Origin of the sequence: Paraplanobispora siamensis (genome assembly GCF_016863175.1) — a bacterium.
GTDB lineage: Bacteria > Actinomycetota > Actinomycetes > Streptosporangiales > Streptosporangiaceae > Planobispora > Planobispora siamensis.
This window is the reverse complement of sequence record NZ_BOOJ01000068.1, coordinates 1-54,968: the sequence shown is the minus strand read 5'-3', so window position 1 is coordinate 54,968 and position 54,968 is coordinate 1. Positions and strand designations below refer to the sequence as shown.

General features: G+C 70.0%; 56 protein-coding genes, 5 tRNA genes and 1 pseudogene (1 of these 62 running past the window's edge). 26 read left to right on the top strand and 36 right to left on the bottom strand.

Annotated elements, in window-relative coordinates; translation table 11 throughout:
• The 3 genes from Psi01_RS36005 to Psi01_RS35995 form a co-directional block, all read left to right on the top strand.
• Positions 1–1,991, top strand: partial view of an adenylate/guanylate cyclase domain-containing protein gene (locus tag Psi01_RS36005; RefSeq protein ID WP_204068634.1) — the 3' portion only. It extends 61 nt beyond the left edge of the window; the window shows 1,991 of its 2,052 coding nt (coding positions 62–2,052); the start codon falls outside the window, past its left edge; it ends in the stop codon at positions 1,989–1,991.
• A gap of 137 nt (positions 1,992–2,128) precedes the next feature.
• Complete coding sequence (locus tag Psi01_RS36000) at positions 2,129–2,797, top strand: Crp/Fnr family transcriptional regulator (protein WP_204068633.1); 669 nt, start codon at positions 2,129–2,131, stop codon at positions 2,795–2,797.
• Between the two features lie 59 nt (positions 2,798–2,856).
• Positions 2,857–4,347, top strand: coding sequence for an MFS transporter (locus Psi01_RS35995; RefSeq protein WP_204068632.1), 1,491 nt, complete (start codon positions 2,857–2,859; stop codon positions 4,345–4,347).
• A gap of 94 nt (positions 4,348–4,441) precedes the next feature.
• Here Psi01_RS35995 and Psi01_RS35990 read toward each other — a convergent pair whose 3' ends face one another.
• Entirely contained in the window at positions 4,442–6,526 is a 2,085-nt protein-coding gene (locus tag Psi01_RS35990) for a PhoX family protein (protein WP_373872535.1), read from the bottom strand.
• A gap of 235 nt (positions 6,527–6,761) precedes the next feature.
• Between Psi01_RS35990 and Psi01_RS35985 the strand changes: the two genes are divergently transcribed.
• Positions 6,762–7,208 (top strand): sterol carrier family protein, encoded by a 447-nt coding sequence (locus Psi01_RS35985; RefSeq protein WP_204068631.1) that lies wholly within the window; start codon positions 6,762–6,764, stop codon positions 7,206–7,208.
• 88 nt (positions 7,209–7,296) lie between these two features.
• On the opposite strand, the gene Psi01_RS35980 is transcribed toward Psi01_RS35985, so the two are convergent.
• Entirely contained in the window at positions 7,297–8,502 is a 1,206-nt protein-coding gene (locus Psi01_RS35980; protein ID WP_204068630.1) for a DUF4190 domain-containing protein, read from the bottom strand.
• Between the two features lie 478 nt (positions 8,503–8,980).
• Here Psi01_RS35980 and purF point away from each other — a divergent pair, with 478 nt between their 5' ends.
• Positions 8,981–10,417, top strand: a complete 1,437-nt coding sequence (gene purF / locus Psi01_RS35975) for an amidophosphoribosyltransferase (protein ID WP_204068629.1) — start codon at positions 8,981–8,983, stop codon at positions 10,415–10,417.
• Positions 10,414–11,439 carry a phosphoribosylformylglycinamidine cyclo-ligase gene (gene purM, locus Psi01_RS35970; protein WP_204068628.1) on the top strand — a complete coding sequence of 342 codons (1,026 nt, stop codon included), beginning with the start codon at positions 10,414–10,416 and terminating at the stop codon, positions 11,437–11,439. The genes purF and purM overlap by 4 nt, the downstream gene beginning before the upstream one ends.
• 217 nt (positions 11,440–11,656) lie before the next feature.
• On the opposite strand, the gene Psi01_RS35965 is transcribed toward purM, so the two are convergent.
• Entirely contained in the window at positions 11,657–11,890 is a 234-nt protein-coding gene (locus Psi01_RS35965) for a DUF3073 domain-containing protein (RefSeq protein WP_203878538.1), read from the bottom strand.
• Positions 11,891–12,039: 149 nt separating this feature from the next.
• Positions 12,040–13,143 (bottom strand): Leu/Phe/Val dehydrogenase, encoded by a 1,104-nt coding sequence (locus tag Psi01_RS35960; protein WP_204068627.1) that lies wholly within the window; start codon positions 13,141–13,143, stop codon positions 12,040–12,042.
• Positions 13,144–13,361: 218 nt separating this feature from the next.
• On the opposite strand from Psi01_RS35960, the gene Psi01_RS35955 reads away from it, so the two are divergent.
• Complete coding sequence (locus Psi01_RS35955; protein WP_204068626.1) at positions 13,362–14,219, top strand: DUF8083 family protein; 858 nt, start codon at positions 13,362–13,364, stop codon at positions 14,217–14,219.
• A 318-nt stretch (positions 14,220–14,537) separates the two neighbouring features.
• Complete coding sequence (gene bldC, locus Psi01_RS35950) at positions 14,538–14,741, top strand: developmental transcriptional regulator BldC (protein WP_013133571.1); 204 nt, start codon at positions 14,538–14,540, stop codon at positions 14,739–14,741.
• A 257-nt stretch (positions 14,742–14,998) separates the two neighbouring features.
• On the opposite strand, the gene Psi01_RS35945 is transcribed toward bldC, so the two are convergent.
• Positions 14,999–15,688, bottom strand: coding sequence for a TetR/AcrR family transcriptional regulator (locus Psi01_RS35945; protein ID WP_239128277.1), 690 nt, complete (start codon positions 15,686–15,688; stop codon positions 14,999–15,001).
• A 157-nt stretch (positions 15,689–15,845) separates the two neighbouring features.
• Between Psi01_RS35945 and Psi01_RS35940 the strand changes: the two genes are divergently transcribed.
• The 5 genes from Psi01_RS35940 to Psi01_RS35920 all read left to right on the top strand — a co-directional run bounded on the left by Psi01_RS35940 (position 15,846) and on the right by Psi01_RS35920 (position 20,749).
• A complete protein-coding gene (locus Psi01_RS35940; RefSeq protein ID WP_204068625.1) occupies positions 15,846–16,931 on the top strand; it encodes a LacI family DNA-binding transcriptional regulator in 1,086 nt (361 codons plus the stop codon).
• 111 nt (positions 16,932–17,042) lie between these two features.
• The gene (locus Psi01_RS35935; protein ID WP_204068624.1) at positions 17,043–17,312 is read left to right on the top strand and encodes a hypothetical protein; all 270 of its coding nucleotides are present in this window, start codon (positions 17,043–17,045) and stop codon (positions 17,310–17,312) included.
• Between the two features lie 63 nt (positions 17,313–17,375).
• Complete coding sequence (locus Psi01_RS35930; RefSeq protein WP_204068623.1) at positions 17,376–18,323, top strand: N-acetylmuramoyl-L-alanine amidase; 948 nt, start codon at positions 17,376–17,378, stop codon at positions 18,321–18,323.
• Positions 18,324–18,444: 121 nt separating this feature from the next.
• Positions 18,445–20,121 carry a beta-N-acetylhexosaminidase gene (locus Psi01_RS35925; RefSeq protein ID WP_204068622.1) on the top strand — a complete coding sequence of 559 codons (1,677 nt, stop codon included), beginning with the start codon at positions 18,445–18,447 and terminating at the stop codon, positions 20,119–20,121.
• A 109-nt stretch (positions 20,122–20,230) separates the two neighbouring features.
• Positions 20,231–20,749 (top strand): NUDIX hydrolase, encoded by a 519-nt coding sequence (locus Psi01_RS35920; RefSeq protein WP_204068621.1) that lies wholly within the window; start codon positions 20,231–20,233, stop codon positions 20,747–20,749.
• A gap of 194 nt (positions 20,750–20,943) precedes the next feature.
• On the opposite strand, the gene Psi01_RS35915 is transcribed toward Psi01_RS35920, so the two are convergent.
• Genes Psi01_RS35915 through Psi01_RS35895 form a run of 5 tightly spaced genes read right to left on the bottom strand, consistent with a single transcriptional unit; the run spans position 20,944 to position 23,822 of the window.
• Positions 20,944–21,147 carry a heavy-metal-associated domain-containing protein gene (locus Psi01_RS35915; protein WP_204068620.1) on the bottom strand — a complete coding sequence of 68 codons (204 nt, stop codon included), beginning with the start codon at positions 21,145–21,147 and terminating at the stop codon, positions 20,944–20,946.
• Between the two features lie 41 nt (positions 21,148–21,188).
• Entirely contained in the window at positions 21,189–22,256 is a 1,068-nt protein-coding gene (locus Psi01_RS35910; RefSeq protein WP_204068619.1) for a quinone-dependent dihydroorotate dehydrogenase, read from the bottom strand.
• An 11-nt stretch (positions 22,257–22,267) separates the two neighbouring features.
• On the bottom strand, positions 22,268–22,603 hold the full coding sequence (locus tag Psi01_RS35905; protein WP_204068618.1) for an STAS domain-containing protein: 336 nt from the start codon (positions 22,601–22,603) through the stop codon (positions 22,268–22,270).
• The gene (locus tag Psi01_RS35900; protein WP_204068617.1) at positions 22,600–23,307 is read right to left on the bottom strand and encodes a GAF and ANTAR domain-containing protein; all 708 of its coding nucleotides are present in this window, start codon (positions 23,305–23,307) and stop codon (positions 22,600–22,602) included. The genes Psi01_RS35905 and Psi01_RS35900 overlap by 4 nt, the downstream gene beginning before the upstream one ends.
• A 44-nt stretch (positions 23,308–23,351) precedes the next feature.
• Positions 23,352–23,822 (bottom strand): GAF domain-containing protein, encoded by a 471-nt coding sequence (locus Psi01_RS35895; protein WP_204068616.1) that lies wholly within the window; start codon positions 23,820–23,822, stop codon positions 23,352–23,354.
• Positions 23,823–24,033: 211 nt separating this feature from the next.
• Between Psi01_RS35895 and Psi01_RS35890 the strand changes: the two genes are divergently transcribed.
• The 3 genes from Psi01_RS35890 to Psi01_RS35880 all read left to right on the top strand — a co-directional run bounded on the left by Psi01_RS35890 (position 24,034) and on the right by Psi01_RS35880 (position 26,045).
• Positions 24,034–24,417: a hypothetical protein gene (locus Psi01_RS35890; RefSeq protein WP_204068615.1), complete on the top strand. Its 384-nt coding sequence runs from the start codon at positions 24,034–24,036 to the stop codon at positions 24,415–24,417.
• A gap of 128 nt (positions 24,418–24,545) precedes the next feature.
• Positions 24,546–25,277 (top strand): phosphatase PAP2 family protein, encoded by a 732-nt coding sequence (locus tag Psi01_RS35885; protein WP_204068614.1) that lies wholly within the window; start codon positions 24,546–24,548, stop codon positions 25,275–25,277.
• Positions 25,278–25,400: 123 nt separating this feature from the next.
• Positions 25,401–26,045: a phosphatase PAP2 family protein gene (locus tag Psi01_RS35880; RefSeq protein ID WP_239128283.1), complete on the top strand. Its 645-nt coding sequence runs from the start codon at positions 25,401–25,403 to the stop codon at positions 26,043–26,045.
• Here Psi01_RS35880 and Psi01_RS35875 read toward each other — a convergent pair.
• Together Psi01_RS35875 and Psi01_RS35870 are read right to left on the bottom strand one after the other, a co-directional pair.
• Complete coding sequence (locus Psi01_RS35875) at positions 26,014–26,517, bottom strand: isochorismatase family protein (protein ID WP_204068612.1); 504 nt, start codon at positions 26,515–26,517, stop codon at positions 26,014–26,016. The two genes, Psi01_RS35880 and Psi01_RS35875, sit on opposite strands and share 32 nt — an antisense overlap.
• Before the next feature lie 139 nt (positions 26,518–26,656).
• The gene (locus tag Psi01_RS35870; RefSeq protein ID WP_239128275.1) at positions 26,657–27,655 is read right to left on the bottom strand and encodes a phosphotransferase; all 999 of its coding nucleotides are present in this window, start codon (positions 27,653–27,655) and stop codon (positions 26,657–26,659) included.
• 85 nt (positions 27,656–27,740) lie between these two features.
• On the opposite strand from Psi01_RS35870, the gene Psi01_RS35865 reads away from it, so the two are divergent.
• Positions 27,741–29,018, top strand: coding sequence for an epoxide hydrolase family protein (locus tag Psi01_RS35865; RefSeq protein ID WP_204068611.1), 1,278 nt, complete (start codon positions 27,741–27,743; stop codon positions 29,016–29,018).
• A 117-nt stretch (positions 29,019–29,135) separates the two neighbouring features.
• Here Psi01_RS35865 and Psi01_RS35860 read toward each other — a convergent pair whose 3' ends face one another.
• Positions 29,136–29,606, bottom strand: a complete 471-nt coding sequence (locus tag Psi01_RS35860; protein WP_204068610.1) for a MarR family winged helix-turn-helix transcriptional regulator — start codon at positions 29,604–29,606, stop codon at positions 29,136–29,138.
• 75 nt (positions 29,607–29,681) lie between these two features.
• On the opposite strand from Psi01_RS35860, the gene Psi01_RS35855 reads away from it, so the two are divergent.
• Together Psi01_RS35855 and Psi01_RS35850 are read left to right on the top strand one after the other, a co-directional pair.
• Entirely contained in the window at positions 29,682–31,781 is a 2,100-nt protein-coding gene (locus tag Psi01_RS35855; RefSeq protein WP_239128273.1) for an MMPL family transporter, read from the top strand.
• Between the two features lie 36 nt (positions 31,782–31,817).
• Positions 31,818–32,159, top strand: coding sequence for a cupin domain-containing protein (locus tag Psi01_RS35850; protein WP_204068609.1), 342 nt, complete (start codon positions 31,818–31,820; stop codon positions 32,157–32,159).
• Positions 32,160–32,197: 38 nt separating this feature from the next.
• On the opposite strand, the gene Psi01_RS35845 is transcribed toward Psi01_RS35850, so the two are convergent.
• Positions 32,198–32,941, bottom strand: coding sequence for a maleylpyruvate isomerase N-terminal domain-containing protein (locus Psi01_RS35845; protein ID WP_204068608.1), 744 nt, complete (start codon positions 32,939–32,941; stop codon positions 32,198–32,200).
• 538 nt (positions 32,942–33,479) lie between these two features.
• Between Psi01_RS35845 and Psi01_RS35840 the strand changes: the two genes are divergently transcribed.
• A complete protein-coding gene (locus Psi01_RS35840) occupies positions 33,480–33,854 on the top strand; it encodes a hypothetical protein (protein WP_204068607.1) in 375 nt (124 codons plus the stop codon).
• A gap of 101 nt (positions 33,855–33,955) precedes the next feature.
• Here Psi01_RS35840 and Psi01_RS35835 read toward each other — a convergent pair whose 3' ends face one another.
• The 11 genes and pseudogenes from Psi01_RS35835 to Psi01_RS35785 form a co-directional block, all read right to left on the bottom strand.
• Complete coding sequence (locus Psi01_RS35835; protein WP_275424638.1) at positions 33,956–34,471, bottom strand: DUF6069 family protein; 516 nt, start codon at positions 34,469–34,471, stop codon at positions 33,956–33,958.
• Positions 34,472–34,492: 21 nt separating this feature from the next.
• Positions 34,493–34,963, bottom strand: coding sequence for an SRPBCC family protein (locus Psi01_RS35830; RefSeq protein WP_204068605.1), 471 nt, complete (start codon positions 34,961–34,963; stop codon positions 34,493–34,495).
• Positions 34,960–35,295, bottom strand: coding sequence for an ArsR/SmtB family transcription factor (locus tag Psi01_RS35825; protein WP_204068604.1), 336 nt, complete (start codon positions 35,293–35,295; stop codon positions 34,960–34,962). The genes Psi01_RS35830 and Psi01_RS35825 overlap by 4 nt, the downstream gene beginning before the upstream one ends.
• Positions 35,296–35,397: 102 nt before the next feature.
• Positions 35,398–36,744, bottom strand: coding sequence for a dipeptidase (locus Psi01_RS35820; RefSeq protein WP_239128282.1), 1,347 nt, complete (start codon positions 36,742–36,744; stop codon positions 35,398–35,400).
• A 5-nt stretch (positions 36,745–36,749) separates the two neighbouring features.
• Complete coding sequence (locus tag Psi01_RS35815) at positions 36,750–37,196, bottom strand: hypothetical protein (RefSeq protein ID WP_204068672.1); 447 nt, start codon at positions 37,194–37,196, stop codon at positions 36,750–36,752.
• The gene (locus Psi01_RS44280) at positions 37,193–37,861 is read right to left on the bottom strand and encodes an amino acid permease (protein WP_275424641.1); all 669 of its coding nucleotides are present in this window, start codon (positions 37,859–37,861) and stop codon (positions 37,193–37,195) included. The genes Psi01_RS35815 and Psi01_RS44280 overlap by 4 nt, the downstream gene beginning before the upstream one ends.
• A gap of 73 nt (positions 37,862–37,934) precedes the next feature.
• Positions 37,935–38,555, bottom strand: a pseudogene (locus Psi01_RS44645) (amino acid permease); the annotation flags it as partial.
• 473 nt (positions 38,556–39,028) lie between these two features.
• Entirely contained in the window at positions 39,029–40,165 is a 1,137-nt protein-coding gene (locus Psi01_RS35800) for a M24 family metallopeptidase (RefSeq protein ID WP_204068601.1), read from the bottom strand.
• 153 nt (positions 40,166–40,318) lie between these two features.
• Positions 40,319–40,387: transfer RNA gene (locus Psi01_RS35795), tRNA-Phe, on the bottom strand.
• Between the two features lie 120 nt (positions 40,388–40,507).
• Entirely contained in the window at positions 40,508–40,972 is a 465-nt protein-coding gene (locus Psi01_RS35790; protein ID WP_204068600.1) for a hypothetical protein, read from the bottom strand.
• 407 nt (positions 40,973–41,379) lie between these two features.
• On the bottom strand, positions 41,380–41,535 hold the full coding sequence (locus Psi01_RS35785; RefSeq protein ID WP_204068599.1) for a hypothetical protein: 156 nt from the start codon (positions 41,533–41,535) through the stop codon (positions 41,380–41,382).
• A gap of 50 nt (positions 41,536–41,585) precedes the next feature.
• On the opposite strand from Psi01_RS35785, the gene Psi01_RS35780 reads away from it, so the two are divergent.
• Positions 41,586–42,170 (top strand): hypothetical protein, encoded by a 585-nt coding sequence (locus Psi01_RS35780; RefSeq protein WP_204068598.1) that lies wholly within the window; start codon positions 41,586–41,588, stop codon positions 42,168–42,170.
• A 33-nt stretch (positions 42,171–42,203) separates the two neighbouring features.
• On the opposite strand, the gene Psi01_RS35775 is transcribed toward Psi01_RS35780, so the two are convergent.
• Entirely contained in the window at positions 42,204–42,422 is a 219-nt protein-coding gene (locus tag Psi01_RS35775) for a CPCC family cysteine-rich protein (RefSeq protein ID WP_204068597.1), read from the bottom strand.
• 86 nt (positions 42,423–42,508) lie between these two features.
• On the opposite strand from Psi01_RS35775, the gene Psi01_RS35770 reads away from it, so the two are divergent.
• Positions 42,509–43,417, top strand: a complete 909-nt coding sequence (locus Psi01_RS35770) for a hypothetical protein (RefSeq protein ID WP_204068596.1) — start codon at positions 42,509–42,511, stop codon at positions 43,415–43,417.
• A gap of 92 nt (positions 43,418–43,509) precedes the next feature.
• On the opposite strand, the gene Psi01_RS35765 is transcribed toward Psi01_RS35770, so the two are convergent.
• The 5 genes from Psi01_RS35765 to Psi01_RS35745 form a co-directional block, all read right to left on the bottom strand.
• On the bottom strand, positions 43,510–44,304 hold the full coding sequence (locus tag Psi01_RS35765; protein ID WP_204068595.1) for a barstar family protein: 795 nt from the start codon (positions 44,302–44,304) through the stop codon (positions 43,510–43,512).
• Between the two features lie 108 nt (positions 44,305–44,412).
• Positions 44,413–44,489 (bottom strand) — tRNA-Phe (locus Psi01_RS35760).
• A gap of 27 nt (positions 44,490–44,516) precedes the next feature.
• Positions 44,517–44,591, bottom strand: a tRNA-Asp gene (locus Psi01_RS35755).
• 107 nt (positions 44,592–44,698) lie between these two features.
• Positions 44,699–44,771 (bottom strand) — tRNA-Glu (locus Psi01_RS35750).
• Between the two features lie 96 nt (positions 44,772–44,867).
• Positions 44,868–46,367: a metallophosphoesterase family protein gene (locus tag Psi01_RS35745; RefSeq protein WP_204068594.1), complete on the bottom strand. Its 1,500-nt coding sequence runs from the start codon at positions 46,365–46,367 to the stop codon at positions 44,868–44,870.
• Between the two features lie 56 nt (positions 46,368–46,423).
• On the opposite strand from Psi01_RS35745, the gene Psi01_RS35740 reads away from it, so the two are divergent.
• The gene (locus Psi01_RS35740; protein WP_204068593.1) at positions 46,424–46,774 is read left to right on the top strand and encodes a metallopeptidase family protein; all 351 of its coding nucleotides are present in this window, start codon (positions 46,424–46,426) and stop codon (positions 46,772–46,774) included.
• 180 nt (positions 46,775–46,954) lie between these two features.
• A complete protein-coding gene (locus tag Psi01_RS35735; RefSeq protein ID WP_204068592.1) occupies positions 46,955–48,250 on the top strand; it encodes an MFS transporter in 1,296 nt (431 codons plus the stop codon).
• A gap of 1 nt (position 48,251) precedes the next feature.
• On the opposite strand, the gene Psi01_RS43780 is transcribed toward Psi01_RS35735, so the two are convergent.
• A complete protein-coding gene (locus Psi01_RS43780) occupies positions 48,252–48,794 on the bottom strand; it encodes a PspC domain-containing protein (RefSeq protein WP_239128271.1) in 543 nt (180 codons plus the stop codon).
• Positions 48,795–49,001: 207 nt separating this feature from the next.
• On the opposite strand from Psi01_RS43780, the gene Psi01_RS35725 reads away from it, so the two are divergent.
• Entirely contained in the window at positions 49,002–50,159 is a 1,158-nt protein-coding gene (locus Psi01_RS35725) for an acyl-CoA dehydrogenase family protein (protein ID WP_204068591.1), read from the top strand.
• A 129-nt stretch (positions 50,160–50,288) separates the two neighbouring features.
• Here Psi01_RS35725 and Psi01_RS35720 read toward each other — a convergent pair whose 3' ends face one another.
• Complete coding sequence (locus tag Psi01_RS35720) at positions 50,289–50,921, bottom strand: 3'-5' exonuclease (RefSeq protein WP_204068590.1); 633 nt, start codon at positions 50,919–50,921, stop codon at positions 50,289–50,291.
• Between the two features lie 117 nt (positions 50,922–51,038).
• Between Psi01_RS35720 and Psi01_RS35715 the strand changes: the two genes are divergently transcribed.
• Positions 51,039–51,114: transfer RNA gene (locus Psi01_RS35715), tRNA-Lys, on the top strand.
• A gap of 621 nt (positions 51,115–51,735) precedes the next feature.
• Here the strand turns inward: Psi01_RS35715 and Psi01_RS35710 are convergent.
• The 3 genes from Psi01_RS35710 to Psi01_RS35700 form a co-directional block, all read right to left on the bottom strand.
• Entirely contained in the window at positions 51,736–53,859 is a 2,124-nt protein-coding gene (locus tag Psi01_RS35710) for a hypothetical protein (protein WP_204068589.1), read from the bottom strand.
• A gap of 333 nt (positions 53,860–54,192) precedes the next feature.
• On the bottom strand, positions 54,193–54,798 hold the full coding sequence (locus Psi01_RS35705; RefSeq protein WP_204068588.1) for a tyrosine-type recombinase/integrase: 606 nt from the start codon (positions 54,796–54,798) through the stop codon (positions 54,193–54,195).
• A partial coding sequence (locus Psi01_RS35700) for a hypothetical protein (RefSeq protein ID WP_204068587.1) occupies positions 54,788–54,968 on the bottom strand: 181 nt, incomplete at its 5' end. The genes Psi01_RS35705 and Psi01_RS35700, both read right to left, overlap by 11 nt.

Here is a 54,968-nt window from a genome sequence, read left to right as displayed (position 1 = left end):
TTCCCCCGGCCACGCAGCCGGTCCGCGCGGTGGTCTGGACGATCCACCTGGCCCTGCCCGTGCTGGGCCTGTGGCTGCTGCTGGCCAACCCGGGCATCAACATCGAATGGCATCACAATCCCAGCCACTTCTGGCTGATCATCCTTGTAGCGGGGATCAACGTGGTCCTGGGCGCCATGATCAGTCAGGCCTCGGCCCGGCGGTCGGACGCCCGGCTGCTGCTCGTCTCCCTGGTCTTCCTGAGCAGCGCCGGTTTCTTCCTGATGCACGGGCTGACCACACCGACGATCATCCTTCCCGAGCCCAACTACGGGTTCGAGCTCTCCCAGCCCGTCGGCCTGCTCATCGCCTCGGGGTTCGCCTTCGCCTCGGCGCTGCCGCTGAACGAGCGCACCGCCTCCGCCGTCCTGCGCTCACAGGCCTGGCTCCGAGGCGGGCTGGTGCTGCTGCTCGTCCTGTGGGGAGTGCTCTCACTGGTCCCCGACCTCACCCCGCTGTCCAGCCGGCCGCCGAAGCTGGGCGCCGGTCTCGGCGGGGTCGAACTGATCGGGCTGGTCCTGTACGGCGTCGCCGCGGCGATGCTGTTCCGGCTCCACCGCAGGCGCCCGGCCGCGATGCTGATCAGCATGATCACCGCCTACGCCCTGCTCGCCGAGGCGATGCTCGCCGGGATGTACCACCTCAACTGGCACCTGTCGTGGTGGCTGTGGCACCTGCTGCTCACCTTCGCCTTCGTGTTCGTCGCCTACGGCGCCCACATCCAGTCGCGCCGGGAGGGCTCCACCGCCGGGCTGTTCGACTCGATCGCCCTGGCCGCGACCGTCCGGCGGATCCGGGCGGACTACGAGCGGGCCCTGGAGGAGCTCGTCGGCCACCTGCGGCGCAGCGCGGACAGCCGGGTCCCGGTCGCGACCCGGCTGGCGGGCAAGTTCGGGCTCACCGAGGCGCAGGCCGCCGTGCTCGACCGGGCGGGCGAGGCCCTGGCCAACGAGCGGGAGTTGTCGGAACGGCTGGGCGCGCTGGTGGAGCTGGGCAACCGGGCCCGGGTCGGGCTGCCCGAGAACGAGCTGCTCGTGCAGTCCCTGGAACGGGCGCGGCAGGCGTACGGGGACGTGCGCATCGCGCTGGTCTCCGACGGGGTGGTCTCCATGGGCTCGGCCGAGTACCGCCAGGACGACTTCCCCGCGAGCGAGCCGGTCCGGCTCGACGACGCGGTCGTGCATCCGCTGACCGTCAAGGGACGGCTCGCCGGGGCCCTGCGGGTCCCCGTCGGCCGGACCCCCCAAGACGACGCCCTCGCGGCCACCCTGGCCGGCCAGATGTCCATCGCCCTGGAGAACGCCCGGCTCTACCAGGAGCTGGAGACCCTGTTCCGCCAGTACATGTCCCCCGATGTGGCCAAGTCCCTGCTGGCCGACCCCAGGACGGCCGAGCTCGGCGGCGAGCTGGTCGAGCTCACCGCGCTGTTCGCCGACCTGAAGGGGTTCACGAGCTTCTCCGAGCGGGTGGCCCCCGCGGAGATCGTGGAGATGCTGAACCGCTACCACTCGGCGGCCGTGCCGATCATCCTCGGCAACGGCGGCACGATCGTGCAGTTCGTCGGCGACGCGCTGCTGGCGCTGTTCAACGCCCCGGCACGCCAGGCCGACCACGCCGCGGCCGCGGCCCGCGCGGCCCTGGCCATGCAGGAGGCCGCCGAGAAGATCGTCGCCACGAGCCCCGGCTATCCGCGTTTCAGGATCGGGATCAACACCGGCCCCGCCCTGGTCGGCAACATCGGCAGCCCCCAGCTGCGCGGATTCAACGCGATGGGCGACTGCGTGAACGTGGCCGCCCGGCTGGAGGGCGTCGCCGAGCCCGGCACCGTCGTGATCGGCCAGAGCACCCTCGACCTGATCGGCCCCCGGGCCCAGGCCCGCTCACTGGGCGACCTGAGCCTGAAGGGCAAGGAGAACCCCGTGCGCGCCTACGTGCTCTCCGCGCTGATGTGAGGCCGGGTAATTCATGGCCATTTGTACGGTAAATACGGATCGGCTAATCCGAACGGGGGAATGCGTTTTTCACCCGGGGGCGGGACCGACATAATCGACAGGGCAACCGCACGGCGCCGCACCGCCAGGAGGTTCCCGTGAGCCCTTCATCCGAGCCGGGCGAGTTCCTCGCTCTACTCACCCCCGACGAGGCCGCCGCGCTGCGCGCCGCGGGGCGGATGCGTCGCTGGGATCGGGGGGCGACCCTGATGACCGAGGGCGACGTGTCCGACTGGGTGCTCGTGCTGACCTCCGGCCGGGTCAAGGCGTCCTCGCACACGGCGAACGGCACCGAGGTGGTCCTCGCCGTGCGCGGGCCCGGCGCGCTGCTCGGCGAGTTCTCGGTCATCGACGGCCTGCCGCGCTCGGCCACGGTCACCGCGCTGGAGCCGGTGGAGGGCGTGGTCCTGCGCGACTTCACCGCGTTCCTGCAGGAGCACGGCCGGGTGGCGGTGCTGCTGCTGCAGATGGTGACCGGCCGGGTCCGCGACGCCGACCGCAAGCGGATCGAGTACGGCGCGTTCGACACCACCGGCCGGGTGGCGACCCGGCTGGTGGAACTGGCCGAGCGGTACGGCAGGCCCGCCAACGGCGGGATCCGGGTGGAGCTGCCGCTCTCCCAGGACGAGCTGGCCGGGTGGACCGGGGCCTCGCGCGAGGCGGTCAGCAAGGCCCTGCGTTCCCTCAGGGACCGGGGCCTGATCGAGACCGGCCGCCGCCGCGTGGTCGTCCACGACCTGGAGGGGCTGCGCAAGCGCGCCAGGTGACCGCCACCCGGCGACACCCGGGACAAAACGGGCGTACGCCGTACGTCACACTGGGAGTCATGGTCGCGATCCCCCAGGACCTCCCCGGCTCCCCGGAGTACGCCTCCAAGCTGCGCTACGCGTGGCGGGTCTGCTCGGTCACCAGCCTCGGCCTGGTGCTGATCGGCGTCTCCGGGAGCACGCTCAACGTGGCCCTGCCTGAGGTGGTCAGGCACTTCAGGGCGGACGCCTTCGCCTCCGGGTGGATCCTGCTCGCCTTCCTCCTGGTCAACACGGCCACCCTGGTGTTCTTCGGCCGGGTGGCCGACCTGCTGGGCCGCCGGGAGGTGTACCTCGCCGGCTTCGCCCTGTTCACCCTCGCCTCGCTCCTGGCCGGCCTGTCGCCGAACGTCTGGTTCCTGATCGCGATGCGCGCGGTGCAGGCGATCGGCGCGGCGATGATCCTCGCCAACGGGACCGTGATCATCACCGACGCCTTCCCGCCCGACCGGCTCAGCCAGGGCATGGGCGTCTACATCGGCACCCTCTCGGTCGCCCAGCTCGCGGGCCCCACGCTGGGCGGGCTGGTCGCCGAGGCGGCCGGGTGGCAGTGGATCTTCTGGGTGAACGTGCCCGCCGGTCTGATCGCTCTCGTCTGGGGGGCGTTCACCCTGCGGAAGGTCGAGCGCGGCGGCCCCCGCGAGCCGGTGGACGCCCTGGGGAACCTGATCGTCTTCGCCGCCCTGTCGGCCGCGCTCATCGCTCTCTCCGAGGCGGGCTCGCGGGGGCCGGGCAGCCCGGTGGTGATCGTGGGGGCGGCGGTCGCGCTGGTCCTGATCCCGCTGCTGATCGTCGTGGAGCGCCGCGCCTCGAACCCGGTGCTCGACGTGCGCCTGTTCGGCGATCGCATGCTGGCCTTCGCCAACCTGGCCTCGTTCTGCAACGCGCTGGCCCGCGCGTCGCTGATCCTCCTGGCCGCCCTGTACTTCCAGGCCGCCAGGGGCGTCGACGCCGTCACCGCCGCGCTGGGCGTGCTTCCGGTCCCGGTGGGCATGGCGCTGGCCTCCCCCGTCGCGGGCGCCGTCGGCCGCCGGATCTCCCCCTACGTCCTGTCCGTGGGCGGCGCGCTGCTGAGCACGGCCGGGCTGGCGGTGCTGATGCTGAACACCGCCCCGGCGACGCCGTACTGGGTCGTCGGGATCGGCCTGTTCCTGTGCGGCTGCGGCAGCGGCACGTTCCTGACCGGCAACACCACCCAGGTGATGAAGGCGCTGCCCGCCGGGAGCCTCGGCGTGGTGAACGGCTTCAGGCTCATGGTGATGAACGTCGGCATCGTGCTCAGCGTCGCCCTGACCCTGAGCGTGCTGACCAGCACGCTCAGCCCCGAGCTGCGATCACAGGTCTACGCGGGCACGCTCTCGCGCATCTCCCCGGTCGCCGTGGAGCAGCTCATGGAAGGGTTCCGCAGGACGTACGGCGTGCTGTTCGCCGTCGCCCTGGCCGGCGCCGTCCTGGCCGCCCTGGCCCGCCCCCGCGGCAAGGGCGAACGCCCCGCCGTACCCGCTGCGTAGGGCGGGGCGTTCGCGAAGGGGGAGGAGACGGGAGCACGGCCCGCGTCCTGGGGAGTCCGCGCCATGGTCCGGCGGGACGCGGGCCGTACCGGGATCAGGAACCGATCTTCCTGCCCTGCGTGTGCCAGGCCACCGCGACCGAGGGGCGGGGCTGGCTGGTGCCGCCGTCGGGCCAGTGGCTGGCGGGGGCCTCCGGCGAGGCCCCGTTGACCTCGCCCGGGTGCTGCACGGCGACGAAGACGCTGCGCTGGTCCTGGGTGATCATGGGGCCGCAGGTCTCCGCGCCGATCGGCACGGTGAGGAACTGCCGCAGGTAGCCGCGCTCCCGGCCGGTGACCGGCATGACGAACAGGCCGTCGTTGGAGCCGAGCGCGTTGCCGTCGGTGGAGATCCACAGGTTGCCGTCGCGGTCGAAGGCGACGTTGTCCGGGCAGGAGATCGGCGAGACCTTGGTCTTGTCGAACCCGGCGAAGTAGGTGGCGGGGTCGTTCGGGTCGCCGCAGACCAGCGGCAGCCACCAGGCGAAGGTGGTCGCCCCCGCGTCGTTGCGCCGCTCGACGATCTCCAGGACGTGGCCGTGCCGGTTGGACGGGCGCGGGTTGGCCTCGTCCACCTGGGCGGCGGTCCGGTTGGAGTTGTTGGTCAGCGCCAGGTAGACGCCGCCGGTGACGGGGTTGCGCTCGATGTCCTCGGGACGGTCCATCTTGGTCGCGCCGACCTTGTCGGCGGCCAGGCGGGTGAAGACGAGGACCTCGGCGGCCGTCATGCCGGGCACGTGTGAGACGTTCCCGGTGACCAGCGGGATCCACTGGCCGGAGCCGTCGAACTGCCCGTCGGAGGGGAGCTTGCCCGAGCCGTCGATCTCGGCGGCGGGGCTGTCGCCGGTGAACTTGGCCACGTACAGCGTGCCCTCGTCCAGCAGGGTGCGGTTGTGGCGGTCGTAGCCGGGGATGTAGCGCTTCTTGGAGACGAACTTGTAGACGTACTCGAAGCGGGAGTCGTCGCCCATGTAGGCCACGACCCGGCCGTCCTTGGCCAGGGTGGTGGTGGCGCCCTCGTGGGCCAGGCGGCCCAGGGCGGTGCGCTTGATCGGGGTGGAGTCGGGGTCGAACGGGTCGATCTCCACGATCCAGCCGAAGCGGTTGGCCTCATGCGGGTGCTTGGACAGGTCGAAGCGCTCCTCGACCCGGTCGAAGCGCCGCCCGGACGGGGTCGTCGAGGTGGTGTCGATGCCGTACCGCCTGAGCGCGGCCTTGTCCGCCTCGGGGGCGCCGCTGCCCAGGACGAAGTACTGGTTGAAGTTCTCCTCGCCGCTCAGCACGGTGCCCCACGGGGTGGTGCCGCCGGCGCAGTTGTTCAGCATGCCGAGGACGGTGGTGCCGGACGGGTCGGCGGCGGTCTTCAGCAGGTCGCCGCCCGCGGCCGGACCGGTGAACCTCATCGGGGTCTGCGCGGTGACGCGCCGGTTGTAGCGGCGCCGGCCCCTGGTGACCAGCCTCCACTGCCCGGAGCCGCCCACCCGCTCGATCTCGACGACCGAGCCGCCGTGCGCGGCCAGACCGATCTTGATCTGCTCCTCGGTCGCGGCGTTGCCACCGGCGTAGCCGCGGAACATGAGCGCCTCGTCGGAGTACTCGTGGTTGACCCACAGCAGCCCGCGGTTGCTCCCCATCGGGAAGAACGTCACGAAGTCGCAGTTGTAGCCGAACTGCTTGGCCTGGGCCTCGGCCGTCTGGTTCTCGAAGTCGAACGCCGGGGCGTCGGGCAGGACGGGGTCGCCCCAGCGCACGACGGGGGCCGACTGGTAGCCCTCGGGGACGACAAGGCGGTCCTCCCGGTTGGGCGCGACCGCGGCGAAACGCAGACCGCCCCGGCCCCGGTCGCCACCGTGCCCGAAGGCGCCGGCCTCCGGCTTGGGCTCGGCCGCCGCGGGCGCGGCCCCGGCCAGGCCGGCCGCGCCGACCCCGGCGGCCAGCGCGCCGAGCGCACCCGCGCGGAGCATGCCGCGGCGGGAGAGGACCGAGGTGACCACGTCACCGAAGTAGGCGTTCTCGCTGGCGTTCGCGACCTCGTGCGCGCAGGCGTTGCCGCAGCGGAATTCGCAGGTCAGAGCGCTGCGGCCACCCTTGTGCGGGCTCGTGAGCAGCGGGAGCATTCGGCGCGGCGACGGGTTCGCCACAGGGGCCTCCAAGGATGTGCAGATGTTCCGGGCCGGGACGCTACGGGCGCCGGCCGAACCCCAGGTGAACGACATTTGCCCGGATGATGAACCGTTTGTCGCAAATAGCCAGGTAACGACTTGTGCGGGGGTGGTTCACCCGGAGATACGGACCGCCGCCCGCTCCGGCTCACTCGGGCGGCGCTCCGGCGGAGGAGGACGACGCGGGGGTACGGCGGGCGGGCATGATGGGGGCGTGCCAGCACACAAGCCCGATCCCGCCAAGATCCGATCCGCCCTGGACGCCCAGCTGACCGCCCTCGGCGAGCCGTCCTACGACGGTCCCGAGAGCCCCGGCGCCATGCTGGGCGCGTGCGTCACCGCGGTCATGCGGGCCTACGGGCGGGACGTCCGGCCGGAGCGGGAGGCGGCGCGCCTGGCCGTGCGGCACCTGCTGGACCGGCTGGCGGCCGCGGCCCCGGGCCGGACCGTCGAGGTGCGGGTCCCGCCGTACGCGGCGGTGCAGTGCGTCGAGGGGCCCCGGCACACCCGGGGCACCCCGCCGAACGTGGTGGAGACGGACGCGCGGACCTGGCTGGAGCTGGCCACCGGGCGGCTGACCTGGGCCGAGGCGACCGCGGCCGGACGCATCGCGGCCAGCGGCTCCCGGGCCGATCTCACGGACTATCTGCCGCTCACCTGAGGGTTCCGGGGCTCTGCCCGCCGGATGCCGGAGGTTCCCGGTCACGCCCCCCTTCGCGGAGGCGGGACGGGGCGGAGCGGAGGCGGGGTCAGGGCACGGGCTGGAGCTGGACGCCGAACTTCTGCTCGACGCAGTACCGCTGCTGCTCGGCGGTGGGCAGTTCCAGGCAGTCGCCGACCTTGTTCGCGAACCAGACGAGGACCACCGCGGCGATGATCAGAGTCAGGGCGCTCAGGATCAGGCCGACCCAGGCGCGGCCGCGGTTGGAGTTCTTGACGATCGCGACGATGCCGATGATCACGCCGACGATCGCGGTCAGCGTGCCGATCCCGCAGGCGAAGAGCAGGACGACGCTGACGATGCCGAGCACCAGTGCGGCGGTCCCGAGCCCGCCGCCCCGCCCGGGCCCGGGCCGGTCGCCACGGGGCGGCGCGGGGTATCCCCCGGGTCCCGCGGGATAGGCCTGGCCGTACTGCTGCGCGCCGTACGGCTGCGCGGGCGCCCCGCCGTAGGGATGGGCGCCGGTGGAGGCCGCCTCGGGAGCCCCCGTGGGCGTCCCGTGCGGAGGCGCGCCGGGGTGCATCCCCGCAGCGCCGGGAACGCCGCCGTACTGACCACCGGGCGGCGGCGCGCCGTACGGGCCGCCCGGAGGCGGAACGCCCGGCCCGCCGGGAGCGGCGTGCGAACCGCCCGGGGCGGGAGCGCCGTACGGCGGAGCGGCCGGCGGACCCCCGGGACCGGGAGCACCGTACGGACCTCCCTGACCGGGGGACGAGCCGCCGGCCTCGGGGACGCCGTACGGGCCTCCCTGGGCGGCCGGTGGGCCGCCGGGGCCCGCGGCGCCGTACGGGCCGCCCGGCACGGGGTCGCGGCCGGGCGGGAAATCGCCGGTGACGGGCTCGGTGGCCTCGGAGGGCACGGCGGACAGGCTCTCCGGCGGCGTCGGCGGGTCGTAGCGCGAAGGCTGCACGACGCCCGGCGGCGCGCCGATGTCGTCGAGGGGGGCCTGCTCGGGGGCGCTCTCCCAGCCGGGGTAGGCGGGCGGCGCGGCCCCGGGAACCGGGTAGGAGGCGGGCGGCTCCGCAGCCGGAAACCCCGCCTCCCCCGGCCCTCCGGTGTCCTCCCGCGGCCCGGTCTCCCCGGACCCCCCGGCGGCCCCCCGGGATCCCGCCTCTCCGGGTCCCGGGGTGTCCGCCGAGGGCCGCGTGTCCCCCGGGCCCGCGGCCTCGGGGGACGATCCCGCCTGCCCGGACCGCGGAGAGTCCGGTGCGGCCGTCTGGACCGGCGGAAGCACCTCTGGTGCGTCCGGCAGGTCCGGATGCGGCGGCACCGGTTCTCGCGGCGCCGGTTCAGGCAGGCCGGGAGTCTCCCCCGGGACCGGTTCCGGACGGCCCGGGGGAACCTCGCCGGGGCCGGCGGGTTCCGGAGTGTTCGGTGGCAGCTCGCCGGGTCCGGCAGGCTCCGGGGTGCCCGGCGGCATCTCCCCGGAGCCGGAGGACCCGGCGGCCGAGGGAGGTCGTGAGGCGGGCTCGTCCGGCGTGGACGGCCGGTCCCGGGGCTCGCGCCACGGGTCGGGCTGGGGTGAGTCGATAGGTGATGTCACTTCTGCTCTCCCGACGGTCGAAATGCCGGATACCCCACCATCCCCCGCGTCCCGGCGCCGAAACGAGGACGCCACGGCAAAGCGCCGACGATTGTTCGGTCAGGTCATCGTTGGGGCGAGTTCCGGCCCCGGGGCACGGGCAGCGAAGCGGTCGACCTAAACTGAAGCCGTGCTGAAGGGCGACGGCCAGCTGAGCCATGACCTTGACCCCCATGACCGACCTCCGAAAGACGCCTGCGGCGTCTTCGGCGTATGGGCCCCCGGGGAGGAAGTCTCCAAACTCACCTACTACGGGCTGTACGCGTTGCAGCACCGCGGGCAGGAATCCGCGGGCATCGCGGTCAGCGAAGGCAGCCGCATCCTCGTCTACAAGGACATGGGCCTCGTCGCCCAGGTCTTCGACGAGTCGGTGCTGGGCACCCTCCGCGGCCACCTGGCCATCGGCCACTGCCGCTACTCGACCACCGGGTCGAGCGTCTGGGAGAACGCCCAGCCGACGCTGAGCTCCACCGAGGTCGGCGGGCTCGCGCTCGCCCACAACGGCAACCTGATCAACACCCGTGAGCTGGCCCAGCGCCTCGCGCCGGGCGCCACCCGGGCGACCACCGACACCGAGGTGCTGACGTCGCTGCTGGCCCAGGACCGCAGCCAGCCCATCGACGACGCGGCCGCCGAGCTCCTCCCCCAGGTGAAGGGGGCCTACTCCCTCGTCTTCATGGACGAGAAGACGCTTTACGCCGCCCGCGACCCGCAGGGCATCCGCCCGCTGGTCCTGGGCCGGCTGGAGCGCGGCTGGGCGGTGGCCTCCGAGACCGCCGCCCTCGACATCGTGGGCGCCACGTTCGTCCGCGAGATCGAGCCGGGCGAGCTCATCACCATCGACGAGCGCGGCGTGCGGTCCCGCAGGTTCGCGCTGTCGGAGCCCAAGGGCTGCCTGTTCGAGTACGTCTACCTCGCCCGCCCCGACACCACGATCGCCGGGCGCAGCGTGCAGTCCACCCGGGTCGAGGTCGGCCGCGTGCTGGCCCGCGAGCACCCGGTCGAGGCCGACCTGGTCATCCCCACCCCCGAGTCGGGCACCCCGGCCGCCGTCGGTTACGCCGAGGCGAGCGGGATCCCGTACGGCCAGGGCCTGGTCAAGAACTCCTACGTCGGCCGGACCTTCATCCAGCCGTCCCAGACCATCCGCCAGCTCGGCATCCGGCTCAAGCTGAACCCGCTGAAGGAGGTCGTGGCGGGCAAGCGGCTGATCGTCGTGGACGACTCCATCGTGCGCGGCAACACCCAGCGGGCCATCGTCAAGATGCTCCGCGAGGCGGGGGCGCGCGAGGTCCACGTCCGGATCTCCTCGCCGCCGGTGGCCTGGCCGTGCTTCTACGGCATCGACTTCGCCACCCGGGCGGAGCTGATCGCCGGTTCGCTCAGCGTGGAGGAGATCCGCGACTCGCTGGGCGCCGACTCGCTCGGATACATCTCGCAGGAAGGCCTCATCGAGGCCACCACCATCCCCGCCGACCGGCTCTGCAGAGCCTGCTTCGACGGTCAGTACCCCATCGCCGTCGACCGCGACAACGTGGGCAAGTACGTGCTGGAGGCCCAGGCATGACCAGCTACGCCGCCGCCGGCGTGGACATCGACGCCGGCGAGCGCGCCGTCGAGCTGATGAAGTCGAAGGTCGCCCGGTCCCGGCGGCCCGAGGTCGTCGACGACGCCAGCGGGTTCGCCGGCCTCTTCGACGCCTCGGCGCTGCTGGGTTACCGGCGCCCGCTGCTGACCACCTCGACCGACGGCGTCGGCACCAAGGTGATGCTGGCCCAGCGCCTGGGCAGGCACGACACGATCGGCATCGACCTGGTCGGCATGGTCGTGGACGACCTGGTGGTCTGCGGCGCCGAGCCGCTGTTCATGACCGACTACATCGCCTGCGGCAAGGTCGTCCCCGAGCGGATCGCCGAGATCGTGGGCGGCGTCGCCGAGGGCTGCCGCCTGGCCGGGGCCGCGCTGATCGGCGGGGAGACGGCCGAGCACCCGGGCGCCATGGGCGCCGACGAGTACGACCTGGCGGGCGCCGCCACCGGCGTGGTCGAGGCCGACGACATGCTCGGCCCGCACCGGGTCCGCGAGGGCGACGTGGTGCTCGCGCTGGCCTCCTCCGGCGTGCACTCCAACGGCTACTCGCTGGTCCGGCACATCATCAAGCTCGCCGGCCTCCCGCTGGAGCGGGAGGTCGCCGAGTTCGGCCGGACGCTGGGTGAGGAGCTGCTGGAGCCGACCAGGATCTACTCCCTGGACTGCCTGGCGCTGGCCCGCTCGGTGGAGGTCCACGCCTACGCGCACATCACCGGCGGCGGGCTGGAGGGCAACCTGGCCCGCTCGCTGCCGCCCGCGGTGGACGCGGTGCTGGACCGGTCGTCCTGGACCCCGCCCGCCGTCTTCGGTTTCCTGGCCGAGCACGGCAAGGTCGCGCAGGCCGACATGGACCGCACCTTCAACCTCGGGGTGGGCATGGCGGCGATCGTCCCCGCGGACGCGGTCGATCCGGCCCTGACGTTGCTCAAGGAGCGCGGCCTGCCCGCGTGGGTCCTGGGCGAGGTCGTCGCCGGCTCCGGCCGGGCCCGCTATCGCTAGCTCTCACTGATTCCGGGTGTTCACCGGTGGCGGGGCCTCCCCGCCACCGGACCCGTCACGTGGCCTGTCCCGGGACCCGTCACATGACCGGAAAGAGCGCGGAAACGCGAAAGAGCGCTCCGGACCTGCGAAGCGCTGAACGGGGATCGGTGCATATGGAGAGGACACCCGGTGGACCTGCCCCGGGTGCCCTGCTCACGACCAAACGGAAAGCCGCCTACCGACGGCCGGGCGGGTTGTCGTCCCGGTCGTCCTCGGAGTCGAAGTCATCGGCGTAATCGGCATAGCGATCCGCCAGATCATCGTAGGAGTCGTTGGCGTCGTCATTGTGGTTGGAGTCATCCCTGACTCCGAGCTCGTCACGAAGACGCTCAAGATCAGTGCCACCGCTGTTGTACTTCAGCTGGCGAGCAACCTTGACCTGCTTGGCCTTTGCTCGGCCGCGCCCCATTGGCTCGACCCCCTCGTGTGGGGCCGATCTGGCCCCTCGTCGCTAACGCACCACGCACTGACGCCGCCTGACTTGAGACGTCAGCTCTCGTTCGACTACAACCGTACCTGTTTTGCGCCCGGCTCGGTACGCCGTATGAGCGCGAGGGACTAGTGGCCCAGCCAAATGCCCCTGATCCGCCCAACATCCGACATTCTGCGCTCGGCTAGCCTATCCGCTGCGACCGCCGGAGGAACGCCGTCCTCCGCCGCCGTGGCGAAAATCTTGAGCGTGGTGTCGTAGATCTTGGCGGCCTTTGCCTGCGCGCGGTCCATGTCGAACCCCTGGATCTCGTCGGCGACCTGGATCACGCCGCCGGAGTTGACCACGTAGTCGGGCGCGTACAGGATGCCGCGGTCGGCGAGCTGCTTCTCCACCCCCGGGTGGGCGAGCTGGTTGTTGGCCCCGCCGCAGACGATCGCAGCCCGCAGCCGGGCGACCGTGTCGTCGTCCAGGGCCCCGCCGAGGGCGCACGGCGCGTAGACGTCGATGCCGGCCGAGGTGAGCTCCAGCTTGTCCGCCACGACGTCCACCCCGGGGTGGCGCCGGCGCACCTGCTCGACGGCCCGCTCGCTGACGTCGCAGACGACGACCTCGGCGCCGTCCTCGAGGAGGTGCTCCACCAGCCGGTGGCCCACCTTGCCCACGCCCTCCACGCCGACCCGCCGGCCGCGCAGCGAGGGCGTGCCGAAGACGTGCTCGGCCGCGGCCCGCATGCCCTGGAACACGCCGAAGGCGGTCAGGATGGAGGAGTCGCCGGCACCGCCGTTGGCCGTGGTGCGCCCGGTCACGTAGGAGGTCTCGCGGGCGATGACGTCCATGTCCTCGCTGTAGGTGCCGACGTCGCACGCGGTGAGGTAGCGCCCGTTGAGCGACTGGATGAAGCGGCCGTAGGCCCGCAGCATCGCCTCGTTCTTGTCCTTGTCCGGGTCGCCGATGATGACGGCCTTGCCCCCGCCGAGGTCGAGACCGGCCAGGGCGTTCTTGTAGGCCATCGCCCGCGAGAGGTTCAGCACGTCCGCCAGCGCGGCCTGCTCGCTCTCGTAGGGATAGAACCTGGTGCCGCCGAGGCCTGGGCCGAGGGCGGTGTTGTAGATCGCGATGATCGCGTGGAGGCCGCTGCGCTCGTCGGAGCAGAAGATGACCTGCTCGTGCCTGGCCTGGCCGCTTACTGGGCCGTTCTCCTTGTGGGAGAGCCCGAAGACGTCCGTCACGGTGGTGACTCCTGGTCGTCCGGTCCGCCGCACCGTCGCGGCGGAGATCACTTCTCAGGGTAACCACAACTCTTCCCGGGGGAGGAGTGAAAGTCCCGTCGACCTGCCTGGACGCGACACGCCGGGGATCGCCCGGCCTGTTCTCCGGGCGCGTCCCCGGCCGCCGGCGGATGAGACGGTACCGGACAATGACGGGCTCTTCGTGGCACGATGCGAGCGTGCTGCCCTATGCCGCGTACCTCCGCGTCTACGAACCTCTGAGTGCCTTCAGCCCGTCGGAGCGCGTCTCATGGGAGACCTATGCCGGAGCGCGCGACCGGCCGCGCCGGGCGAGCGCGCTCCACGCCGAGCACGGGGAGGCGGTGGCGCGTCTCATCGGCAGACCGCCGATCCCGGCGCCCCCGCACGAGAGCCCCAACGCCTATCTCAGGCGCGTGGAGGACGTTCTGTACGTCTGTCCCTGGCAGAGCAGGCTCCGGTCCTGGCTGGCCTTCTCACGCTTCCGGGGCACGACCCCCCTGCGGCTGATGGAGCGGTTCGTGCCGATCACCATCGCCGAGCAGACCGCCGACGACTTCGACCGCTTCAAGCGGCGCAGCGGCTCGGCCGCGCTGCGCACCCACATCAGGACCTCGACCTGGCACGTTCCGACATCCTGGTTCGTCCCCTTCGACGGCAACGAGCGCTGGCTGGTCCTGGACGGCGAGCCGGCGGCCGGAGGCTCGTCCGCCTCCCGCAACCTCATCTACGTCACCTCCATGGCCCACGCCCGGCGGCGCACCGCCCGGGCGCTACAGATCATCCGCCGCCAGGTGGGAGAGGCCGGCGTCACCAGCGAGGTCGAGGACGTCGCCCGGTGGCTGGAGGAGTTCCACCCCCACTCCCTGGTCGAGCTCGACTACGGGGGCATCGTCCACCTCATGGACGACGAGAAGCTCCAGGCCGACCAGTCCGTGGCGGAGCTGGCCGCGGCGCTGACAGGTCTGGAGACGGGACAGGAAGAGCTCGCGTTCGCCATGTATCAGCGGGTGATCCTCCGCTGGAGGTCAATACAACTTCTCGAATCAGCAAACTGAGTCGCATATCACCCCTCTGACCTGCATAAGTGGGGCTGTCAACGTCCGGGGACGCATCTGCGAACTGAGTAGTTTGCCGTTTTCACTGCGATACCACGAAACGTGTCGCTAGAATCACCGAGCGTGACTACAGCGCGTACACAAGAGAGATGAGTCTCCCAAAGACTCGCCAATCGCCCTACGTAGCTGTATGGTCACATCGGGTGATGCCACATATGGTCCGAATAGCCGCACGCAAGGGGCCATAGAGGACATCCGTGACAAGCGTCAAATCGCAGGATCGCTGTCGCCGGTCCACACGGAGGAGAGGCCGCACAAATGTCAGCTCGTACACCTGAGGCCGAGCCGCTGCTCACCCCGGCGGAGGTCGCAACCATGTTCCGCGTCGACCCCAAGACCGTCACCCGGTGGGCGAAGGCCGGCAAGTTGACGTCCATCCGCACGCTGGGTGGGCACCGTCGCTACAGGGAGACCGAGGTCCGCGCCCTGCTCGCGGGAATCCCGCAGCAGCGCTCCGAGTAGGACGGGCTCGTCGGAGGCACGATCCGGGGGCACCACGCGCGCGCTCACAGAACGTGTGGGCGCGTAGGTCGGCTCATGTGGGAAGCGGCGTCGCCCGCCCGGCGCCGCCCCACAGATCGCCGCACCCGCCGGGGCGCCGCATCCGTCGCGGCGCCCGAGTCGCCTGGCGCCGTCTCCGTCGAAGGCCCTCAGGGCGACTCCCCGCAAGACCTGCAAGACCTTCGGAGCGATCCCTCAGGGCGACCCCTCATGGCGACTCAGAGTAACTGGTCGCGGACGAGCTCCTCGACGAGCCCTTCGACCTCCGGGTCGTGGTTCGCGGCCACCCCGAGCAGCGCCACCATGTGATCGACCAGCATGCGCTCCAGCACCGCCCGTTCGATGTCCCGGTGCTCCAGCCAGTCGAGACCGGCCGTCTCGACGGAGGCGATCCACGAGCGCAGCGTCATGCGCAGAGCGGGACCGGGCTCCTCGACCCGCATCTGCTTGGTGATCAGGTTGAACAGACGGTGCCGGACACTGTCGACGATCTCCCCGATCTCACCGCTGCGGTTGGCCGGGCCGCCCTTGAGCAGCGCGGCGAACCCCGCCGCGTGCTCCTCGACGAAATCGAAATAGCGCTCCAGCCCGGAGGCCAGCTCGTCCAGCGGGCGGCCGTTGCCCTGGGGACGCAGCCGGGTCTCCAGCTGGGTCGCGGCGCTCCTGAGCGCGGCGACGTAGAGCTCCTGCCTGCCGCCGAAATAGTGGTAGACCAGGGCCCGCGAGGCCCCCGCCGCCGAGGCGACGTCGTCGATGGAGACGTCTTCGGCGTCGTGCTTGCTGAACAGCTCCAGAGCCGCCGCCATGAGCTCCTCACGGCGCCGGTCGACGCTGAGCCTGCGCCGCGCCGGGCGTGCGCCGCCCGTCACCGGCTTGTCCTGCTTGGCCGCTCCGGATGTCGAACTCACATCCGCAGACTATCGGAGCCGGTGCCCGACAGCCGCACGGTCAAGATCGAAGGTAGATCGCGCCAAAGCCGTACCCGATCCGGAACTCGATCGTTTTGAGTGAGAGGGCATCCAGACACCCGCACAGGTGCCCACCCACCATTCCGGGGGAGAGGCCATGTCAGGACCGCCGGTCAACACCGCCGTCACCAGAGCCCGCGCGCTCGCCGTCACCGTCCCGCCAGACGGTTCCGGACCGCGCCCGCGGCCCACCATCCGCAACGTCGCCGAACGAGCCGGCGTCTCCAAATCGCTGGTATCGCTGGTACTGCGCGGATCACCGCACGTCAGCGAGCACCGCAGGCAGGCCGTGCTGCAAGCGGCCAGGGACCTCGGCTACCGGCCCAACGCGGTCGCGCGCAGCCTCGTCGAGGGCCGCACCCACCTGGTCGGCGCGCTCGTCGCCAACCTGCACAACCCCTTCTACGCCGAGTTCCTCGACGGCCTGCAGGAGAGCCTGCACGGCGAGGGGCTCCGGCTGCTCATCGGCAACAGCCAGTGGGATCCCGCGTTCGAGGACGAGGCCGTCGAGGCGTTCCTGGAGCTGCGGGTGGACGGGCTCGTCCTGCTCGGCATCCCGCCCACCAGCGAGACGCTCATCGAGGCCACCGCCTACACCCCGACCGTCGTGGTCGGCGAGCGCGACATCGACCTGGGCGGCGTGGACATCGTCGTGGACGACGACGAGCTCGGCTCCCGCCTGGCCGTCGACCACCTCGTGGAGCTCGGCCACCGCAGGATCGCCCACATCGAGGGCTCCTGCTCCTCCTCCGGCCGGTTCCGCTGCGAGGGCTACCTGGTGGCGATGCGCAGGCACGCGCTGGCGCCCTACATCACGGTCGAGCAGGCCGAGGCCACCGAGGAGGGCGGCGCGCGGGCCGCGCGGAGCCTGCTGTCCCGCGACCCCCGCCCCACAGCGATCTTCGCCGTCAACGACCGCGTGGCCACGGGCGTGCTGACCGCCGCGGCCGAACTCGGCCTGCGGGTGCCCGGGGACCTGTCGGTGGTGGGCTACGACAACTCCCAGCTGTCGGGCGCCCCGCCGATCTCGCTGACCACGGTGGACCAGCCGCGCAGGGCGATGGGCCGCTCGGCCGCGGCGCTGCTCAGCGACCGGATCACCGAGCCGGGCAAGGCCTCGCGGATGCGCCAGGTCACCCCGCAGCTGATCGTACGGCGCAGCACCGGCCCCATCGGATCGTAAACGGCCCGCCTGGAGCGTTACAGCGCTTCCAGGCGGGCACCAAGGCTGGGCAAACCCCCGTGGGTGACACGCAGGTCTGGTGTTCACTCAGGTCCTGATAAGGGGGTAATCATGCGTGATCCAGAACTGGTGTCATGCGCTCAGCGCGCCGCCTCCGAGCTGGAGCGGGCGTGGGCGCAGTGGCGCGCCGCCCGGGGCCGGCACGGGGATGCCGGAGCCGACTCCGTGGCCAGCTACGTGGCCCATTCGATCGACCATCCCTGGGGACGCCCGCGCGTGGTCCTCGGCGTGGACGCCGAGGACGCGCGGGAGCTGGCCGCGTTCCTGCAGAGACAGGAGGCGTTCCCGCAGAGACAGGAGATCGAGGAACACGTCTGGTGACATCCGGCCGCGGTCACGGCGTCGGGCCACGTACATTGGTGGGCTGACGGTTCCTACGGGGGGATGAACGTGACTGGCAGAGCGCTCACGGCGGCCCTTGCCCTCTGCGCCCTGGGTGTCACCGCCTGCGGCGGCGCCCAGGACGACACCGGCACGGGCTCCGCACAGGCCACCGGCCCCGCCGCGAGCCCGGCGCAGACCACGCCCTCCGGAGGATCTCCGGAGGAGACGGCCTCGCCGGGCTCCCCGGACGACACTCCCGCCCCGGACCCCACCGGCACGGCCGAGTCCGCGGATCCCGGAGCCTCCTCCGAATCCGCGGCTCCCGCGACCGGTGGGGCCGCCTCGCCGAAGCCGCTGGCCGGCAAGGTGGTGGTCGTCGACCCGGGGCACAACGAGAACAACTTCCGGCACACCGCCGAGATCAACCGGCTGGTCGACGTCCAGACCCAGAAGAAGGCCTGCGACACCACGGGCACGACCACCCCGAACGGCTACTCCGAGGCCGCGTTCACCTGGGACGTGTCCAAGCGGATGACCGCGCTCCTGCGGGCCAGGGGTGCGAAGGTCGTGCTGACCCGCACCCCGCAGACTCCGTTCGGCCCGTGCATCACCGAGCGGGCGGCGATCGGCAACCGGGCCCGGGCGGACGCGGCGATCTCGGTGCACGCCGACGGCTCGGCCGCGGGCAACCGCGGCTTCCACGTGATCATGCCGAAGAAGATCAGGAGCCAGACGGCCCGGATGGTCGCCGAGTCCGAGAAGCTCGGCCTGGCCGTCCGCAAGGCCTTCCGCGAGGGCACCGGCCTGCCGTACTCCACCTACATCGGCCGCCAGGCCCTCGACTACCGCAACGACCTGGGCGGGCTCAACCTCTCCACGGTCCCGAAGGTCTTCATCGAGACCGGCAACATGAAGAACCCCGCCGAGGCGCGGCTCTTCCGGTCCGCCGAGTTCCGGCAGAAGGTCGCGCTCGCGCTGGTCGACGGCCTGCAGGACTACCTGCGATAGACCCGCGGGATCTCCGGCCGGATGTCCACAGCCTGTGGACATCCGGCCGGACCCATGCCGCTATGCACAACATGTGGGCTCCGCGCGTGGCGTTCCCGGGCCGTTTTGGCATGATCGGGCCATGACCGACCTGCTCCCCCGTCCCCTGTCCGCCGAGCCCGGTTCCGGATCCCTCGACCTCTCCCCCGGCACCCCGATCTCCGGTCCCGCCGAGCTGGTGGACGCGGTACGGCTGGCGCTGGCCGTGCTGGACCTGCGGCCCGCCGGATCCGGTTCGGGGCCCGGTCCGGGGCCCGAGTCAGGGGCCGTGTCAGGGACGGTCGCGGTCGGGCACGACGCGTCGCTGGGCGCGGAGGCATACCGGCTGGAGGTCTCCGCCGGGGGCGTGCGGATCGAGGCCGCCGGCCCGGCCGGCGCGTTCTACGCCGGGCAGACGCTGCGCCAGCTCCTGCCCGACGCGGCGTTCCGCAACGTCCCGGCCGGCGGGAGCGTGCCGTTCGTCCGGGTGGAGGACGCGCCGCGGTTCGCCTGGCGGGGCGTGCACCTGGACGTCGCCCGGCACTTCCTGCCCAAGCGCGAGGTGCTGCGGATGATCGACCTCATGGCCGTGCACAAGCTGAACCGGCTCCACCTGCACCTGGTGGACGACCAGGGGTGGCGCTTCGAGAGCCGGACCCGTCCCCGGCTGCACGAGGTGGCCTCGCACCGGCCGCAGACGATCACGACTTACTACCACGAGGAGCCGGCCTACGACGGCGTCCCCCACGGCGGCTACTACACGCTCGACGACCTCACCGAGATCGCCTCCTACGCCCGGGCCCGCGCCGTGACGATCGTGCCGGAGATCGACGTGCCCGGGCACGCCTCGGCCATCCTCGCCGCCTACCCGGAGCTGGACGCGCGGGCGACCGGGGGACGGCGGCCGGAGCCGTTCACCGTCCTGGAGCGCTGGGGCATCTCCCCGGCGATCCTCTCCCCTCTCCCGCCGACGGTCGACTTCCTGGCCGAGGTGATCGGCGAACTGCTGGAGGCCCTCGGCGAGACGCCGTATGTCCACATCGGCGGGGACGAGTGCGTGCTCGACGACTGGGCAGCCTCGCCGGAGATCGTCGCCTACCTGGAGGAGCTGGGGCTGTCGAGCCTGCCCGAGATGCACGCCTGGTTCCTTCGGCGGCTCGCCGACGTGCTGGCCGAGCGGGGCAGCCGGGCGGTCGTGTGGGACGAGGCGTTCGTCAGCGGCATGCTGCGCCCCGACACGATCGTGATGCCGTGGCGCGGGCTCGGCGTCGCCGAACGCGCCGCCCGGGCGGGGCACGACGTGGTGCAGACGCCGATCTTCCCCCTCTACTTCGACTACGCGGAGGCGTCCTCGCCCGACGAGCCCGTCGCCATCGGCGACGCGATCACGGTGACCGACGTGGCGGAGTTCGAGCCGGTGCCCGGGACCTGGGGCGCGCAGGAGGCGCGGCACGTCCTGGGGGCCCAGTTCCAGCTGTGGAGCGAGCGTCTGCCCGACGGCCGGGCCGTCGACTACCGGGCCTGGCCCCGGGGCTGCGCGCTGGCGGAGGTCGCCTGGGCGGGATCGGCCGACGCCTCGTTCGGCGCCCGGCTGGAACGGCACCTGCGGCGGCTGGACGCGCTCGGCGTCGAGTACCGCCCGCCGTCCGGGCCGCACCCCTGGCAGCGCGGCGGGACCGGATGGCGCCGCCACCGCGCGGGGGTCATCAAGGTCGTCGAGAGCATGAAGCACGTGGAGGAGCTGACGCACGCCGCCGACTCCACCCGTCCCAGCATCTGACGTCCCGGCATCTGAGGTCCCGGTCTCCCACCTCCTCACCGGCCCGTACGGAGGCCACGCCGGAAAACGGCTGGTCGAGCCGGTGAGGGGCTGAGTACGCTCCCGAGGCATGAACAGCGCTCGCTCCTCCGACGCCGTCCGGCCTCCGGCCGCCGCCCCGTCCCCGGACGGGGGCACCGGTTCACGACCGAGGACGCCTTCGGTCTCGTGCGTGTTCGTCTGTCACGACGGGCGGGGCAGGATCCTGCTGGCCCGGCGCGGCGCCGGGGCCAGGGACGAGCCGGGGGTCTGGGACTGCGGCGCCGGGGCGCTGGAGTACGGCGAGTCCTTCGAGACGGCCGTCGCCCGCGAGGTGCGGGAGGAATACTCCGCCGAGGCTCTGGAGATCGAGACGATCGGCGTGCGCAACGTCCTGCGCGGCGACCCGGTCACCTCGCACTGGGTCGCCGCGGTCTTCGCGGTCAGGGTCGACCCCGGCGAGGTCGCGATCGGCGAGCCGCACAAGTTCGACGAGCTCGGCTGGTTCACCCCGGACGCCCTGCCCGCCCCGCTGCACTCGCAGTTCTCCGAGACCTTCGCCCTGTTCCGCGCCGGCCGTCCGGGGTCCGCGTCACTTCCCCCGGAGTGACGGTCCGCGCCGCCGTGGCGTGGCCCGCCGCAGACCTGACTCACCGTACGGCGTAGCGGCGCGCGGGCGGAAGCGCCCGAGGAGCGTGGGGCGACGGAGCCCGCCCCGGTCGGCGGGTGGCGGTGACCGGGGCGCAGCCGTACGTCCGGCGGCTCACCCGCCCTCAGACGCGGCCGGCGACCGTGAGTCCCGGGTCAGCCGGCGACTTCGTAGCCGGCCTCGGCGATCGCGGCGCGGATGGCCGCGTCGTCGGGGGAGTCGCCGCTCACCTCGACGCGGCCCGTCTCCAGGTCGACCTCGACCCCGGTGACGCCGGGGACCTCGCCGACCTCCTCCTTGACCGAGCTCACGCAGTGGCCGCAGGTCATGCCGGTCACGGTATACGTGGTCACACTCATGGCACCTCCAGTGTCCGCACCTTACCCACCCAGGGTATAACTCAGCTCGCGGTGCGGCCGATGATCTCGCGCAGATCTGTCACGCCGTGGCGGCGCATGCGGCGGGCGAGCTGCCGGTGGATCCGGTTGGCCCACAGGGGGCCGTGATAGATCAGGCCGGTGTAGCCCTGGACCAGGGTGGCCCCGGCCAGCAGGCGCTCCCAGACGTCGTCGACGTCCTCGACCCCGCCGACGGAGACGAGCACGAGCCGGTCGCCGACCCTCGAGCGCAGCCTGCGCAGCACCTCCAGCGAGCGCGCCTTCACCGGGCGCCCGGACAGGCCGCCGGTCTCGGTGCTGGCCACGCCTTCGCGGCTGATCGTGGTGTTGGTCGCGATGATGCCGTCGAGACCGAGTTCGAGGGCCAGGTCGGCGACCGCGTCCACGTCCTCGTCGGCCAGGTCCGGAGCGATCTTGACGAGCAGCGGGGTGCGCTTGGGGGTGCCGTCGGCCACCTCCTTGACCGCCTTGAGCAGCGGGCGCAGCAGCTCCACCGCCTGGAGGTTCCGCAGGCCCGGGGTGTTGGGCGAGCTGACGTTGACGACCAGGTAGTCGGCCAGCGGCGCCAGCTCCCCGGCGCTGGCCACGTAGTCCTGGACGGCCTCGGACTCGGGCACGACCTTGGTCTTGCCGATGTTCACCCCGACGATCGCCGGGACGCCCCTGACCCGGCTCAGGGCCCTGGCCGCGGCGCCGGCGCCGGCGTTGTTGAAGCCCATCCGGTTGATGATCGCCCGGTCGCCGGCCAGCCGGAACAGCCGGGGCCTGGCGTTGCCCGGCTGGGCGTGGGCGGTGATCGTGCCCACCTCGACGTGGCTGAAGCCGAGCGCGGACATGGCCTCCACGCACCCGGCGTCCTTGTCGAAGCCCGCCGCCAGCCCGAACGGGCCGGGGAAGTGCACGCCGAACGCCTGCACGCGCAACGCCGGGTCGCGCGGGGCGAGGCGGCGGTGGACCAGCTTCTTCACCACCGGCGTCACCGACAGCAGACGGAGCCCGCGGACCGTCAGGTGGTGCACGTCCTCGGGATCGAAGCGGCTGAGAACCTGGGTGAAAACGAATCGATACATCACCGGTCAGGTTAGTCCCCCGGAGCCGGGGATCCCGCGCCGACCGCCCATTCGATCGACAGGTACTGGTCGAACTCGATCAGCCGCAGCAGCCGCATCACCAACCGTGAGGGACGCACGACGGTGAGCGTGCCCTCCCTCGCGCGCAGGTGCTCGTCGGCCCACAGCAGCGTCCTGGCGCCCGCGCAGTCGAGGAACTCCACCTGGGACAGGTCGAGCTCGACCGCGGCCGAACCGACTCCGAGCAGAGCGCGCCGCAGTTCGACCGCGGCTACGGAGTCGAGGTCCCCCCGGACTGTGATCTCCGTGGTGCCACGGCCGGTCTCCCGCGAGGTGATGACGATCACCTCAACTCGCCCGCTCCCTCACCGAGTACCTCCGCCGCCAGGTCGGCGACCCTCCTGCGACTGTCCCTGGCCTGCTTGCGCAGACCGGTGAACGCCTGGGCCGCGGTCAGATCGTGCTTGCCCATCAGATAGCCGATCGCCCGCTCGATGACCACTCGATAGTCAAGAGCGTACTGGAGCTGATCGGCCAGGGCGCTCTTCTCCTCGGCCGCTATCGCGGCGGTGAGGATCTGCTCGATGACGTTGGCATAGGCGTAGAGCGCCTGGATGTCCGACTCGTCCCACTCGTACGGAGTCGACTGGTAGACGTTGAGCGTGCCCACCGGCTCGCCGCCGAGCCGTACGGGCACGCCGGCCACCGCCCGCACGTCGGGGTGGAGCCGTTCGGCCAACTCCGGCCAGCGGGGATCGTCGCGCACGTCAGTCGTCATCACGGCGGCGTCGCTTTCAAAAGTGGATATGCACGGACCTCGGCCGACGTGGAGCTGGGCGCCTTCAAGACTGCGTCCCGCATCGTCGGTGGCCACCAGATAACGCAACTCCTTGCTGTCCCCCGCGAACATCAATCCCGCGCCGGAGTACCCGAACAAGGTGTCCACCACTTCAACGGCCCGCTCAAGCTGATGGACGATGCCCGTCGCCGGGACGGTCATCTGGAGCCCTCTGAGGCTCGCGACCAGTGCCTCCTGGTCAATGTGCGTCATACGTGGGTGCCTTTCACAGCGTCGGCCCTATTACTGACTCAGATCTACGACTGCCCTGAGAAGGTTGACTTATGGGCGAGCGCCTTGAGGACCATCACCATGAGCTCGGCGAGCCGCCTCCCGGCACGCACCTTCGCGGGCTGCCATTCGTGGCTGACTCGGTCATAGAAGTCGAGGGAACCGATCACCCTGTCGTCCGCGTGCAGCGGTACGGACAGAACGGCACGCACGCCGGTCGCCTTCTCGGCCACGCCGGGGAAACCCGAGGGCCGGGCGGCACGCAGGTCGTCGATCACGATGTCCGTGTCGCGGCTGAGGCTCTCGAACGCGGGCCCCGCACCGGCCTGCTCCTGGGCCAGCTCCAGCCGCCGGCCGTCGGCGTCGGACCCGCCGACCGCTCGCGGCCGGTCGTGGTCGTCGATGAGCATGAGCGCGGCGCCGTCGGCGCCGAGGGCGTCGGCTAGGGCGTTCAACGTGCGGTCCACCACATGGGTGAATTCGACACCGTGGGTCATACGGGCTTCCTCCATGGCGAGGCAGCTCCGCGGACACAGGGCGGAATGGCTGGAGTAGAGCGTAGTGCGACCCGGTGACTCCGCCAAGCGATTCTCCGGCAGGGAGCCGGGTGCATGGGGATTCTCTCGAAAGAGATACCCGGACAATGCCACTCATGCCCGTCAATACCACGTTAAGCAAACGGCAAACGAAGATCGGCAAGCTGCCCGCATGAACACCTCTTCGCGTTCCGCCGTCGTCCGCCGCCGCCGCGCGCTGGCGCGCACCGTGCTCCACGACCTCGCCGAGACCGGGCACACCACCGTCCCGCCGTGGTGGCAGCCCGAGATCGAGCGGGAGTTCGGCGGGCTCGGCGGTTTCCTGGCGGAGCTGAGCCGCCAGTGGTGGACCGCCTACGCCGCCCACCTGGACGCGTTGATCGAGCTCGGCGCGGGCGACCCCTGCCAGGCGTGGGCCGACGTGACCGAGCGGCTGCCGCGGCTGCGGGCCGTCCTGGACGCCTACGCCGGCGAGCCCGCGCTCGCCGAGGCGGAACGGCGCCACGGCGACGTGCTGCGCTGGACCCTGCGCCGCGAACCGCGTCAGGCCGCCTGACCCACCGCACCGGGCAGCCCCGTCCGCCGCACCGGACCGCCCGGCCCACCGCACCGGACGGAGCCACGGCCCGGGTGATTTGTCACCTGGAGGGCGCATGAAACCGTGGTGTCGGGTAGCCATTGGTGATGGTCAGGTTGCTCCAACGTCAGGATCCAGATCACCGCCTGGGGGTACGGCTCACGCTGGCCACGCTGGCCGTCGCGCTGTTCTCCGTACCCTTCATGCTGCTGGCGGTGCTCGTGCTCGCGGCCTTCCCGCCGCTGTACACCTTCGACGAGGACATGGCCCGTCTGTTCCACGGGCACGCGATCTCCGTCTCCGGCTATCCGGACTTCCTCAAGGTGGCGACCGAGGTGTTCGGGCCGTGGACGTGGCGTGTCCTGGCGGTGCTGGCGGCGCTCTGGTTGTGGAGACGCGGATGGCGGCGCCTGGCCGTCTGGTCGGTCGTCACGATCACCGTCAGCGGCCTGCTGAATCTGGCGGTCAAGGAGCTCGTCGACCGCGCGCGTCCCGTGCTGCCCGACCCGCTGTCGTGGGCGCCGGGCGCGTCGTTCCCCTCGGGCCACGCCATGGCGGCGGCGACGGGGACGAGCATGCTGGTGCTCCTGTTGCTGCCCCTCCTGAAGAACCGGCGCCTCCACCTGGTCGCCTGGGTCGTCGCCGCGGCCATCACGGTGTTCGTCGCCTACACCCGGGTGGCGCTCGGCGTGCACTGGGTCAGCGACGTGGTCGCGGGGGTGGCCCTCGGACTGGCCACCGTGGCCGCCACGGCCACCGGGTACGAGACCTGGCGCCGCGACGAGGGCCGCAGGCCGGCTGTGCCGTACGAGGATGGTGTGGAGCCCGAGGTCTCCTAGGCCGCCGTAATACTTCGCGATGGACGTTCCTTGGGCTCCTTTTAGGGTAGCTCGCGCTCCATGTCGAGAATGTCGGTCGATTTCAAAGGCGCCGCTCGTCTGATCCTGCTGCCGTTGACCATCATGGCCATCCTGACGATCGGTGTCGGACTCCTGATCACCAAGGTGCTGGAGACGACCACCATCGGCGCGAGCGACCGGGGCGTCAACGAGGAGCTGGTCGGCAGCCGTACGGCCTTCTGGACCGACCTCACCGACGTGATGTCGGGCCTGTCGGACACACCGGTGATCGTCATCGCCACGGCCGTGCTCGTGGTCGTCTTCCGGCTGGTCTTCAAGCGCTGGAACGAGTCGATCTTCCTGGTGATCGCCGTCTGGTCCCAGTCGATCATCTTCCTGCTCTCGACCGTCCTGGCCGAGCGCGATCGCCCCTCCGTGCCGCGCCTGGACCCCGCGCCGCCCACCTCCAGCTTCCCCTCCGGGCACACCAGCGCGGCGGTGGCCTTCTACTGCGGGGTCGCCCTGGTGCTGACCGTCCACACCCACCGCTACAAGATCCTGAACGTGCTGTGGTGGGTGCTCGGGCTGGGGATCCCCCTGTCCATCGCCTACTCCCGGATGTATCGCGGCATGCACCACCTGAGCGACGTGAGCTGGGGCTTCCTGCTCGGCGTGGTGTGCGTCGCGGTGGCCGCCAACGCCCTGCTGCGGCACCCCGTGATCCGGGAGCGGAGGCTCAGAACGGTTCCGACGGCTCAGCCATCCTGACCCCCGCCGCGGCCAGCTCCTCCTCAACCTTCCGGGAGATGTCCGCGGCGGGTTCGCCGTCGTCGTAGGTCGCGTGGCCGCCGCGCACGAGCGTGACGGCGTGGCCGTGCTCCAGCGCGGCCAGGCAGGTCGACCGCACGCACCACTCGCTCTGCATCCCGGCCACCACGACGGACGCCGTCGGCGGGAGCAGCCAGGCCAGGCCGGTGCCGCGGAAGGCGTCCGGGGTGCCCTTGTCGACCACGCGCTCGCCGGGCAGCACCTCGTGGACCAGTTCCCAGCCCGGCGTCCCCGGAGCGTCGGGATCGCCCTCTCCCCCGTTGTTGCGCACGAAGATCACCGGAACGCTGGTCGCGCGGGCGCGCTCCAGCAACGCCTCGATCGTGGCCGAGACGGCCTGCGCCGCGGGCACCGGCGCGGGCGGCTGGAGCATGTTGCGCTGGACGTCGACGAGAAGCAGCACCTGGTTCATATGGGAACTCTAGTTCTAAACAGCCGGGCAGACCAGGCGTTCCCGGAAGGCGTGGACGTTTCCCCGACCGGCCACCGCATGATCATGAAGCTTCGCGGCGCGTTCACCGCCACGCGCCTCCGCCCCCGGGGGCCGGGCGTCACCGGAGATAGCCGCCGAGGTAGGTCCACGACGCCTCGATGTCCCCAGTGACCCGGTGCGGGCCGCGCAGCTCGGCCACGAAGGCGGCGATGTCGGCCAGGTCCCACCACAGCCGGTAGAGGGCCAGGGCCGACGGGTCGACGGGCCGGCCCGTCGCGCGGGTGTAGCCGGTCAGCAGGTCGTCGTCGCCGTCGAGCATCCACAGGTCCCGCTCCGGAGGGGCGAGCCGTACGGTGTCCCAGTCGACGAGGTGCAGGCCGGTCGCGCTCCTGATCAGGTTGCCCGGGTGCGGCTCGCCGTGGGTAACGACCGGGGGTGCGCCCGCGCGCCGTACCCGCTCGACGAGCCGGTCGAAGTCGCCGAGCAGGCGCTCGACGTGGCCGGCGCGGGCGGCCAGCAGGCGCCGGGTGGGCTCGGACAGCGGCCCGCCCGTCCAGGGACGGCCGAGGTCGTCCAGCGCCTCCCGGAGGCCCTCCCTGCCGGGCAGGGCCAGGTCCGCCGGCGGGGCGTCGGCCGCGACGGCCGGGGTGGCCCGGTGCAGCTCGGCCAGGAGTCCGAGCACCTCGGCCCGGTCCTCCTGCCGGTGCGCGCCGAACTGCCCGGACTGTCCCTCCAGCATGGGGAACAGCGAGACGGCGTGACGCGGGCCGAGCCGCCACACCGTCGCCCCCGTCCGCGCCGGGACCGGCGCGACCACGAACGCGAGGCCCGCGCGGCGCCGCAGGGCCAGCGCGGTGTCCAGCGCCCGCCCGAGTCCGCGGAAGGCCTCCTCCACCCCGCCCTCGCCGTCCCCGCTTTCCTCACCGTTCTCGCCGTTCTCGCCGCCGAGGTCGTCGACCGTCACGAACCACGTCCGTCCGTCGTCGCCGGTGGCGGCCCAGTGATGACTTCCGGCCCCCACCGGGAGGTAGCTCACAGACCGGGCTTCAAGCGCCCATCCGTCGGCCAGCGCCGAGACCAGCTCACTGTCGCGCACACCCTCCGGCCGATCTCTCATGAGCGTGATTATTCGGCACTCCGGGACGGTCATCGAGATCGCCGAACCCTTAGGACTTTCTCTGTCCTAACGGCTTCATAGCGTCATGGGTATGACGACCCCGCAGGACGGCATCCGTCCCTTCCGCATCGACATCCCGCAGGCCCGGCTCGACGACCTGGCGGCCCGGCTGGCCGGCACCCGCTGGCCCGACGAGCTGCCGGGCGTCGGCTGGAGCCGGGGGGTGCCGGTGGGCTATCTGAAGGAGCTCGCCGAGTACTGGCGCACCGGCTACGACTGGCGGGTGCACGAGGCCGCGATCAACGAGCACCCGCAGTACGTCACGACCGTCGACGGGCAGAACATCCACTTCCTGCACGTACGCTCGCCCGAGCCGGACGCCGTGCCGCTGTTGCTGCTGCACGGCTGGCCGGGCGGGGTGGTGGACTTCCTCGACGTCATCGGCCCGCTGTCCGACCCCCGCGCGCACGGCGGCGACCCGTCCGCCGCCTTCCACCTGGTGATCCCGTCGCTTCCCGGGTTCGGCTTCTCCACCCCGCTGGCCGGGCCGGGCATGAACGCGGCGAGGATGGCGGGGCTGTTCGTGCGGCTGATGGACCTGCTCGGATACGAGCGGTACGGCGTGCAGGGCTACGACACCGGTTCGTGGGTCGCCCCCGAGGTCGGCAAGCAGGCCCCGGAGCGCGTCGTCGGCATCCACGTCAACGCCATGATCACCTTCCCCGTCGGCGCCGAGGGCGAGATGGACGGCCTGTCGGAGGCCGAGCAGCGGCGCTGGCGGCGGATGCAGGACTTCAACGACGGCTACCTGCAGTGCAACGCCAAGCGGCCGCAGACGGTGACGTACGGGCTGCACGACTCGCCCGTCGGCCAGCTCGCCTGGATCGTGGAGAAGTTCAAGGAGCTCACCGAGCCGGAGGAGGGACTGCCCGAGGACAGCGTCGACCGCGACCGCATCCTGACCGACGTCTCGATCTACTGGCTGACCGGCACGGCCGGATCGGCGGCGCAGATCTACTACGAGGAGATCTCCGCCGGCGCGTGGAGCGAGAGCGCGGACGCGGGCGCGTGGAGCGAGGGCGCAGGCTGGGGCGAGGAGACGGGCGGGAGCACGGGCACGGGCGAGAGCGCGGGCTGGGGCGAGGAGACGGGCGGGGACGCGGGCGGCTGGGCGCCCCAGCGGGGGACGGTGCCGACCGGCGTGCTGGTCTCCGCCCACGACGTCACCGTCCGCCGCTGGGCCGAACGCGACCACGACATCGTGCACTGGACCGAGCTCGGCAAGGGTGGTCACTTCCTCTCGATGGAGGCCCCGGACCTGCTGGTCGGCGACGTCCGGGCGTTCTTCGCGAAGGTGCGCTGAGAGCGCCGCCCCGCGGACCGTACGGCTCACGCACTCGAACGACCTGCGCGTTCGGAGGCCTCCGCACGCTGGAAGGCCCTGCGCGCAACCGTACGGCCCGCGCGCTCGAAGGCATGGTCAGGGGGAACCCGGCGCGGCTCGCAACGCGTCCAGTTCCTCGTTCATCGCATCGAGAAAGGCGGCCACGATGCGCAACTCCTCCGGGCTGAACCGCCGCAGGGCGTTGTCGGTGCCGCGGCCGAGCGGCTGGAAGAAGGCGGCGGCGAGGTCCTTCGCCGCGTCGAGGTAGTGCAGGTGGACCACCCGCCGATCGTGCGCGTCGCGGACCCGGCGGATGTGCCCGGCCCGCTCCAGCCTGTCGAGGCACGCGGTGACGGCGCCCGAGGTGAGGTTCAGCTCCTCGCGCAGCCGGCTGGGGGTGATGGGCGACGGCGCGTCGAAGATCTTGACGAGTGCCTGGATGTCGGTGGTGTGCAGCCCGTGCTCGCCGGCGAAGTCGTGGGCGATGCGGTTGAACTCGGCGTTCATCCGGCGCAGCCGTACGCCGAAGGACTGCAGATCGATGTCCCCCCCGCTGTCGCCGTCCATGTCGCCATGCTACATTAACTCAATAATTAAGATTCTCAATAATTGAGTTATATGGGATGACACAGAGGTGATCTCATGGGCGGTCCCATGACGCGGCGGCCGGTCCGCTGGCTCGTTCCGGCGCTGCTGGTGCTGGTCTGGCTGGCCGTCGGCGGAGGGCTGGGCCCCTTCGCCGGCAAGCTCGCGGAGGTGTCCACCAACGACCAGGCCGCGTTCCTGCCCGCCAGCGCGGAGTCGACACGCGTGCTGGAGGTGCAGGAACGCTTCCGGCAGGGTGAGGCGCAGCCGCTCATCGTGGTGTGGACCGCGGACGGCAGGGACGTCACATCCGAACAGACCGGCGCGGCGACCGGGGTGCTCGCCTCGCTGCGCGGTACGGCGGGCGTCGTCGGAACCCCCACGCCCGCCATCCCGTCGGAGGACGGCCGGGCGCTGCAGGGCGTGGTCCAGCTCAGGCCCGATCTCGGCGACGCGCTCGGCGAGACCCTGGAACGCATCGGCTCGGCGGTGGCTGTCGACGGCCTGCGGGCCCAGCTCGCGGGGCCCGCGGCCACCCAGGCCGACCTGTCCGACGCCTTCGCCGGGATCGACGGCCTGCTGCTCGGCGTGGCACTGATCACCGTGCTGCTCATCCTGCTGGCGGTGTACCGGAGCGTGCTGCTGCCTCTCATCATCATCACCGGCGCGGTCTTCGCCCTGGGCTTGGCGTGCGCCGTGGTGTACTTCCTGGCCGACCGCGGCATCGTCCGGGTCGACGGCCAGGTGCAGGGCATCCTGTTCATCCTGGTCATCGGTGCGGCCACCGACTACGCGCTGCTGCTGACCGCCCGCTTCCGCGAGGAGCTGGCCACGACCGGCGACCGCTTCGCCGCGGGCCGCGTCGCGCTGCGGCGCTCGTTCGAGCCGATCGTCGCCAGCGCCGCGACGGTGGCCCTGGGCCTGCTCGCGCTGCTGCTCAGCAGCCTGACCAACAACCGCGCCCTGGGCCCGGTGGGCGCCATCGGCATCGCGTGCGCCGCCCTCAGCGCGCTCACCTTCCTGCCCGCCGCCCTGGTCCTGCTGGGCCGCGCCGCGCTGTGGCCGGCGAAGCCGCACCCGGCCACCGCCCGCGGGATCTGGGGCCGCGTGGCCGCCCTGATCGACCGCCACCCGCGCCGGGTCTGGATCGCGACCGCCCTGCCGCTCGCCGCCCTCGCCTTCTTCGCCCCGCAGCTGAACCCCGCGGGCGTGCCGCTGGACGAGACCTTCGTGAACGACGCGCCGTCGGTGTCCGCGCAGGCGACGCTGAGCGAGCACTTCCCCGGAGGCTCCGGGCAGCCCGCGGTCATCGTCGCCCCCGCCGGACGCGCCGCGGCCGTGGAGGAGGCGGCGCGCGGCGTCGAGGGCGTGTCCGAGGCCGCGGTGGTGACCCGGAGCGGACGGCCGGGAGACGATCCCAGGGTCGTCGACGGTCTCGTACTGGTGGAGGCGACGCTGAGCGACGCCCCGGACGGCGACGCCGCCCAGGACACGATCAAACGCCTGCGCGCCGTACTCGACGCCGAGAACGGCGTGATGGTCGGCGGGTACAGCGCCCAGCGCTACGACACGACGGAGACCTCCAAGAGCGACACGCTGCTCATCGTCCCGGTCGTCCTGGCGATCATCCTGCTCGTCCTGATCGTGCTGCTGCGCTCCCTGACGACGCCCGTCCTCCTGGTGGTCACCGTGGCGCTGAACTTCCTGGCCACCATCGGCGTCTCGGCGCTGGTCTTCACGCACGTGTTCGGCTTCACCGGCAGCGACGCGTCCGTGCCGCTGTACGGCTTCGTCTTCCTGGTCGCGCTGGGGGTGGACTACAACATCTTCCTGATGTCCCGGGTGCGCGAGGAGACCGTGCGCCACGGGGCCCGGGAGGGCGTGCTGCGCGGGCTGGTCACCACCGGCGGAGTGATCACCTCGGCTGGCGTCGTGCTCGCCGCCACCTTCGCCGCGCTGGTGGTGATCCCCCTGGCCTTCCTCGTGCAGATCGCCTTCATCGTCGCCTTCGGCGTCCTGCTCGACACCCTGGTGGTGCGGTCGTTGCTGGTGCCGGCGCTGGTACGCGAACTGGGCCCGCGCGCCTGGTGGCCCAGCCGCCTGGGCCGGACCGGGGCACGGGAGGAGTCCCGCGAGCTGACCACGATCCCGAGGTGACGTCCCCGGCGGCCGGCCTGCCGGTAAAGTCGCGGCATGGAGATCATCAAGGGTGCGGGCCAGTGGGCGCGACCGGCCGCCGGAGCCGCCAACGACTGGGTCGAGCACCTCAGGGTGCCGGACCTCTCCGTCGGCACGTACTGCATCCCGGCGGGCGGGGTCGACGACCAGAGCCCGCACACCGAGGACGAGATCTACGTGGTGACCGCGGGCCGGGCCCGGATCGTGACGACGAGCGGCGAGGCCGAGGTCGGCCCCGGTGCGGTGATCTTCGTCCCGGCGGGCGAGGAGCACCGCTTCGTGGACGTCACCGAGGACCTGACCCTGCTGGTCGTGTTCGGCCCGGCCTACGGCTCCCGCGGGGCCTCCCCGGCCTGACGGCCGGCCGGTCGCCGGGCCGGTCCTCGGGCCGGTCCTCAGAGGTAGAGCACGGACTCCACCAGGGCGCGGACGTCCGGGTTCCGGGACATGTCGAGCTCCCCGGCCGGCCGCCGCCCCCACAGCGCGAGCAGCCGGTCCGCGGCCGAGCACAGCACGACGGGCAGTTCGTCACCGGGAGGCGCCGTCTGGAGTGACGGCGTGGGCGCGACGCGCACGACGACGTCGTCGCGTCCCGGACTGCGCATCCGGAACGCGAAGCCGGCGGGGGCGCCGGCCGCCCTCGCCGCGCGGGTGGCGATCGACTCCTGCAGGGTGCTCATCACCGTCAGCACCTTGACCGCGTGAGCGGTCAGCTCGGGCTGCGCGAGCAGGCACCGGCCGACCTCGTCGTCGCCCACGAGGTCCCGGCGATGCAGGGCCAGCTCCGAACGGCCGTGCATGCGGAAATCGGCTCCCGTCATGAGCGCGCCGGTGAACTCCACCGTCCCGCCCGCGGCCGCCAGCGCCTGGACGGCGGCGTTCAGCCGTACACCCTCCAGCGCCAGCGCCGACAGCAGCTCGGGGTACGGCATCGCCGCATAAGCCGCCTCCCGCTCCGGGAACGGCCGGGTGGGCCGCCCCGGGACCCCGCGCAGCGCGTCCTCGATGAGCTCCGCCTCCTCCTTCGCCCCGGCGACGATGTGCGCCACGAGATCGCGTACCCGCCAGCCGTCACAGGCCGTCGGATCGTCCGGTTCCCGGGTGGTCAGCGCGTGCAGAAACGCGTTCGTCTCGTCCATGGCAGAAGCATCGGGTCGCGGACGTGCTCCGTACTTGCGGCCATCGGACTTCGTGATCCGCTGAGACGTCCCGGAAAGACCTGCGGGCCATCGCCGACGGCCTCGAACCCGGCGATCCCACCGGCGGGATCTTCGAGAACCTGCGCCTGACCCACCTTCCCTCCGGGGCGCACCCCCACGAGCCCGTCACCGTCGTGCGGCCACCCCGGCGCCTGGGCCCAGATGCAGTGGAACGGGGACCACGGCGCCTCGGTGCGGCTTCTGGCGGTACGCGGGACAGGTGCCGCGGACGCGGAGAAGCTGCTCGCCTGGGCCAGGGCCCACCAGCGCCTGTCCACCGGCACTCCGCGGGAGGTCGGCGGCAAACCGGGATACCGGGCCGTCCTGGCCGCCGACTCCGGCCGGCCGCGGGAACACGCGCGCCTGTGGCTGGAGAGGCCCGGGCTGGGATACATCCTGGCCGTCAGCCAGGATCTCGAACCCGAGCTGGACCGGATCGTGAACGGGGCCGCCCCCGCCGAGCCACCCCCCGTATCCGGTGAACCGGTCGACTACGTCGGCGTCACCTACCTGCCCCCGGCCTCCGGCGGGCACCCGGGACGGCACGCGGCTCGGCACCGGCTGGAGCGCGACGACCGGTCGCTGGTCGGACGGCCGCCGCGAGGTCGAGATCACCGTGGCCCGCGGCGCGGTGCTGCACACCAGCCAGTGGGTCAACGAGTTCCTGCGCGGGGAGCAGCGACAACCCGGCCGCGTGGGAAGGCACTCGGTGGCGATACGGACCACCGACTCAGCCGGTCGGCGCGGAGCCTTCCGGGAGAACCCCTACGTCGCCGTCCACGTCAAGGTCAGTCCCGATCTGGCCGGCGAACTGGACAAGATCGTGGAGGGCGTCCGCGACCCGGTCCGATGACCCGCCGCGACGCCCGCCGGCGGGGGCCGGGCGTCCCGGCCGGACAGTGGTGAACGCTGATCGAGGTTGGCCCGAGTGCGGGGACGTCGCCGTCCCCGCACTCATCCGGCGTCATGACCGGCGGACGCGGGCAGACCCGTCTCCACGGCGGGTGGATGCGAGGCGGTCCGTTCATCGCGGCGCCTGCGCAGTGTCAGCAGCCCGGCGACCGTCACGGGCACGAGTGCGACATGGCACGACGCTAACGTGATCTTGCTGGTGGTGTCGAAGTCGGCGGGAATCGTCATGATCAGGATGGTGCCGAGCGCCAGCGCCGGGGCGACGGCCAGTGCCGCGTTCACCACCCACGGCCAGATCCGTACGAGCGCCGCCACCAGGGTCATCCCCGCCAGCAGCGGCAGCACGGTGAAGCCGGTGACGGTGATCGCGTCGACCTCGGCCGGCACCCCCGAGGCGGTGAACCGGAAGTCGCCACCGGCGGCGCGCCCGAGCCCGTAGACGACGAGATTGAGGACCGCCGCGGCCGCCACGGTCGCGACGACGGTGAGAACTCTGCCGGGACCGTGCCTCTTCGAGCTCCCGGGTGTGTGATCGCGCGTGTCCTTCGACGGGTTCATGGTGACCGTCCGTTCCCTCCGTCAGGACCGGCCCCGCTCCCGCCGCAGGTACGCCTCGATCCGGTCGAGCGCTCCGACCCAGACCTCCTGCACGAAGAAGTCGCGCGTCTCCGACGTCGGGAACCCGCTCTGCACCACCGTGAGGAGCGTTCCGCCCTCGTGCGCCTCGAACGTGACCTCGACCTTGGTCGTCATGGTCATGCCGTCCGGGCTGCTGCCGACGGATTCGGTGACCAGGCGGTGCGGGCGGTCGATGACCAGGAAGGTCTGCGTCTCCCTGAACAGGGTGTCGGGATCCGGCCCCCACACCGCGGTCTGCCGTCCTCCGACGCGCAGGTCGACGTCGATCTCGACGATGCCGGGCTTCTCGTCGAGGATGCCGAACCAGATCTTCTGCTTCTCGGCGTCGGTGTAGGCGTCGAAGACGGCTTCCGGGCCGGCGGGCAGGACGCGGGTCATGCGCAGCTGATCGGTCTCGGTGTTCTGGGTCATCGGTCGTCTTCCTTGTTGAGAGTGAAGTAGGCGTCGAGGCCGTCGAGTCGGCGTTCCCAGAGCCGTTGGTAGAACCTGATCCAGGACATGGCGTCCTCCAGGCGTTCGGTTCCCAGGCGACATCGCCGCGATCGCCCGACCTTCTCCGTGGTGACCAGACCGGCGTTCTCCAGGACGTGCACGTGCTTCTTCATGCCGGTGAGCGACATGCCGAACGGTTCGGCCAGCTCGCCGATGGAGGCGGGCCCCTGGCCGAGCCGGATGAGGATCTGTCTTCGCGTCGCATCCGCCAGAGCCGCGAACGTCCGATCAAGGACCTCTTGCTGAACCATGTGGTTCACTATAAAACACTGAACCAGATGGTGCAATAATCGGCGCACCGGAGACCGGAAAGCCCCGCACGGTGATCCGTGCGGGGCTTTCCGTCCCCCGCCTCACCGGCCGACGGTCGCGTACCTCTGGAGGAACAGCGCCTCGGCCAGCGCCATGTTCGCGATCTCGCCGGGATCGACGCTCTCGTTCGGGGCGTGCATGAGGGTCAGGGGTTCCTCGACGCCCATCAAGATGATCTCCGCCTCCGGGTAGACGCCGGCGAACACGTTGCACAGCGGGATCGACCCGCCCTGCCCCAGAGTGGTCATCGGCGTACCGTAGGCGTCCAGCATTGCGCCGGCCATCGCCCGGTAGGCGGGGCCGTCGACGGATGCGAGGAACGGCGCGCCCTCCGCCTCCACCTCGGCCGAGACCCGGACGCCCCAGGGCGCCGCCGCCCGCAGATGTTCGAGGAAGGCGGCGCGGGCCTGATCGGGGGACATCCCGGGAGGGACGCGCAGATTGAGGCGTGCCGCCGTCCGCGGGACGATGGCCGCCGCCGACCCCACGACGGGCGGGCAGTCGATGCCCAGGACGGTCACGGCGGGACGGGCCCAGATCATGTCGGAGACGCTCCCGCTTCCCAGCAGCGAGACGCCTCCGAGCACGCCGACGTCCTGACGGAACTGCTCGGGCGGATAGGGGTCACCGGTCCAGACCTGACTGTTGTCCAGGCCCTTGACCATGGTGTTGCCCCGGTCGTCGCGCAGGGTCGCCAGCATCGCGATGAGAGCGGCCAGGGCGTCCGGCGCCGCGCCTCCGAACATGCCGGAGTGCACCTCGGACTCGAGCGCCTCGACCGTCACCACCACGTTGACCATTCCGCGCAGGCTCACCGTGACGGCCGGCCGTCCCACCGCGGCGTTGCCGGTGTCGCAGATCAGGATCGTGTCCGCGCGCAGCAGGTCGGCGTGGTCCGGCACGAAGGCCTCCAGGCCGCCGGTGCCCTGCTCCTCCGACCCTTCGACGACCAGCTTCAGGTTGACCGGCACGCTCTCGCCAAGGGCGCGGAGGGCGGTGAGGTGCATGAGGATGTTGCCCTTGCAGTCGGCGGCGCCGCGGCCGTACCAGCGCCCGCCGACCTCGGTGAGCTCGAAGGGCGGGGTGCGCCAGGCGGCCTCGTTCAGCGGAGGCTGTACGTCGTAGTGGGCGTACAGCAGCACGGTGGGCGCATCGGTGCCGGGACCCGGCCGGTGTCCCACGACGGCCTTGCTCCCGTCGGCGGTCTCCTCCAGCCGGGCGTCGGAGAAGCCCGCCTCGGCGAACTTGTCGCGGACCCATACGGCCGCCGCCTCGCACTCCTCGGGCGGGAACTGACGGGGGTCGGCCACCGACCTGATCGCGACGAACTCTGCGAGCTCCGCACGCGCCCGCGGCATCAACGCGGTGATTCTGTCCCGCATCTCCATCTCGCTCACGGCTTCACGACATCCTCGAACTTGAGATCCTGGACCGTCTGCTCGAACTCCGCGAGCTCGTCGGGGCAGTAGATCTGGAGGATGAGCAACTGCCCCTGGACGACCTTGCTGTCGGCGATGACCGGCCGTGCCCCCGGTCCCGCGGCGCCGTTGGCCAGCTGGCTGAAGAGCGCGCCCCTGGCGAGGGCGCTGCCCGGGTCCGAGCAGGTGGCTCCGCCGTCGTCCCCGAGGACTCCGACGATCTGCTCCTGCGAGGGGACGCGTACGGCACCGGCCTGCTGGAGCGCGGCTATGAGCTGGTCGGCCTTCGTCTGCGCCGTCTCCGTCGACTCGTTCGACTGGTAGATGAGCAGGGCCGTGAGCATCATGCCCGCGACCACGGAGGCGCCCAGGATGTAGACGACCATGCGCTGGAACCGCGTCGAATCCCGTGCGGCAGTCATGACGTACTCGCCTCCGGCTCCTCCGGCTGCTTCCACGACGGCTTGCGGAACCTGTGGAACAGGTACGGCACGAGCAGCCCGAGCCCCAGAGCTCCGCCGGCCACGATCAGGAAGTACACGCCGGGACTGCCCGAGCCGAACTGCGACGGCGGGATGAACCCGACCAGCAGCGCGGCCAGCGACGCGGCGAACCCGATCCCGCACATGCTGACCAGCATCGGCGCCCGGTACCCGCGCGGGTGGTCGGGCTGCTTGCGGCGCAGCCGGATCGCCGCCACGAACATCAGCAGGTACATGATCAGGTAGACCTGCGTCGTGATCACGGAGAAGATCCAGTAGGCGCTCGAGACGTCCGGGATGAACGCGTAGCACAGCGCGATCGCCGTGGTGATGAGACCCTGCGTGACCAGGATGTTCTGCTGGATGCCGTGCTTGTTCAGCCGCTGCAGGAACGGCGGCAGGTAGCCCTCCTGGCGGGAGATCAGCAACAGGCCCTTCGACGGACCGGCCAGCCAGGTGAGCATGCCGCCGAGTGAGGCCGTGACCAGCATGATGCCCACGATCGGGGTCAGCCACTGCGAGCCGAACTGGGCGAACACCGCGTCGAAGGCCTGCATCACGCCGGCGGTCAGCGAGAGCTCCTCGGCCGGCACCACCCAGCTGATCGCCAGCGCGGGGGAGGATGAAGATCAGCAGGACCAGCCCGGTGGCCAGGAAGATGGAGCGGGGGAACTCCTTGCGGGGATCACGCAGCGACGACACGTGTACGGCGTTCATCTCCATGCCCGAGTAGGACAGGAAGTTGTTCACGATCAGCACGAGGCTCGCGATGCCCGCCCACTCGGGCAGGATGTGGGCGGCGTCCATCGGCGCTGCCGACGGGTTGCCCTGCCCCAGGAAGACGATGCCCAGAGTGACCAGCACCGCGCCCGGTATGAGAGTCCCGATGATCAGACCGCCGCTGGCGAGGCCGGCCACGCCCTTCGTGCCGCGCGAGGAGACCCAGACCCCGGTCCAGTACGCCACCATGATGACGAAGGCGGTCCACACACCGCTGCTCGCGAGGTCCGGGTTGAAGACGTACGCCAGGGTGCCGGCCACGAAGCCGAGCAGGCTCGGATAGTAGAAGATCGTCATCGCGAACTGGCACCACACGGCCAGGAACCCCATGGGCTTGGAGATCCCCTCCGACACCCACTTGTAGACGCCGCCCTCCCACCCCGAGGCCAGCTCCGCGGAGACGAGCGACGTGGGCAGGAGGAACGCGATCGCCGGTACCAGGTACAGGAACACACATGCCAGCCCGTACACGGCCATCGTCGGAGACGGCCGCAGGCTGGCGACCGAGCTCGTGGTCATCAGCGCCAGGGCGACCCAGGAGATCCAGATCACCGTCGGCGCCCGGGTCCCGGCCTCCGCCCTGGACACCGGCTGCGCGACCGGCCTGTCCGCCGGCACGTCCGCGGTACTCATATCAGTCTCACTTCGTCCAGCCGATGCGGCCTTCCACCCGTCATGGCGGAACCCCTTCCGCCGACGGCGGACGTCCCGTTGAGTCTTCGCACCCTCATCGCCCCCTCAGTCACGGCGGAAAGGTGGATGCGATCACGGTAAAACGCCCTGTGACCACCTGTTCTCACCCGGAAGAGGTGACCTTTACGGGGGTAGGGTTCCGCCCCCCGGTACGGCTCCGCGGGGCGCGGCGGCCACGGCGCGATCGCGGCGGCGGGCCCGTCGCCGGAGCCGGATCACGCCGCGCTCTTACTCGCCCGGCTCACCGGCCGGGGCCGCATCACGCCGCCCTCTTGCTCGCTCACTCGACGATTACTCGCTCACTCGACGATCTGGAGGGCGTGGTCGGTGTTGTTGAACCGCCGACCCCCCTCGTCCGTGACGGTCACGATGTCCTCGATCCTGACGCCGAACCTGCCGGTGAGGTAGACGCCCGGTTCGATCGAGAAACACATGCCGGGGACGAGCGGCTGCTCCTCGCCTTCGACCATGTAGGGCGGCTCGTGCGTGGTCACGCCGATCCCGTGGCCGGTACGGTGGATGAACCGCTCGCCGTACCCGGCCTCCGTTATGAAGGCCCTGGCGACACGGTCGATCTCCTGGCACGTGACTCCGGGGCGCACGGCCTCGAAGGCGGCCTGCTGGGCGCCGCGGACGATGTCGTGCACCCGCCGCACCTCCGGGGCCGGCGCGCCGACGCACACCGTGCGCGTGGTGTCGGAGCCGTAGCCGTACATGAGCCCTCCGAAGTCCAGCACGACCGCGTCGCCGGGCTGGATCACCCGCTCTCCGGCCTCGTGATGGGGGTTGGCGCCGTTCGGACCGGAGCCGACGACGGTGAAGTCGACCTGCTCGTGCCCGGACTCACGCAGCAACGCCGCGAGGTCCGCTGCGACCTCGGTCTCGCGGCGACCGGCGAAGCGCAGCCGGATGACCTCGGTGTAGGTGCGGTCGGCGGCCGCACCCGCCGCGGCGAGCCGGCCGAGTTCGTTGGCGTCCTTGACCGCGCGGAGCATGGGCAGGCTCCGCGTCAGCGCGCGATAGCGCGACTTCGGCAGATGGTCCTGCAGGCCGAGCAGGTGGAGGGCCCACGCCGAATCCGAGACGCCGAACTCCCCCTCCGACGGCAGGAGCGTGCCCGCGACGCGGTACGGGTCGGCCCCGTCCGGCCAGTCGAGGATGTCCAGGCCGGAGGTCCCCTCGGCCGCCTCGGCGTCCGGCCTCTCAAGAGTGGGCACCAGCAGAGCCGGTTCCCGTTCGGAGGTCAGGACCAGCAGCGTCAGCCTCTCGGTGATCGCAGTCGGCCGGTACCCGGTCAACCACACGAGATCCGGCCCCGGAGCGACGAGGACCCCACCGAGCCCAGCCTCCGTCGCCGCAGCCACCACACGCGCCCTCCGCGCCTCGAAATCACGGGCGGTGAACGGGACGGGGGCGGGAGTCGTACTTGTCGTCATGGCACGTTCCCTCCGGACACCGTTGCTGTGACGGTTCCATGCTCATGACAGCGTGCGACGGCGAAAGACAGAGGAAACCACCCATATCGGGTGGGGCAACACATCAAAAGCCCCACACGGTGATCCGTACAGGGCGTTCTTGCTGTTCAGGTGTGGTGGTCAGAGGCGGAGTCGAACTGCCGACCTTCCGCTTTTCCGGCGGAGCAATCACCCCGGTCGCCTGCTCGGTCCCGAGGTCGGCGGTGCCGTACGGCTGCCGCCGTGTGCTCGTGGTGGCCGACGTTGTCGTCACCGCCGCCGTCATCCGACAAGGCTCGAAGCGCTCTGAAACCCGGCGCGGCATCAACACCAGCCCCCACCGTCCATAGAAGAGCTCACGTCCACGTCATAGTCGGCGTCGCGTTCCTCCTCACCCATCGACACCGAGAGGTGGAGATCACTGCCGCCGACCGACTTGACGAAGCAGCCCGTCTCTTCACCGTCCTCACCCAGCAAGGGCTCCCAACCATCCATGAACGCGACGTCCCGGTAGAAGGACAGCACATCGGCGCTCGGCCCCGAGGACCGATAAGACTGCCAGACGGTCACTATCCGGTCGTCATTGTCACAGTTGGAGTCGCGTTCTCCTTGGGGCGTCGCAGTCACCGGGTGGGCATCGAGGACACTGAGCCCGGCCAGAGCGGCGGCGAACCGGTCATCCTCGGCGGTACACCCATAGGTCAACACCAGGGAGGCGACAGGAGCGACCAGAAAGGCACCGGCCCCCACGCAGACGGCCGCAAGCACCGCGATCGCCGAACGCCTCATGATCATCAGCCTAGACATCCGCCCATCGGCCCGACAAGGTGTCAGCCCGGTAAGCGCGCCCTGGTCACGTTCGGATGCACCACAACCACGACGCCGTCCGCGACCACTTCATTACGGGTGAGAGCACGATTGTCCAGAACCGTCCACGGCCGACCTCTGGGCCTGGTCGGGCGAGGTCTCCGGGGCTCCTCAGTCCATGACCGTCTAGACCTGTTGCCAGCACTCGCGTTAGCAAGATCACGAATCAGGCCATCGTGAAGCGATCTCGATGCGGCCACGATGTGTCTTCGGTGAGGATCGACATCGTCTCAGCCACAAAGGATCAGCGGTTCACCTACCGACTCAGGACAGGATCTCCGACCGGAGTACTTCCTCTCACAAGATTCGATGGATCTCCGTGACATCGGCTAACCCGCCCGGTCCAGAGCGAAGAACCAGTCAACCGCCTCATGCTCAAGCCGGCGGTCGTCGACGAACTCAGCAGTCCACGCCCGGAACGCCTCATCCAGGTTCACGAGCGTGTTGTCCAGGTCGAAGAGCGCGAGCCGCTGCACGACCACCACCCTACGAGCAGAGGATGACGACAGTGGAAGATCGTCATTAGGGTGCTGCCATGAAGGTCGTCCGCCCGCCGGGATGGGGCTTCTTCACCGCGGTGGCGATCGCGGCGTTCACCAACCTGTGGTGGTCCAGCGTGCCCTTCCCATATCTCGAAGGAACGTTCTTCGGGTTCTTCGTCTGGGTGCCGCTCGGCCTGTACTGGCTCATCCGCCTGCTCCTGGCGGTGGGAACCCAGTGGCGCACCTGGTCGGTCAAACGGTCCCTGCGCTGGCTGGCGGCACCGCTCATCGTCGCAGGGGTGTGGGCTGCCATCCATCTGGATGTCTCCTTCGCGGTGCGCTTCGCGCTCTCCCGGCCCGGCATGCAGCAGTACGCGGAATCGATCATTGCGGGCGGCGAGCGCGCCGATCCCGGCTGCCGCTGGACGGGCCTGTACCACGTCTGCGGCCGCTATCTGGGCCAGAGCCTGGATGTCGCGCCTGCCGCCGCCGAGCTGTACATCAACGACGGGCCCCTGGCCTCGACGCGGTGCTTCGTCTGGGCACCCGGCGGCCGGCCCGCTTCCGAGGACTACGAGTACGGCCTCAGGCACCTGAGCGGCTCCTGGTGGGGATGCCGGGGATGGGACGGATGGTGATCACGATCTGGCTGTCTCGCCGCTGCAGTACCGTCACCGGCTCCCTTCCAGCTTCTGGTCCGTAGCTTGGAAGACGATCGCCCGCGACCGTCCAGACCTGTTGCCGGCATCGTGGTCGTCCTGCCCGTCGTCCTCCCAGAAGCACACCGGGCAGATCTCGTGCATGCCCCGCTGTCCAAGAGTGAGGAACCCGCAGAACGGACACGGATACGGCTCATCACGCTGCGGCCGGACGATGTCCACGAACGCCACGCGCACACGATAACGTCCCGGTCCAGAACCCATAGATCCGAGAGCTCCTCTACATCCTCCCGGTCGGCATACCTCCCCAAGATCCGGTGACCGAAAGGAGACCTCGGGACAGGAAGATCAGCAGTGCCTTTCCAGCGCGGAGGGGATCGAGGAGGACCACTCGGATGAAGCGATGGATCACCCCACTGGCCGTCGCGATGGCCGCATCCATCGCGGTCACCGGACTCGGTACCGCTGCGGGCGCTCAAACAGGCCCGATCAGTCCGGCCGACGCGCTCAAGCGTCAGCTCGTCGACGATCGAGGCGTGACCATGTCCAAGGTCACCACCTCGCGGATGGGCGCAGAGAAGCACAGTTCCCGGAGCAAGACTCGCACCGAGTTCGGCAAGGGCACGGTGACAGCCACCGATGTCAGACACATCGCCCGATCCGATGAGCCCCAGCCTCCCATGCGGTTCCTCACGTTCGAGGGCCGGACGTACTGCCAGGGCTGGATCTGTCCCGCTCCCGAGGGGAAGACCTGGGTCCTGTTCCACGAGGACGAGAAGACCCGTCCCTTCCTGAACGCCGGTGCGATCGATCTCGGTGATCCGGCCGCGTTGCAGGCGGTACTGGCCACGACCGAGACCAAGCGCGCTGGGGGCGTCTACGACGGCACCCGCACCATGATCCACCAGGGGACCGTCACCTACGCCCGGCTCTACGAAACCTCTCCCGCGTTCCGTGACCAGTACGGCAGGAAGCCGCCCGCCGGGAGAGATGCGAAGATCAAGGTCTCGTGGCGGATCTGGCTCGGTGAGGACCGACTGGCACGCAGAGTCCGGACCTCCTGGACCGAGTGGATCGTCAACGGCTCCGGTATCCGGATTTCCCATGTCCTCGACGCCCGCCTGACCGGCTGGGGCGCCGAGACCGACATCCCTGTCCCTTCCGCCGATGAGACGGCGGGACGGGACGAGTGGAGGGATTCCCAGGGAAGGGATTCCGTCTCCTGAACCTCGTCTCCGGGCGGCGAATCCGATCTGCGTGGAAGGGCGGGCACCTCGTCAGCGGGGTCCCGCCCCGGTGAGGATGCACCGGGCCGCGGTCACCTCAGCACGACATGCACATCATGCTCCGCGAAGATCTTCTGGATGACCTCGAAATAGGAGGGAGCGTCATCCGCCTCCCCCAAGGTCCTCGTCAGGGACTCCCGCGCAACCTGGGAGTCACTCCAGATCAGAGTGAACGGCGTCCTGGCTCCGAAGCGACCCGCCAAACAGTCGTCCAGCGCATCGAGATTCCAGCCGAAGTAGCCTCCGGGCCCGTTTATCGCCTCTCCGATCGCAAGATAGAAGGCCGCCTCATCGGTGACGTGGGTTCCATCGAGGTGGTACACGCATCCGGGCGGACGATCGGGTACCCCGGCCCTTCGGAAACTGCTGCGGCCGACGATGGTCAGCCATTCCCGCCTGCCCTCCGGCCCGTACGGCGCCCACTGGTTGAGCCGATCAGGCCGAGCCGAACGCCAGCGCTCCCAGACATCACGCCCGCCGGCCGACGGACTGTCGAATCCCCGCAGAGCGATGATGTCCACCCGCTCGGGATCGAGTCGCGAGGATCGCCACTCGATGATCTCGCCCATCCAGAAGTCCACGAGCGGCTCCCCTGCCACGTCCAGCATCCGGAGCCGTAGCGAGTCCAGGGGATTCCTCCGGCGATAGCGCTCGGATCCCTCAAGGTGATCACGTAAGCGCTGAGCAGGAAGGCATCCCAGGACCTCTACTGTGAGATCCTCATCGCTCTCCGCCGACTCGACGAAGACGCCCTCTGCATTGAGACAAGCCCCAAGAACCTGATCATCCTCATCGAGCAGAAGGAACTTCGGCTGGACGGAACCCATGCGCCCATCCTCACCCAGGATCAAGGACGTTGCCGTCAGCGTCGCTGTCACTGGAGATCAAAAAGCCCCGCACGGTGATCCGTACGGGGCGTTCTCGCTCTTCAGGTGTGGTGGTCAGGGGCAGGGTCGAACTGCCGACCTTCCGCTTTTCAGGCGGACGCTCGTACCAACTGAGCTACCTGACCTGGGCGGTGAATGAACACCCACCAGAGCGGTCCTGACGGGACTTGAACCCGCGACCTCCACCTTGACAGGGTGGCGAGCACTCCAAACTGCTCTACAGGACCTTGCTTTGGTCGGGAGTTTTCGCTCCCGTCCTTCTTGCCTTGCTTAGCTTACCAGCTCTTCGGAGGCCTTCGACCTGCCGTTTCCCTGGCGAGCTTTCGCTCGGCCGTGCCCCCAACGGGATTCGAACCCGTGTCGCCGCCTTGAAAGGGCGGTGTCCTAGGCCACTAGACGATGGGGGCTCAGGACATGCGTCCCGCTGCCGTTGCCGTCTTCCGCTGGAGACCTCTGAAGCATAGGGGACATTCGCCCCCGATGCCAAAGTGGTTTCCCTCGACTCACGGCGTAGCGGTGCCGGCGGTCGGACCCGTCGGAGACGGGCTGATCGTCGGCTCCGGAGAAATTGTACGCCCAGGGTCGTTCTCGAGGTGACGCTGGATCTGCACCGACTGCTCTCCGAGCCCTCCGAGAGTGATGTCGTCCCAGGCCCGGAGCCTGCGCGTCTCCTTGTCGAAGTACAGAACCGAGGCCATGACCGGCGTGGGCTCGTCGTGTTCGAGGGCTCGCAGACCGGCGCCGCCGGTGGAGCCCTGGACGAGCACTCGGGTGCCGGAGGGCAGCAGCTCGGTGGAGCGCGCGTGGGAGTGACCGGTCAGGACCATAGGGGTCGAGCCCGAGAAGCCCTTGGCGATCGTCGGGTCGTGCACCGCCACGAGGTCGATCGGCTCGGCGGCCTGCGTGAGCCGTGCGGCGTGCTGCCGGCCGAGGGCGGCCAGGGACTCGAGGTTGGAGTCGACCGCCACGGACTTGTCGGGGGTGAAGCGGGGATCTCCGAGACCGTAGATGCGCAGCCCGGCGACGGTCTTGGACGTGCCGTCGAGGACGATCGCGCCCTTCTGCCTGGCCACGGCCCGCTGGGTGGCCTTGGAGTCGTGGTTTCCGCGCACGAAGACGTACGGGACGCCGAATTCGCTGATCTCCTTGACGAAGTTGTCCTCGGGGCCGGTGCCGTGGTCGGTGATGTCCCCGGTGTCGACGATCACGTCGATCCTGAACTGGGCGGTGATCGAGCGGATGAGGTTCCAGGCGATCAGGTTCAGGTGGATGTCCGAGACGTGCAGGACCCGGATCGCGGTGGGGTCGGAGTCGTAGACGGGCAGCGCCGAGACCGTGTCGTACAGCTGGGAGACGTTGTTGACCAGCTTGGCCAGCTGCCCCCGATAGGTCTCGAACTTCGTCACGATCGACTCGGCGTCGCCGACCAGGGACGGCGCTCCGGCGAGCAGGCCGGTGTACTCCGGCTCCACCACGGCGTCCGGCCGGTACGTCACGATCGTCGCCGTGCCGATGCCCGCGATCATGACGACGGCGCTCAGCAGGCCGGCCAGGGCGGCGCGGGGACGGCGGAAGACGATCAGGCAGCCGATCAGGCCTCCCGCCAGGCCGCAGAGGATGACCCGCAGGATCAGCCGGCCGACGCCGTCGCTCAGCTCCTGCTCCAGCACCTCGGGGAGCCGGTCGGCGAGCCGGGGATCGTCGATCAGGGCCTTGATCCGCTCGGTGTTGATGTTCTCCAGGGTGGCGCGCAACCGGATGGGCGCGTCATGGGTGTCGAACTTGAGCGTCCCGAGCGGGTGGGCGTCCACGACGGTCTCCCCCGTCAGGGACAGCTCCGCCGACATGCCGGCCTCGACCGGCCCCACCACGGCGCGCACGGGGCCGGCGAGGCTGATTCCCAGCCACGCTCCCGCCAGGGCGACGGCGACGACCGTCACAGCTCTGGCGACCCGCCCCGACACCAGCCCGCGAGCCTTCTGGGTCCAACGCGTGAGATTCATGCACCTCAGTCCCTACCCATTTCCAGAGATCCGGTTACCCGGAAAAGAGGGGCAGAATGGCAGGTGTGATCGAGGTCTCGAGAGAGAAGTTCGAGGAGCTCGTGGCCGAGGCACTGGACACGATCCCCCCGGAACTGACGAAAGTCATGGACAACGTGGTCGTGGTGGTCGTGGACGACCCGCCGGAGCCGGACCTGCTGGGCCTCTACACCGGCATCCCGCTCACCGAACGGGGTGAGTGGTACGCCGGGGTGCTGCCCGACCGGATAGAGATCTACCGCAACTCGATCTGCGCGATCTGTGACACCGAAGATCATGTGGTGGAAGAAGTGCAGATAACGGTCGTTCACGAGATAGCGCATCATTTCGGCATTAGCGATGAGAGACTGCACGAACTCGGCTGGTAATCACCGGTACTCAAGGCCGCATCCCCCATCACCGCACCTCATGACCGATATTTCCTGATCTGGAATTACAGCTTGCATGAGGTTGGTCACTTCGGGTTGCGAACCGGCGCTCCAACGGGCACCGTAGGTTACACAGTGGATACACGGGGTCAGGTTCGCCTGCCAGCTCAGCGGAGTCTTATGGCTGCCACCAGGTCCGGGCGGTCGACCGGGCGGCATCGTCGTCCGGCCGAACAGCGGGCGACCTACGGCGAAGTCCTCGCCGTCGGGGAGTTCCGCGCGCTGTGGGCCGGTCAGGCGCTCTCGCTGCTCGGCGACCAGCTCTCCCGGGTGGCCCTGTCCGTGCTGGTCTTCCAGCGGACCGAGTCCCCGCTGGCCACCGCCTCGGTCTACGCGCTGACCTACCTCCCGCCGATCATCGGCGGGCCGCTGCTGGCGGGTCTGGCCGACCGCTACGCCCGCCGCCGTGTCATGGTCGTCTGCGACCTGCTGCGCGCCCTCATGGTCGCGCTCATGGCGATCCCAGGCACCTCGTTCGCCGCCCTGTGCGCCCTGGTCTTCTGCGTGGTGCTGCTCAGCGCGCCCTTCTCCGCCGCCCGGGCCGCGCTCCTTCCCGAGCTCCTCGAGGGCGATCGCTACGTCGCGGGCTCGGCCCTGCAGAACATGACCAACCAGGCGGCGCAGATGCTCGGCTTCGCCGTCGGCGGCGCCCTGATCATGGGGATGGGACCGTACCGCGCCCTCGCCCTGGACGCGGCCACCTTCATGGCCTCCGCGCTGATCCTGATGTCCGGGGTACGGCGGCGCGCGGCGCCCCTGCGCGGCGACGCCAACCGTCCTTCGATGTGGACGATGACGAGGGCCGGGGCCAGGCTGGTCTTCGGCGACCCGCGGCTGAGGATCCTGGTGCTCTTCGCCTGGCTCTGCGGCTTCTACGTGCTTCCCGAGGGCATCGCGGCCCCCTACGCCGCGACGCTGACCGACGACCCCCGGCAGATCTCGTTCGTCGCCGGCCTGCTCATGGGCGCCATGCCCGCCGGGACGGTGGTGGGCGCCTTCCTGTTCAGCCGCTACGTCAGCCCCTCCAAGCGCCTGCGCGCGATGGGCTGGATGGCGATGCTGACCTGCGCCCCGCTGATCGCCTGTGCGATGCGGCCGCCGCTGGCCGTGGTGCTGGTCCTGTGGTTCGTCTCGGGCATCGGCGGCGCCTACCAGCTCGCCGCGAACGCCGCGTTCGTGCAGTGCGTGCCCGCCGAACGGCGCGGCCAGGCCTTCGGGCTCGTCCAGTCCGGCCTGCTGGCCGCTCAGGGGATCGGCATCTTCGTCGGCGGCGCCGCGGCCGACGAGCTCGGTCCCGAACCGGTGGTGGCACTGGCCGGCGCGGCGGGTCTCTTCGTCGCCGCCGCGCTGGCCATGCTGTGGACAGAATCTCGCAAGGACATCATCAGGAGGGTTCGCACGACGGCGACCGCCTGACTCAGGCCTGCGGCTTGGGCTCGTCGTCGCCCCGCGGGGCCTGCGGGGTGGCGTACCGCGGGGGCTCGGAGCCGGCGTACGGCGAGACCGGGTCCCGGTAGTCGGGGTAGGACGCCGGCGGGTCCTGGTGCGTGGGGTAGGACACGCCCTGGTGGCCCTGGTGGCCCTGGGGGCCCTGGTGCGGCGCGGCGGTCCGGTCGTTGTGGGTGGCCCGGGCCCAGCCCTGCTCGGCCTTGGCCAGCCCCTCGCGCCAGCCGCGCTCGGCCTTGGCCTTGGCGTCCAGCCAGGTCGGGTTGTCCTTGTTGTTCTCGATCAGGTCCTGCACGATCGACCTGTCCTTGCCCTCCTCGGGCAGCAGGAGCCAGCCGATCGCGTACAGGGCCACTCCGAGACCGCCGAAGATGGTGGCGACGGCGAGGATCGCGCGGATGATGTTGGGGTCGATCCCGACATAGCGGCCGAGGCCCGCGGCCACACCCGCGACGATGCGTCCGTCCCTGGTCCGGCGGAGCTGCTTGACGCCTGAGAAGTCGTTTTCGTTCATATCCTCAGACTGCCCTGCGGCGGGGTCGCGTCACATCGGGATTCCCCCTGGCCGAACCCTGACACCCCCGCAATACCCTGACAGGGCCACCACCGACCCGGCCCGGGATCCGGCCGGCCGTACGACCTCGGCAGGATCATCCCGTACGGCCCCGGCAGGGTCGCCCGCACGGCCTCGGCAGGGTCACCACGGACGAGAGGAACCCTCATGGACGATCTCCTGCGCATCGACGACGTGCTCTCCGAGGAACAGCGCCTCATCCGCGACACCGTCAAGGGGTTCGTCTCCGACCGGATCCTCCCCCACGTCGGCGACTGGTTCGAGGACGCCGTCTTCCCCGCCCGCGAACTCGCCCCGGTCCTCGGCGAGCTCGGCCTGCTCGGCATGCACCTGGAGGGGTACGGCTGCGCGGGCCTGGACGCAGTCTCCTACGGCGTCGCCTGCCGCGAGCTGGAGGCCGGCGACTCCGGCCTGCGCTCGTTCGTGTCGGTCCAGGGCTCGCTGGCCATGTTCCCCATCTGGAAGTACGGCTCCGCCGAGCAGAAGGAGGAGTGGCTGCCCCGGATGGCCTCCGGCGAGGCGATCGGGTGCTTCGGGCTGACCGAGCCCGACCACGGCTCCGACCCCGCCGGCATGCGTACCCACGCCAAGCAGGACCCCTCCGGGGACTGGATCCTCAACGGCTCGAAGATGTGGATCACCAACGGCTCCGTCGCCGACGTCGCCGTGGTGTGGGCCCAGACCGACGAGGCCGTCCGCGGCTTCGTCGTCCCCACCGACACGCCCGGCTTCTCCGCTCCCGAGATCCACAAGAAGATGTCCCTGCGCGCCTCGGTGACCTCCTCCCTGTACTTCGACGACGTCCGCCTGCCGGCGTCGGCCGTACTGCCCGAGGTCCGCGGGCTGAAGGGTCCCCTGTCGTGCCTGTCGGAGGCCCGCTTCGGCATCCTGTGGGGCGTCGTCGGCGCCGCCCGCGCCTGCCTGGAGTCGGCCGTCGACTACGCCAAGACCCGCGTCCAGTTCGGCAGGCCCATCGGCGGCTTCCAGCTGACCCAGGAGAAGCTCGCCTGGATGTACGTCGGCCTCGGCCAGGCCCAGCTCACCGCGCTCCACCTGGGCCGCCTGAAGGATCTCGGGGAGATCACCCCGCGCCAGATCAGCTTCGGCAAACTGGCCAACGTCCGGGCCGCCCTGGACATCGCCCGCCAGGCCCGCACGGTCCTCGGCGGCAACGGCATCACCCTGGAGTATCCGGTGATCCGCCACATGAACAACCTGGAGTCCGTACTGACCTACGAGGGCACCCAGGAGATCCACACGCTGGTGCTCGGCGAGGCGCTGACGGGCATCCCGGCCTACCGGTGAGACCGGTGAGACCCGCGGACGGGGCCGCGGGATCGGGAGCCATGTGATCGGTCCGGGCCATGTGATCGGTCCGGGCCATGCGGCCGGTCGGGGCTACGCGATCGGCCTGGGCTATGCGGCCGGTCGGGGCTACGCGATCGGCCGCCGGCGGGCCTCCCGCTGCGGCAGTCCGCAAGGACGCCATTCGGGAGCCTGCGCCGCCCTGTCCAGCCGGTCCTGCCAGGAGCCGCCCTTCCGCAGGAAGGAGCGGAACAGCTGGGCGGTGGCGCGGGCGTCGACCAGCGCGGCGTGCGCGTTCACCAGGGGAACCTCCGCACGCTCACAGCAGGCGGCCAGAGTCCACTTGCCGTGGGGCAGGAACTCCGGAGCGAGCCGCTGGGTGCACAGCGTCTCCGTCACCCAGTGGCTCCCCGGCAGAGCCTTGAGGAAGCGCAGATCGAACGGGGCGTTGTGCGCCACCAGAACACGCCCGGCGACGCGGCTCCAGATCTCGTCCAGCACCTCGTGGATGACCGGCGCCCCCTCGACCATCGCCCGGGTGATGCCGTGGACGTGCACGGCCCCCGTGTCCCGGCGCGGGTCGACCAGCGAGTGCCACTCGTCGACGGTCTCGCCCTCACCGTCCAGCGAGATCAGGGCGATCTCACATATCCGGTCCCCCTTGGCCGGCGAGAAGCCCGTCGTCTCCACGTCGACCACGACATAACCGCCCCGCGCGGACTCACGAAGGGAGCCGTCCAGCTCCGGTCCAGATCTCGTCACACCCCCCACTGTAGGAACTATCCCGCCCTCCCACCCGCCGCTCAAGTGAACAGACGCCCTCTCCCGCACCTGGCAACGGACGTCGGCGGACACTATCCTCGGTACGCTGTCTCAAGCGGGGCGTTAGCTCAATGGTTAGAGCTGCGGACTTTTAATCCGTAGGTTCTGGGTTCGAGTCCCAGGCGCCCTACCACTCGCACCCCGTCTGACCTGCTATTTCTCGGTCCAGACGGGCTCTGCGCGAGCCGGAGATCAGCGATGTTCGCTCCATGTTTGCTCGCGGGCACAGACCGGGCACACAGGTAGATCGTTTAGAGCCGTTCCTTCAGGTAAGACCCCGGAAACGGGCATCGGAAGACCAAGACAGAAGACCCTAACGGGCCGTTATCCCAGAGAAGACCATGCCGACACCCAACAGATAACAGGCCTGCCGATCTGCGGTAACGAAAAATCCGCTGTGGCTTCCGATCTGCTCACGGGAACCCTCATCTGGGTCTCCCTGCCGCAACTTCACCGCCCTGTGCACCACCGTCTTCTTCAGCGACCCTGCCTCAGCGTGGGGCTGGCCATTCGAAAGTCGGCGGGGTTCCTCAAGCCCTTCGTCGGTGCCAGGCTAATGGCGTTCCAGTGCCGCGGTTCCGACAGCCTGTACGAGCAGGCACAGACGACGGCAACCATGATGGCGTCATAGGCACAACCGGAGATCAGGATGAAGTCGTGGATCAGGGCGATCGCCGGGCCTAGATAGCCTCACAGCAGTCACGACCGATTCTCGAACACTCCGAGGAGAATTCGATACCTACAAGGTCATGCGCTACATCTGGCCTCTTGCCCGTTCGGTGACTTCCGCCAGCCACTGACCGCTGTCCACCAGATTCTGCCGCTGCTCAGGGTCTATCGCCTCACCGAGACGCATGACCAAGCGCATCCCCTCCTTCAGCAGAGCTTGTGCGCCGTCGATGCGATCAGCACGCTCCGCCTCCTGCAGTTGATCGATGATCTCCTGGAGTCGGGCCTCTCCCATCGATGCAGATGTCGCTGTTGGCGAAACCGGCGCATCCAAAGCCGGAGACGACGCCAACTCTTGTGTCAGGAACCTGCTCAACCACCGGTCATGTTCAGCTAGCAGTCGCTCCTCATACCCGAGATCGCGGCCCTGGCTGCGACCGTCTTGAATGACAGCGCGAAGCTCTTCAACCGCGTTCCGCACCATCGGCATGTTCCCTGTCGACTTGGCTCGATTGATTCGCTTGTTGAGGGAGGAACACGCTCTCATGATCTTCCAGGCCGACTGAACACTGGCCTCTGGCCCCTGGCGACAGAGCCGCCGGAACGTTTCGACATCCTTGATCAGCTTTTGGAGATCCGGGCGTACGGCTGCCTCGGACGCCATCAGTTCAGCGTTGTCTTCGAGCAGTTCCGAAATGCGCTGATAGTTCCTTTTGCCGCCCGCCCCTCGCAGCTGCGCGAGTAGCAGGGCGAGCTCATGCCGCACTGGATCCATGGACGCCCGGACAGGTTCCTCCTTCGGTGTACCGGTCTTTGCTGTCATCACCTCTTGCCGGGTAGGGACGATTTGCTGGCGCGCGGGGTCCTCATTCGACTCTTGGGTCTGCATCTTCGCATGCGCCCAACGATCGATCTCGATGACTTTCGTACGTTCATTTCGGAATTCTCGACGGTTCAGTTCATTCAGAAGGATCCGGTTGGCCTTGAGCAGGGCCAGAACCATGTGGCGATCACCTGCTTTTCGGGCCTTGCGCAGCTCAGCGATTAGCGTCGTCAGCCTATGTCTGATCAGCTCATCCGATCCGCGGGTTCCGCCGGCTTGCTTAGGCTCCACCCCACTCGTCTCCTCAAAGGAAGACGGAGCCAGCTTCGACGTCTGGGCCGAATTCCGCTCGGGTACCCCGATCGGACTAATGGGGGTGAGTCCCGTACTGAAGATCGTCCACGCTGGGGCGAGTTGTCCTTCCCGGCTGACGACATCGACTGAGGCCGGTTCGACCAGCGAGTACGGCTCACCAATGACAAGATCAAGGCGGCCGGAGACTATAAGGCGGGCATTGATCGGCTCGCTTTCACCGATAATGACGTTGATCGCCGCGACATGGGAGTTGGGCGGGATCTTCGCTCCTGAGACCGGCCTGGTGGTTGCCTCCTGAGGGCGAATGACGATGTCCTTGACTGCCAGCGGAAACCCTGGCAGTACCGCAGTGCGTTTGCCTGTCAGCAGTTGACCTCTGGCGCGAACCTTGCGCAGGAGCGGGGTGACGAGTCCTTTATCGGTGATCTCGCAATCGTGCAGGCTGTTCCACTCGAGGTCGCCATCGCTGGTTTCTGTGCCGATCGTGACGGCTCGCGTGCCGTTCATCCCCTCCTCACAACGAACCCGCAGCGCATAGCCATCTCGCTCCAGCAGGTACCTGCCAGTCCTGGTCGCCGTGGGACCGACGATCCAATCCACGTGCCCGAACTGAGCGCGCAGAACTTCGTCTCGCTCCTCCCACTCGGCAGGTGTGAGGTTGACGAACTGGACCTTGATGGCGGATCTGCTCTGGCGACGACGCACGAGAAGGTCGGTGCAGCGCTCCTTGTCCATCCGACCGTCGAAGCGCTGCTGCTCTCCTATGCAAGATGCCAAGCCGCGATGAATGAAGAGGTGGTCCGCGCTATCGATCCCGCCCCGGCGCTCACAGTCAGGAGCCAGCCCCTTCGGATCGGGAAGATGCGCAAAATGGCAGACCCGATCACCATAGAGCTTGCCTGTGAGGCGCCATCCACAGCCCCCGAGCCACACGCCGCAGTAGAACACCTTCCCGCGATACCGGGACAGATACCATTCCGCCTCCTTCCTGTCTGTCGGCAGGGAGAGCGGATGATCGGAGTCAGGGCTGCCAAGTACCGCGGTCTGCACCCGGCGGTTGTCTGGGGTCATACGTCCTCTCGAAGAGCTTGCAGCGTGTGGGGATCTTGCAAGCTAGAGCCTAGATCTGGTCTACGGCGAGGCCGGCTGCCTCAGCAACTGGAGAGCTCGAACTTGCGAACCACGGATTCCTCCCGAACAAGAGATCCGGCTGCTACACACCAAGCAGCGCTCTGCAGGCTTTCTACTCCCAATCAACCTGTTTGGGGTAGTTTATGACAAAACATCCGTTCTGTGCATGCCGTTCAGAGGCGCAGCAAGTGCGGTCGAGGGGTTGATAGGGCTACTCAGCGACAAGGTCCGCTGGCGTGTCCCCCAGCGGACCTTGTCGCTTACCTGAGTCGATCAGCTGCTTGTTCTCCCTGCTGGGCTTAGCAGCATGGCCCGCCGTACCTCCGGCATTGCGGGACCTGTAGTAATGAGGGCGGCGGTGGACTCAGCTGCGGCTTGAGCTACTTCCGGATAGACGCTGGTGTAGGTGTCGCGGGTGAAGGTGGACGAGACATGGCCGAGGGTTTCCTGGACCACCTTCAGCTCCACCCCGGCGGCCAGCATCAGCGAGGCCGCGCCGTGGCGCAGATCGTGCAGCCGGACCGGGGGCAGTCCAGCCTGGTAGGCCAGCCAGTAGAACTGGTCGGTCACCTGCTGGGGGTGCAGCGGCTGGCCACGCTCGTCGGTGAAGACGAATCCGCTGTCGGCCCAGGCCTCCCCGGCCGCGAGTTGCTCGGCGGCCTGGCGTTTGCGGTGGGTCTTGAGCACCTTCACGGTCTCGGTATCCAGGGCGATAGTGCGGTCGCTGGCGTCGGTCTTGGGTTTGCCCTGCACCGGCTCCCAGCCGAGCTGGGTGATCTGCCAGTGCACCCCGGCGGTGCCCGCGGCCAGATCGAGGTCCTTCCAGCGCAGCCCGACCTGCACCTGCCGAAAATTACATCCGTGCAGTTCAAGCGGCATGTGAGTACTCGTGGAGGACTCCGCCGAGCCGGTCCCGTCTGCGTACGCTCAGCTCGGTGATCCGCATCGGATCCGTGATCGGGTCCGGAACGGTGCACAGCGGGGCCGCTTGTTCCAGGGCCTGATGGGCGCGGTGCCGGTTGTAGAACCGCTCGTACTCACGAAGGGCA

Bases quoted from the DNA above. Each gene is read 5' to 3' on its own strand.
- Psi01_RS35725 (WP_204068591.1), top strand. From the start codon at position 49,002: ATGGACGATCTCCTGCGCATCGACGACGTGCTCTCCGAGGAACAGCGC.
- Psi01_RS35890 (WP_204068615.1), top strand. From the start codon at position 24,034: ATGAACACCTCTTCGCGTTCCGCCGTCGTCCGCCGCCGCCGCGCGCTG.
- Psi01_RS35875 (WP_204068612.1), bottom strand. From the start codon at position 26,517: ATGAACCAGGTGCTGCTTCTCGTCGACGTCCAGCGCAACATGCTCCAG.
- Psi01_RS35860 (WP_204068610.1), bottom strand. From the start codon at position 29,606: ATGGACGGCGACAGCGGGGGGGACATCGATCTGCAGTCCTTCGGCGTA.
- Psi01_RS35830 (WP_204068605.1), bottom strand. From the start codon at position 34,963: ATGACCCAGAACACCGAGACCGATCAGCTGCGCATGACCCGCGTCCTG.
- Psi01_RS35995 (WP_204068632.1), top strand. From the start codon at position 2,857: ATGGTCGCGATCCCCCAGGACCTCCCCGGCTCCCCGGAGTACGCCTCC.
- Psi01_RS35735 (WP_204068592.1), top strand. From the start codon at position 46,955: ATGGCTGCCACCAGGTCCGGGCGGTCGACCGGGCGGCATCGTCGTCCG.
- Psi01_RS35900 (WP_204068617.1), bottom strand. From the start codon at position 23,307: ATGACGCACATTGACCAGGAGGCACTGGTCGCGAGCCTCAGAGGGCTC.
- Psi01_RS35745 (WP_204068594.1), bottom strand. From the start codon at position 46,367: ATGAATCTCACGCGTTGGACCCAGAAGGCTCGCGGGCTGGTGTCGGGG.
- Psi01_RS43780 (WP_239128271.1), bottom strand. From the start codon at position 48,794: ATGAACGAAAACGACTTCTCAGGCGTCAAGCAGCTCCGCCGGACCAGG.
- Psi01_RS35940 (WP_204068625.1), top strand. From the start codon at position 15,846: ATGTCAGGACCGCCGGTCAACACCGCCGTCACCAGAGCCCGCGCGCTC.
- Psi01_RS35865 (WP_204068611.1), top strand. From the start codon at position 27,741: ATGGGTATGACGACCCCGCAGGACGGCATCCGTCCCTTCCGCATCGAC.
- Psi01_RS35780 (WP_204068598.1), top strand. From the start codon at position 41,586: ATGAAGGTCGTCCGCCCGCCGGGATGGGGCTTCTTCACCGCGGTGGCG.
- Psi01_RS35820 (WP_239128282.1), bottom strand. From the start codon at position 36,744: ATGGAGATGCGGGACAGAATCACCGCGTTGATGCCGCGGGCGCGTGCG.
- Psi01_RS35965 (WP_203878538.1), bottom strand. From the start codon at position 11,890: ATGGGGCGCGGCCGAGCAAAGGCCAAGCAGGTCAAGGTTGCTCGCCAG.
- Psi01_RS35915 (WP_204068620.1), bottom strand. From the start codon at position 21,147: ATGAGTGTGACCACGTATACCGTGACCGGCATGACCTGCGGCCACTGC.
- Psi01_RS35885 (WP_204068614.1), top strand. From the start codon at position 24,546: ATGGTCAGGTTGCTCCAACGTCAGGATCCAGATCACCGCCTGGGGGTA.
- Psi01_RS35850 (WP_204068609.1), top strand. From the start codon at position 31,818: ATGGAGATCATCAAGGGTGCGGGCCAGTGGGCGCGACCGGCCGCCGGA.
- Psi01_RS35935 (WP_204068624.1), top strand. From the start codon at position 17,043: ATGCGTGATCCAGAACTGGTGTCATGCGCTCAGCGCGCCGCCTCCGAG.
- purM (WP_204068628.1), top strand. From the start codon at position 10,414: ATGACCAGCTACGCCGCCGCCGGCGTGGACATCGACGCCGGCGAGCGC.
- Psi01_RS35800 (WP_204068601.1), bottom strand. From the start codon at position 40,165: ATGACGACAAGTACGACTCCCGCCCCCGTCCCGTTCACCGCCCGTGAT.
- Psi01_RS35920 (WP_204068621.1), top strand. From the start codon at position 20,231: ATGAACAGCGCTCGCTCCTCCGACGCCGTCCGGCCTCCGGCCGCCGCC.
- Psi01_RS35845 (WP_204068608.1), bottom strand. From the start codon at position 32,941: ATGGACGAGACGAACGCGTTTCTGCACGCGCTGACCACCCGGGAACCG.
- Psi01_RS35930 (WP_204068623.1), top strand. From the start codon at position 17,376: ATGAACGTGACTGGCAGAGCGCTCACGGCGGCCCTTGCCCTCTGCGCC.
- Psi01_RS35895 (WP_204068616.1), bottom strand. From the start codon at position 23,822: ATGACCCACGGTGTCGAATTCACCCATGTGGTGGACCGCACGTTGAAC.
- Psi01_RS35815 (WP_204068672.1), bottom strand. From the start codon at position 37,196: ATGACTGCCGCACGGGATTCGACGCGGTTCCAGCGCATGGTCGTCTAC.
- Psi01_RS35790 (WP_204068600.1), bottom strand. From the start codon at position 40,972: ATGAGGCGTTCGGCGATCGCGGTGCTTGCGGCCGTCTGCGTGGGGGCC.
- Psi01_RS35880 (WP_239128283.1), top strand. From the start codon at position 25,401: ATGGCCATCCTGACGATCGGTGTCGGACTCCTGATCACCAAGGTGCTG.
- Psi01_RS35925 (WP_204068622.1), top strand. From the start codon at position 18,445: ATGACCGACCTGCTCCCCCGTCCCCTGTCCGCCGAGCCCGGTTCCGGA.
- Psi01_RS35910 (WP_204068619.1), bottom strand. From the start codon at position 22,256: ATGTATCGATTCGTTTTCACCCAGGTTCTCAGCCGCTTCGATCCCGAG.
- Psi01_RS35870 (WP_239128275.1), bottom strand. From the start codon at position 27,655: ATGAGAGATCGGCCGGAGGGTGTGCGCGACAGTGAGCTGGTCTCGGCG.
- Psi01_RS35825 (WP_204068604.1), bottom strand. From the start codon at position 35,295: ATGGTTCAGCAAGAGGTCCTTGATCGGACGTTCGCGGCTCTGGCGGAT.
- Psi01_RS35765 (WP_204068595.1), bottom strand. From the start codon at position 44,304: ATGGGTTCCGTCCAGCCGAAGTTCCTTCTGCTCGATGAGGATGATCAG.
- Psi01_RS35740 (WP_204068593.1), top strand. From the start codon at position 46,424: ATGGCAGGTGTGATCGAGGTCTCGAGAGAGAAGTTCGAGGAGCTCGTG.
- Psi01_RS35855 (WP_239128273.1), top strand. From the start codon at position 29,682: ATGGGCGGTCCCATGACGCGGCGGCCGGTCCGCTGGCTCGTTCCGGCG.
- bldC (WP_013133571.1), top strand. From the start codon at position 14,538: ATGTCAGCTCGTACACCTGAGGCCGAGCCGCTGCTCACCCCGGCGGAG.
- Psi01_RS35710 (WP_204068589.1), bottom strand. From the start codon at position 53,859: ATGACCCCAGACAACCGCCGGGTGCAGACCGCGGTACTTGGCAGCCCT.
- Psi01_RS35705 (WP_204068588.1), bottom strand. From the start codon at position 54,798: ATGCCGCTTGAACTGCACGGATGTAATTTTCGGCAGGTGCAGGTCGGG.
- Psi01_RS35835 (WP_275424638.1), bottom strand. From the start codon at position 34,471: ATGAACCCGTCGAAGGACACGCGCGATCACACACCCGGGAGCTCGAAG.